This is a genomic window from Pauljensenia sp. UMB0895 (assembly GCF_030218905.1).
GTDB lineage: Bacteria > Actinomycetota > Actinomycetes > Actinomycetales > Actinomycetaceae > Pauljensenia > Pauljensenia turicensis_A.
This window is the reverse complement of the sequence record NZ_JASOQR010000012.1, coordinates 57,672-115,342: the sequence shown is the minus strand read 5'-3', so window position 1 is coordinate 115,342 and position 57,671 is coordinate 57,672. Positions and strand designations below refer to the sequence as shown.

Here is a 57,671-nt window from a genome sequence, read left to right as displayed (position 1 = left end):
GTTTCGTCCAATAATCATCATCGTTACGCCGGCGATGACGGCAAATAATGATGCGGGTAGGCCAGAGAGCATTACTTTGGTACTCCAAAGTAGCGAGGCCATGTGGATAACTATCATTCCGATGATCGCGAGTGAGCGCGCTACATCAAGCCCCACGATTCGTGAAGGTTTAGACACTCAGTTCTCTCCTTTACTCATACTTTAGAGAACTGTTCTTTGGCTAAACATGCTCCCTAAAAGCGACGTGTCACAAATGACTATCTATAAATAACTGCCAAATCTGGCAAAATATTTAGAGAATTCTGAGTGTCTTCTGAATTTTATTTTGACAGTTTGCGATAGCAAATCGAACGCGGGATTCCATGACACCAGTAGGCGGTTGCCATCCACAACTCAGTTTTGATCTGATGAGAATGTGTAGAAGATGCTTCTATTCAAGGCTGACCTTGGCATGGAAGAAAGCGTGATGCCGTGATGGATTTGCTTACGATTTCGCCTCAGGTTCTGCATACGAACCGTTGGTTTCATTCATGCAGGTTAGACATCCGGGGGATGAGGGAGTTAAAAGCTCCCGTCTAATGCGAAATATTTAATGCAGCTGGGGAGTGCCAAAAGGCACGCCCCAGCGCTATGTGATTGTTGAAGCTTGCCGGACGCGACTAAGCCGAAACAGCACAGCTATCTATATAAACGGACGTAGCCACAGAGGATGTTCCCCTGTGGCTACATCCGTTGTATTTCAGTGGGTTAGACCTTACCTAAAAGGCGACCTCACTGTGCAGCTGCGATCGATTCCTTAGCAGCCGCAACAACGTGGTCAGCATCGATTCCGTATTCCTTGAACAGGAAGTCACCGGGTGCCGAGGCACCGAAGTGTTCGATGGAGACTGCGCGACCTGCATCACCAAGGTAGCGGTACCACGGCAGAGCGATACCGGCTTCGACGCTAACGCGAGCCTTGACGGCCGACGGTAGAACCTCTTCGCGGTATTCGGCATCCTGCTGCTCGAACCAGTCGAGGCAGGGCACGGACACGACGCGAGCCTTCACACCTTCACCCGCGAGTGCTTCGCGGGCTTCGAGTGCCACGGAGACCTCGGAACCGGAAGCCATGATGATGACGTCCGGGGTGCCCTCGGTGTCAGCGAGCACGTATGCGCCACGGACGAGGCCGTCAGCGGTGGCAAGCTCGGTGCCTTCACCGCGTGCCGGGTTTGGCAGGTTCTGACGGGAGAGAACCAGGGCAGCCGGGTGACGTTGCTCGAGGACTGCTCGCCATGCAGCTGCGGTTTCGGTTGCGTCGCCGGGGCGAATCACTGCGAGGTTCGGGATTGCACGGTAGGAAGCGAGGTGCTCGATTGGCTGGTGGGTCGGGCCGTCTTCGCCAACGCCGATGGAGTCATGCGTCCACACGTAGGTGACGGGCAGATCCATGAGGGCTGCGAGGCGGACAGCACCACGCATGAAGTCGGAGAACACGAAGAACGTGCCACCGTAGGGGCGGGTGAGGCCGTCGGCTGCGATGCCGTTCATGATGGCGCCCATGGCGAATTCGCGGACACCGAAGTGCATGTTGCGACCGAATTCGTTGCCCTGGAATGCGTCGGAGGATGCGCCTTCAGGCAGGAAGGAGGGCTGGCCCTTCATGTAGGTGTTGTTCGAACCTGCAAGGTCAGCAGAACCACCCCAGAGTTCCGGAACAGCTTCGGCGATCGCGTTGAGGACTGTGCCCGATGCTGCACGGGTTGCGATTGCCTTGCCAGCTTCGAAGGTCGGCAGTGCTTCTTCCCAGCCTTCGGGGAGCTTGCCGGACTGCAGACGCTCAAGAAGCTCTGCGCGCTGGGGGTTCGCTACCTTCCATGCCTCGAAACGTGCGTCCCAATCCTTGCGGTATTCGGCGCAACGCTTGGCAACATTCGCACGTGCAGCTTCGACTGCCTCAACGTCGACGTCGAACATCTTCTCCGGGTCAGCTCCGAGGGCTTCCTTGAGACCGGAGAGTGCTTCACCACCGAGCTTGGAGCCATGGATGCCACCAGTGTTGGTCTTGCCGGGGGTCGGCCAGCCGATCAGGGTGCGAACTGCGATGATGGACGGCTTGTCGGTGACAGCCTTGGCAGCGTCGAGTGCCTCGGAGAGGGCTGCGACGTCTTCGGTGTAGGAGCCATCTTCCTGCAGCCAGTTGACGCGCTGAACGTGCCAGCCGTAGGCCTCGTAGCGTGCTAGGACGTCTTCGGAGAAGGCGATCTTGGTGTCGTCTTCAATGGAGATGTGGTTGTCGTCCCAGATGAGGGTCAGGTTGCCGAGCTTCTGGGTGCCTGCAAGCGAGGAGGCTTCAGCGGAGACGCCTTCTTCGAAGCAACCGTCGCCAGCGAGCGCGTAGACGTTGGTGTCGAAGACGGATTCGCCGAGGGCAGCTTCCGGATCCAGCAGGCCGTGCATACGTCGCGATGCCATTGCGAAGCCGACGGCGGAAGCAATGCCGGTGCCGAGCGGGCCGGTGGTGATTTCGACGCCCTTGGTGTGGCCGTACTCCGGGTGCCCCGGGGTCAGGGAGCCTGCGGTGCGCAGGGTCTTGAGGTCATTGAGCTCGAGGCCGATGCCTGCCAGGTAGAGCTGGACGTACTGGGTGAGTGAGGAGTGACCTGCCGACAGGACGAAGCGGTCTCGGCCGAGCCAGCGATCATCCTTCGGGTCAATGTGCATGTGGCGCTGGTAGAGCAGGTACGCGGCCGGTGCGATGGAAATCGCAGTGCCTGGGTGTCCGGATCCTGCCTGTTCAACGGCATCTGCCGCAAGAATTTTTGCCGTGGTCACTGCACGGTCATCAATTGTGTCCCACTTGAGTGTCACTTCGGCCTCCAGCCGGGTTAGGCCCCATCATTGGGGCATTCTTTTTACGATTGTTAGTTTAGCGAAAGAAAAATCGAAAAGTTGAGGGGAAAGTCTGCTCACTTGTGCACGTGTCGCTGGCAATTGTTCTCCCTCAGATACGCGCCTACTTGAGCAGATGGACTCAACGCCTCGATAGTGTCTCATTCGAGCCTCGCCCTCGTCTTCGATTCACGAGGCTGCCCACCGGTGTGGGAACACGCGGGCGTTCGTAGGGCGGGTATTTGCGGGTCTAGGGTCGGAGTGCCACTAGGCTGAGTGCGTGAGCGAAATCGGTGAGTACATTGACGAGTGGCTTGGCTATTTGCGGGTTGAACGAGGTTCGTCGATCAACACGGTTTCCAACTACAAACGCGATATTGAGCGCTATCGCTTAGACCTTGAAAGTCACGGGATGAGCGACCTGAAAACGATCACGTCTGCTGATATCGAACGTCACCTCGCCGACCTGAGCGCAGGCACGCTGAGTGGCAAGCCAGCGGCGGCCTCGTCAATTGCGCGGGCAAGTGCTGCGATTCGTAGCTTCCACACATTTGTTTCGGCGACCAGCCCCGACATCCATAATCCGGCCGCTCGCATTACTTCGCCGAAACAGGGGAGTCACCTTCCTCACGCACTGTCAGTTGAGCAGGTGAGCGCGTTGCTTGACGCTGCCCGAGTCGGAGATGACGTGATCAGCCTGCGCGACAGTGCGCTGTTGGAATTGCTCTATGCGACAGGAGCGCGCGTTTCAGAGGGTGTCGGTCTTGCACTTGATGATCTTGACCTTGACGAAGAGCTTCCCGTTATCCGCCTCTTTGGTAAAGGGCGTAAAGAACGCATTGTGCCCCTCGGCTCGTACGCGAAAGTGGCAATCGAGGCGTACATTGTGCGCTCCCGTCCTGTGCTCGCCCAGCGCGGGCAGGGGAGTCCCGCTCTGTTTTTGAATTCACGAGGCCGGGCGCTTTCACGTCAAAGCGCATGGGAAATAATCCAGCGCGCCGCAGGCAGGGCTGGGATTGATGAAGACGTTTCACCCCATACATTGCGCCATTCATTCGCAACGCATTTGTTGGAAGGTGGAGCATCGATTCGTGACGTCCAAGAACTACTTGGCCACGCATCAGTGCAAACAACCCAGATCTATACACGAGTCACACCAACAACATTGAAAGAGGTCTACCAGCTGGCACATCCGCGAGCAAAGGCCACCCACGCGAACTAGCGAATATGAACTAACATTGAGGTGTGACGAAAGACGTGCAGCCAACATTGAACGGTGACATCGCAGATGACACCGAAGGTTTTCCGATTCCAGCACCCCTGAACGGACATGGTCCAGCCAGGGTGATTGCCGTATGCAATCAAAAAGGTGGTGTCGGCAAAACCACCACCACAATTAACTTGGCTGCAGCTCTTGCCGAATACGGTCGAAAAGTACTGATCGTCGACCTCGATCCCCAAGGTGCCGCATCCGTTGGTCTTGGAATCAATACCTTGGACATGGATTGCACGATCTACAACCTGTTGCTTGACCCCAAAGCAGATGTCCGCTCCACTATCTGCCACACCTTGCTTGACGGCCTCGACATTATCCCCGCCAACATCGACCTGTCAGCGGCAGAAGTCCAACTGGTCAACGAAGTGGCCCGCGAATCCGCGCTGGCTCGCGTCATCCGTCATATTGAAGACGACTATGACGTGATTTTCATTGACTGCCAGCCGTCGCTGGGTCTGCTTGCAGTAAATGCCCTGACCGCCGCGCACGGCGTGATTATTCCCGTCGAAACCGAGTTCTTCGCTCTTAGAGGCGTTGCCCTTCTTGTGGACACCATTGAAACTGTCCGCGACCGCATTAATCCGCGTTTGAAGATCGATGGAATCATCCCGACGATGGTCAATCTGCGCACCTTGCACTCGCGTGAGGTTCTTGCTCGCCTCGACGAGAGATTCGGTGATCTTATCTACACCACGCATATTGCTCGTACCGTGAAGTTCCCTGACGCATCGGTCGCAACCGAGCCGATTATTACCTACGCGCCCAATCATCCCGGTGCTCGTGCATACCGTCGTCTTGCACGTGAGGTCATAGCCCGTGGTGACGCCGCCTGAGCCCAGCGCAGTCGAACAGGGGGCGATAGATGACTTCCGTGTCACCCTGGACGTTTTCGAGGGGCCATTTGACCTTCTCCTTCAGCTGATCACGCGCAAACGTCTTGACATTACTCAAATATCGCTGGCCGAGGTCACCGACGAGTTCATCGCTCATATGCGGATCTTTCCAGATCTGTCTCGTACTACCGAATTCTTGGTCGTCGCGGCGACACTTCTCGATATCAAAGCAGCGTCACTTTTACCACGAACTGAAGCTGACCCAGATATCGCATCTGAAGACCTAGAGGCACGCGACCTCTTGTTCTCACGCCTGTTGCAATACCGTGCTTTCAAAATGGTGGCAGCTGACATTGAATCAGTATTGGATGACAACGCCGGCTATATTCCTCGCCAGGTTCCGCTTGAACCCCAGTTCGCAGCCCTCCTCCCAGAATTAAAGTGGGAGGTTCGTCCGAACGACCTGCTCAACGCCGCGGTCCGCGCATTTACAACCGTCGAGCCTGAAGTGGTCACCACGCACCTTCATGACCCGGTCGTTCCGGTGCGCGAGCAAGCACGTGTTGTTGCAAGCAAATTGAAACACTACTCTCGCCTTACGTTTGCCGATCTGGTGGCGGACGCCGAGTCGCGCGCCGTCGTCATTTCCAGGTTCCTTGCCGTTCTCGAGCTGTTTAGGAGGCGTGCGCTCGAGGTCGCTCAAGACGAACCGCTTGCAGAACTCATCCTGACCTGGACGGGCGCTGACGATACAGACATTGACATTGACGAAGCAGAATATGGGGCTCACCTCGACAGGGAACAGGAGACGAGCAATGACTGATACCGGTGAAATGTCAGGCTACGAAGAACTCTTCGCTCCGCTCGAAGCTATCCTGATGGTCGCTCCAGAACCCGTGGATGTTGGCGACCTAGCTGAAGCTCTCCACGTCAATCCCCAAACAGTGCATGACGCCCTTTGTGCCTTATCGGCCTCGTACCGCGGAGAAAACGGGCAGAGAACGGCAGGTTTCGAACTACGCCAAACTGGGGGAGCATGGCGAATCTACTCCGCGAGGCGCTGGGCCAGCCTCGTTGGGCGCTTCATTGTGGGCAGTGCGCAGTCTCGTCTGTCACAGGCAGCACTGGAAACTTTAGCCGTCGTTGCCTATCGCCAGCCAATCTCAAGGTCGCGTATCTCGCACATTAGAGGCGTGAACGTTGACGCCGTAGTGCGTACGCTTGTAGCTAGAGGTCTGATCGAAGAAGTCGGTGAGACAGATTCGGGTGCGCACCTGTACGGAACGACGCGCGAATTCTTAGAAAAGATGGGTTTTAAATCCCTGGATGACCTGGTGCCCTTGGCACCGTATTTGCCGGACAGCGATGAGCTGGACGAACTGGAGGAACAGCTGTGAGAAACGATCCCTACATTGAGGGCGGTATTCGCCTGCAGAAGGCACTGTCTCAGGCGGGAATCGCTTCGCGGCGCGCTGGAGAAGACATGATCGCGGACGGACGTGTTCAGGTCGATGGTCAGGTTGTGCGTTCCCAGGGCATGCGCGTTGATCCAACGAAGCAGGTCATTCACGTTGATGGTGAGCGCGTGTTCTTCTCAGACACGAAGCCGATCGTCCTGGCAATCAACAAGCCCGTCGGCGTTGTCTCCACGATGTCTGACCCCGAAGGTCGCCCGACTCTCTTAGACATGATCGCAGACTACCCGGAGCGCCTGTACCACGTCGGTCGACTCGATATCGACACATCCGGCCTTCTGCTACTGACGAACGATGGGGAACTCGCGAACCGTCTGACCCACCCCTCGTACGAAGTCCCGAAGACCTACGTTGCCCGTCTGCACGGCGAAGTGAAGCCTTACATTCGTCGCACGTTGCTTGACGGAATCGAGCTGGAAGACGGTCCGATTGCCGTTGACTCTTTCCGCGTTGTCGACACCTACGGTGACATCACGACCGTTGAGATCGTTGTTCACGAAGGTCGAAACCGCCTGGTTCGTCGCATGATGGACGAGGTTGGCTTCCCGGTTCGTGAACTCGTGCGCACCGCATTCGGCCCGATCCACCTGGATCGCCTGCAACCGGGCACCACACGTCGCGTGAAGGGCAATGCTCTGGTTGCTCTGTACTCTTCCGTGGGTCTCTGATGCCCACTCGGCCTATCGCCACAACCGGCCCGATCCTGATTATTGGATCGGGCTTGCTGGGCGCTTCGCTCGGATTGAATCTCCGCGCGGCAGGTGTCGACGTATATCTCGAGGATTCTTCACCAACTTCATTGCGCCTCGCGCAAGATATCGGTGCTGGCTTCCCATTTTCCGAGGCCAGCGATGTCACACCCGCCTTGGTTGTTGTGGCTACGCCACCGGATGTTGCAGACGTCTGCGTAGTCGGGGCCTTGCAACGATTCCCGTCCGCGTTCGTTACGGATGTTGCTTCAGTAAAGAAGGCCGTTGCACAGGGGGTGCTTGAAGCTGGCACTGCAAAGGGCGATCCAACACTCGCTTCACGCTACGTTGGTTCGCACCCTATGGCAGGTCGTGAGCGATCAGGCGCCGGCGCCGCCGATGCTGACCTGTTCTACGGTCGCCCCTGGGTTGTCGTCGCACACGAAACCTCGGATCCAACAGCAGTCCTCGCCGTGCGCACTCTGGCAACTGACGTCGGATCTGTTCCCTACGAAATGGATGCGTCGACTCACGATGAGTCGGTGGCGCTTGTCTCGCATGTACCACAGTTGGTGTCGTCCCTGATCGCCGCACGTCTTGAAGAGGCACGTTCTGAATCAATGAACCTGGCGGGGCAGGGACTACGTGACACAACCCGTATCGCTGCCTCGGATCCTCGCCTGTGGACCGCGATTCTAGCCGGTAATGCCGGACCTGTTGCCTCGATTCTTACAGCTTTGCGCTGTGACCTCGATGATCTGATTGTTCACCTGGATGCTGCGAACCAGCATGGCCCCCTTCGCGGTGGCATCGTCGGAGCCGTTAACCGCGTTATGGAAGCAGGCAACAGGGGAGTGTCGCGTATTCCTGGCAAACACGGTGGAGCCCCCAGTCGCTACGGCGAACTCGAGGTGCTGATTCCCGACACGCCCGGTGCTCTCGGCCGACTTTTCAGCGAGCTTGGCGAGATTGACATCAACATTGAAGACCTTGTGCTCGAGCACTCTGCTGGTCAGCAGGTGGGCTTAGCTCGAATCATGATTGATCCGGCGCGCGTTGGTGAAGCTGAGGCTGACTTGGAACGTCGCGGATGGCGACTCATCAACTACTCAAACTGAAACATGGGTATGGAGGACACAATGACTTTCACTGATGACTCTCGACGCGACGCTATTAGCCACGTTGGCATCACTATCGCCATCGATGGTCCCGCAGGGTCTGGTAAATCAACGATCTCCAAAGCTCTTGCCTCACGTCTGGGCATTGGCTATCTCGATACTGGCGCGATGTACCGCGCACTCACGTGGTATGCGCTTGATCGTGAGATCGATCTTGATGATCAGGAGAGAGTCCGCGCTCTGGCTGACGAAATGCCACTGATCATGGACTCTGATCCGGTCAGCCCAGTTTTCCATGTCGGCGCCACGGACGTGACAGTGGCGATCCGTGAACCTCGTATTGCGTTGGCCATTCCGAAGGTGTCGACGAACCTGCCGGTTCGAAAGTGGATGGCGAGCGAACAGCGCCGACGCATGATGGAGGCCCGCGCTAACGGTTCCGGCATGATTGCTGAAGGGCGAGATATTACGACCGTTGTCTGCCCCGATGCTGACGTGCGAGTTCTTCTTCTTGCTGACGAGGAAGAACGCCTCCGTCGACGCACATTGGAACTTCACGGGAAGGTCACTGACGAACTTTTGGAGTCTGTCCGCGATCAAGTGGGCAAACGAGACGCTGCCGATTCCGAGGTTTCTGAGTTCATGACACCGGCCGAAGGCGTAGATGTCGTCGACTCTACTGGTCTGGGAATTGATGGTGTCGTGGAGGAAATCCTCAAGCTGATCGACGCTGATCTTGTGTCGAGGATGTGACAAAAGCCGTTTTATTGTCGTGGGACTGCTCCCAAGTGGAATTTAATTCCACAAGTGGGCTATGATCGTCAGGTCGATAAAATGACAGTAAAACCGAATACGGGCTATGGCGCAGTTTGGTAGCGCACTTGACTGGGGGTCAAGGGGTCGTGGGTTCAAATCCCGCTAGCCCGACAAAAAGCCCGGAATCTCAACGATTGAGGTTCCGGGCTTCGTCGTTTCCTCCCCGATCTCATGTTGAATCTCATGGTGAGATTCCTCAGAAATTGTTTAATAGCAATTCCGGGCTTTTTCTTCTCGCTTGATCTCAGCCATCGCGGTCGGCCTCGTTGCTTACGTTCACGAAGCCGAGCACATGACTGTGACGTTCTTTCTGATCTCGTTCGATTTCAAAGCACACAGATGTGGCCGGCTCGGCGGCCTCGTGCCACCCAATCGGCCACATCACGTGTAAGCCGAAACGTCAGCTGACGTACCCAACTTCCGCGGGAGTCTTACCGATACGCTGGGCGATCAGTTCTTTGTCCTCATCGGTTGCAAGATCACGTACCCATTCGACGTAGGTCGGAGTATCGGAGTAAATCTCCTGCTTGAACGGGTTACGACGCAGTTTCACGATGCGATAGGCATGGCGGCCGAACACAATGATGTTCGCAACCAATGCAGCAAACGAGATGATGAACATCGCGTATGGATTGTGCGCACTGCGGTGAGCGAACATCGAATCCTGCATGAAGTGCGGGAACGTCAACACCACCGCAGACCAGAACGTCAGCGTGTACGCACGATACTGGATCCACGCGCCCTTACCGAACTTCATAAACGCGGGAATCGTACACGAGGCAAGCAACGCGATTGCCGAGTACCACGCTCGGTCTGCAAGACAGTTGTACACGTAGGCAACATTCCAAATGTCGTACGCAATAATCCAACCGATCGTCAGATCGCCCCAGATTAGCCCCCGTTCCTTGCCTTTCGACACGAAGATACCGATCCAACCGGAAATCGCGAGAAGGTTCAAGATGCCAGCGATGCCGTTCATGATGTTCCACGGACCACCCCAGGTCACCATTCCCTGAGAGGGATCAATGCCGTGAATGAAGTAGCACTGGAAATCGCGAACAACAGCCTCGGCAATGTTGACGCTAAGCAACAGTGGGGGGATCAGTAGATACCACTTGTTGTGTCGTAGCTTCGGGAAAACCTGCAATGCAACCAAACAGAGGCTACCAAGCAGAGCCGAATACTGCTTCACAATCGGGAACCAGCCTGCGGAGTTCGTCCCAGCGGTCGAATGAGGCCACCAGAAGATACTCAGCGATACTGGCACCACGATGAACAGAGCAAGAACGACCCACATGTTCCGCTGGGCAAGCCAGGCGGCGAATGCGAGGGCAGCGATGACGATCAACAACATCACATAGTCCCACCATTCTCCCTTCTCAAAGAAGAAGAGGGTCGCATAGTCGGGAGGCGTGATGTTACCCATCACTTGGCCTCCTTACCCCAGTTGGGCAAGTAGGTCTTTTCCATCTTCTGACGGATCTGCTCGTTCCAATCGAATGCGGGTTCGCTCCATCCATCGAAGTATTCGGCGTCAACCTCGTGCTCCCATGGGGTTCCCGGTCCTACTGGTGGCCAGCTGGGATCTTCGGTAACGGGCATACGAATCTCAGCAACTGCAGGCGACTTACGGCCGTATCGGAACCACTGTGTGTACGTGTCGTCGAACAGGGGAGTCCCGTCGTAGCGACCAGCTGGAGTACCGGACTTGAAGAACTGGCCGCCAAGCACTCCACGCATGAACTTGCCGGTGTGATGCTGCTTCTTACGGAACTCCAAAACGCGCTTCACGTAGATGTTCTGCATGTGGGTCATGCATCCGCCAATAAACTCGATATTGACCCAGTTCAAGGCCTTCATGGCAACTGAGTCAGGTTCGTATCCGATACGCCAGTGATTGATCAGACGCGTGCGACCGCCCTCAAGCGGAACGACGTAGAAGCACCATGCTGCTGCGAAGTGGGTCATTCCAGGGAAACGGAATGCGTAGGAGCCAGGTGCCTTTGGCGGATTCTTGGTGTCGACCCACTGGACCATGTATTTGCCGGGGACAATATCGGCCCATTCCATTGACATTCCGTGGTAATCGAAGGCGGCGATATCGCCGGGCATCATGGAATCTGGCTGTTGGAATTCTTCTTGAATTTCGTAGGAATTAAAGAAGGGGAGTCGAGCAAATGTTCTTTCTAAGAATTCTGAAGAAAATGAACCACTCTTTTCCGCACCGATTTGTTTGAATAATCTCCACACTGCGTAAGCGGGGGCTTCAATTGTAATAGCGTAGGTTGAAGAATAACCATTATCGTAATTTGCGTCGATTAAATCGTCGCCCGGATAACGCCATGCTTGTTCTTCCGGAGTTGCTTTGCCGCTGAGCTGGCTGAAGCCATACATCCCGCTCAGGACACCTAAAGCCCCCAGACCGATAGCGGTGCGAAGGCCACGTTTCGACGAATTCTTTGACATTTTCTTCCTCTCGTCAAGGCCCAGTTGTGGGCAAGCAGAGGAGATAAATAAAACCCCGGCCAAAAGTCCTAAGCGTCTTTGCTAAAAAAACTTTCTGCGGAATTATAAATCCCTCTTTGGGTCAATCTCGCTCCGCGTTTTTTCTTGTTCACTAGACTAGCCGAATAACTACTATCCCGTCTGTGTTTCAAGGAGGAAACTGATGGAGTCACTTTGGCTGTGGGAAATTGGCTCCCCGAAGGTCTATGCACTGTGGCTAGCGGTATTCGTCGCTCAGATGCTTGTTGCTGAGATCAACCGGCGGTGGAACTGGACCATCTTCGTTATCTGGACGATCGGTGGCATTGCACTTATGCCCTATGCTTGGATTCACGGCACACCAATGGTCGGTTGGTTCCCATTCGGCAAATACGCCATCATGATCCTTACTGCAACAATGACCGGAACCGTCCTTGTCTATGCGAAGAAAAATCCGCAAAAGGCGCACAAATACGCTATTTGGCTGGGTGTTGCACTCTGGATCGGTCTCGCAGTCAACATCATGGAAGCCAATATCCGTGACCTCACCATCTATTTCAACGCGGACACCTACTATGCGTGCGGAGCAGATTGGCAGTGCCTGAAACATGTCAATGACACTCACACTCTCGATATGATCGCGGGCCTTCCGGAAGCTAGGGGCGTGACCGCCGAACTCCATTCACAAGCATGGTACGAAGCAGTCGCGTCGAATCTTTCCGCTCGCCATATCGGTATTGATCCAGAAACCGGTTTTAGAACTATTGGTGGCTACTGGAACCTGATCAGCGCGGCAGCTGGCTTGCTCAACATCATCACAATTACCGGTCTAGGCAAGATCATCGCCACATCGCCAGGCAAGCAGAAGGTTCGTGGCCTGATCTGGGTTGACATGGTGTGGCCGTGGGTTATTGCCTACGACCTGTGGAACCATGCTTTCCTCTACAACTCGCTCGCTGACTACACCTGGTACTGCACAGCAGCCCTTCTTCTGGCATGCACAATTCCCGCCTTCACATGGGCAAAGGGCCAGTGGATTTGGTTCAGGTGCTTCACGTTAGTGTTCTGGATTTCTATGAACACATTGCTACCGGAAATCCTCGTTCCACCAAACTCCACCTTTAACTTCTCCACGATGGATCCGAACGCGAACATCATCTGTGCAGTCCTAGCATTGATCGCAAACGTTGCCCTGTTCGTCTACTGGCTCTACAAGATCATTCGCTACCGCCGCAATCCGATCACCGGTGTTTTGTACCCCGAGCTCGCCGAATTCAAGACGATCGTCCGCACCCACTGCGATGACAGGGACAAGTACTTCCTTGTTGATCGCATTCCCGAAACTCCGACAGAACTCGGCTTCGAACCCGATTCTCCAAACCCGCCAGCTGACGGTTATGTGTCATACATGCCGTGGTGGGGAGATAAGGACCATCGCTACCCGAAGGCTCGAACCGAGCGCTGACTGTCATCAGCGTTCGTGTGCTACAGCAGAGTTTGGGGGTGTTATCGTCATTGATGACACCCCCAAACGAATTTCATGGTGGTGTATTTAGTCTGACGTTGGAGCAGGAATCCCGACATAGCGAGGCCTGAGTATGGGCTGAGGGACATAGGTTTTTGCGTCGATTTCCTTCTCAAACGTCAGAAGGTACTCTTTGGCTTCGCGCCCGCCAGCGTAGTCACCATATGATCCGTCTTTTCGCGTGATCCGATGGCATGGAGCAAGGATAGGCAACGGGTTATGGGAACAGGCTGACGCAGCCGCGCGATGAGCTTTCTTATTACCTGCAAGCAGTGCCAGGCCTGAATACGGCAATGTCGTACCGAAGGGAACCATCGTCATTTGTTGGGCAGCGCGCGCATAGAACCCCGAGATCAGGGACCAGTCCAGTGCAAGATCGAAAGTCTTACGCTGACCAGCGAAATACTCTTCAATCTGATCGACGGCCTCAAACAGTTCTTTACTGTCTTCGACCATCTCATCATTCAACGAGTGTGCGACATCACGTCGTACTGTGGCGAAGTCTTCGCATTCGAAGGCAACTCTGACGATGCCTTTGCCGGACTTGATGAGCATCAGGTCGCCAATGGGGGAAGAAAGTGTTGTCCAGTGAAGCATCATTACTCCTTGGGTGAGCTCAACAGCGAATGGTACGAAACAGACTTTATGCACAAAGTCAACCCCGTGGTAGTTATCCACAGGGTTGACGTGTAAAACGAGTTGGTTCAGTGCCCGTTACTTGCGGCGGCGTTCGCGAACGCGCATACCGATCTGAATCGGAGTTCCTTCAAAGCCGAATTCCTCACGCAAACGGCGTTCAATGAAACGGCGATATTGCGGGTCAAGGAAACCCGTTGTAAACAGGACAAAACGCGGGGGACGTGATGACACCTGCGTGCCAAAAAGAATACGAGGTTGCTTACCGCCACGTAGCGGGTGCGGGTGGGCGGCAACGAGTTGGCCGAGGAACGCGTTCAACTGACCTGTGGGGATACGCGTTTCCCAACCGGCAAGAGCCGTGTCGAGTGCACGCGTAATTCGGTTCGTATGCCACGCGGTCAGAGCGGACACGTTGATTCGCGGAGCCCACTGGACCTGGACAAGTTCGCGTTCGATTTCGTTCTTCAGTTCGTTCTGGCGGTCTTCGTCAACGAGATCCCACTTGTTCGTGACAATCACCAGTGCACGACCAGCATCAACGACCTGCTGAACGACGCGAATATCCTGTTCTGTCAGTGGCTGGGAGCCATCGAAGAGGACAAGAGCAACTTCCGCCTTCTCAATTGCTGCCTGGGTGCGAATCGACGCGTAGTAATCAGCACCGGTCGTACGGTGCATCTTGCGACGAATACCGGCGGTGTCAACAAACCACCAGAGGCGCCCATCAAGCTCAATGAGTTCGTCGACAGGATCGCGGGTCGTGCCAGCAAGTTCGTTGACGACAACACGTTCGGCTTGCGCGAGCGCGTTGAGCAGAGAAGATTTGCCGACATTCGGGCGTCCGACAAGTGCGATGCGACGAGGCCCCCCCTGAGGCAGTGCGCTTGCCACGGCGGATTCATCGGGCAGAACATCCATGATGGTGTCCAGCAAGTCGCCGATACCGCGGCCGTGGAGTGCAGAAATCGGGTGGGGCTCACCCATTCCGAGGCTCCACAGGTAAGCGGCGTCAGCTTCTTGTTGAGGAGAATCAACCTTATTTGCTGCCAGAATCACCGGCTTACCTTTTGATCGAAGCATCGTAACGATGCGTTCGTCTGAAGCGGTGACGCCAACGGTTGCGTCAAGAACCAGAACGACGGCGTCGGCAAGATCAACGGCAATTTCTGCCTGCTCAGCAACCGAACGGTCTAGACCTTTAACGTCGATTTCCCAACCACCGGTGTCGACGACTGTGAAGTCGCGACCTGCCCATTCGGCGGGGTAGGAGACCCTGTCACGAGTAACACCGGGAGTGTCCTGAACGACAGCTTCGCGACGACCAATAATGCGGTTGACCAGCGTTGATTTGCCGACGTTCGGGCGTCCAACGATGGCGAGAACCGGTAGACCGGCGAGTTCTTCTTTACGCTCATCGAAAGAAGCTTCACCGTCGATCAGTGCAAGATCGTCCTCGTCAAGCTCGAATTGAGCGAGAGAAGCTCGCATGTGCTGAGCGCGTAGCTCAGCTTCTTCTTCGGCGGCTAGGTCCTGATTCAGGTTCTCGTCATTCACCCGTTCATCTTACGTGGCATCACACCCATAAGCGGTGTCAGCCTTGCGCTCACGCGCAATCTCACACGTTCTTAGATGTGCGAACGAACGTCGTAGTAGAGCACTTCGCGCGATACGGGAACATCGTTGTACTCGTGTTTAATGCCTTCGAAATCTTGATACCACTCCGAGCCTTTGCCGGTGATAATCACCGTGTCACCTGGCTGGGCTGCCAAGATTGCTTTGCGCACTGCATCGCGACGGCACGTCTTAATTTCTGTTACATCGTGCATGTCCGGACGTACCGAAGTAATACCGCGCAACAGATAGTCGCGAATAGACTGCGGGTCTTCAGTACGTGGATTTTCGTCGGTCACCCACAAGACGTCAGCTTCTCGTGCCGCGATTTCGGCAAGGTATTCACGCTTTGATGCGTCACGGTCTCCATCGGTACCGAATACGATATGAAGCTTTCCATTCGTCAGCTCAGCTGTTGAGCGCAGAGTCCACTCAAGAGCCTCGGGAGTATGGGCGTAGTCGACGATGACGAGTGGTTGATTATGAGGCTTGGGATTAATCATTTCCATGCGCCCTGGAACCTGCTCCGCCTTTTCAATGGCGGCGATGACTGCATCCACGTCATAGCCAAGCTGAACGGCAGCAACAATGGCGACGGCAGTGTTCTGAACGTTCACTTCACCAAGAATCGGCATTGCAACATCATGCCCTGCGCCATTCGGATCCACCAACGTAAAGACCGTGCGACCGATCGAACGGTCGGGGTGAGTATTTTCAACGTGCCACTCGGCTTCGTTCGAGCTCAGCGCGGCAACGGTTGTCACCGGTACTTCAGCTTCGCGGGCAAGACGCTGGCCCCACTCGTCATCGACGCATACAACACCGCGTCGTGAGTGTTCTTGAGTAAACAGCGACTTCTTCGCGACGAAGTAGTTCTCCATGTCGCCGTAGTAGTCGAGGTGATCGTGTTGCAAATTCGTGAAGCCGACAACGTCAAACACAATGTCGTCAACGCGCTCGAAGCTCAGAGCGTGAGAGCTTGTTTCAATAACCGCTGCGCCAAGTCCTTCTTCCAGTGTTTGGGCAAGGAAGCGCTGGATGACAGGGGACTCAGCCGTAGTCTGATCGGAACGGAAACGTAGGTTACCGATGCGTGTTTCGACGGTTCCGCAGATGGAGGGATTCGGAAACTCAACGCCCAGAGCTGCACGCATGAGGAACGACGTAGTGGTCTTCCCGTTTGTGCCGGTCACGGCCATCGTCTTCAACTTTGTCGCAGGCTGGCCGTAGAGAGTTGCGGCTATAGTCGCTGCGCATCGACGAGGATCCTTAAGAATAACGATCGGCAGTCCGACTTTCTGATCGATTGCTCGCTTCGCTCCCTCACTATCCGTGACAAGGAGGGTTGCACCAGCCTCGGCTGCCGCGTGGGCAAAACGAACTCCGTGCTGGGTGAGCCCAGGAACAGCGACGAACGCCCAGCCTTCTTCGCAGTCGTTCGAGGAAACGGTAATGCCCGTGATGGTAAGCCCGTTTGGATCCCTGAGAGGATTTCCCAAGGCGTCGCACACCGAATAGGAACCAACGTTGGCCAGAGCAACCGGAACACTCAGTGGCACAACTGAGGGGCGAATATCTACGACTGAGCTCATGCCTCATACTGTAGCGCCGGATAGCGAAACGCTTACAATCGCTTCTCGAAGTGTTCAAGAACGCGCCGTAAACTACGGTTATGCACGTCCTATCCCGCGATGAAGCCCGTCAACGTTCACACGCAATCGACCTTTCGACGATGAAGGTCAATCTTGATGTGCGCGGTGGGGATAGCCAAGACAATACCGAGTTTGTGGTTACGTCCACCTTCACCCTGACTTCCCACGCGGATTCCACCTTCGTCGACATCGCAGGCCAGGTTACCCGGCTCAGTGTGAATGGCGAGGCGCGAGAGATCACGCAAAATGACGAGTGTCTGGCCCTCAGTGGCCTGCCCGTCGATACTGAGTGCACGGTTGAGGTTCAGGCGCGGTGCCCGTATTCACACTCCGGTGAAGGTCTGCATCGGTACATTGACCCAGAAGATGGACACGTTTACCTGTACACGCAGTTTGAACCCCAAGACGCTCACCGCGCATGGCCATGCTTCGACCAACCAGATTTGAAAGCCGAGTGGTCATTCATCGTCGATGCACCGGAACACTGGGTTGTTGCCTCCAACGGAGCAGAGCTACATACCGAACCCATTGAAAACGGCACACGACATGTCTTTGCTCGAACGCGCCTGTTGTCCAGCTACATCACCGCCGTCGTTGCCGGTGACTGGGCTGTCATTGACGGAGGTACGTGGAGTGGGGGAGCAAACGACGGTCAGAAGATTGATGTTCCACTGCGCTTGATGTGCCGTTCAAGCTTGGCTCAAGCGATTGATTCCAACGACATTCTTTCCGTTACGCGCGCTGGCTTGGACTTCTACCACCAGCACTATGGCATCACATACCCTTGGGGCAAGTACGATCAGATCTTCGTTCCCGAATACAACTTGGGAGCCATGGAGAATCCGGGATGCGTGACCTTTAACGACTCATACCTCTCACGTGACACCCCGACCTTCGCCCAGCGTCAGCGTCGAGCAAACACGATTCTTCACGAAATGTGCCACATGTGGTTTGGGGATCTTGTAACACCTCGATGGTGGGACGACCTCTGGTTGAAGGAGTCATTCGCCGAGAATCAGGGTGCCCTGGCAGCAAGCCGAGCAACCGTGTACACGGGGGAGAGGGCCACATTTGCTACAGGTCGCAAAATCTGGGCCTACGAGCAAGACCTCATGCCTACAACTCACCCGATCATTGCTGACATTCCCGACGTTGGCGCAGCCAAGACCAACTTTGACGGCATCACCTATGCCAAGGGCGCTTCGGTACTCAACCAGTTGGTAGCAACCGTCGGCGAAGAAGCCTTCTTTGAAGCCGCGCAAATTTACTTCCAACGCCATGCTTTCGGATCGACCTCATTCCAGGACCTCGTCGACTGCCTGCAGGAAGCAACGGGCAAAGACTTATCCCACTGGGTGTCCACATGGCTTACTACCTCCGGTCCTTCGAAACTCGTTCCTCACTTTGATATCTCCCGTATTGGTAGCGTCACCAATTTCCAGATCACGGATGAGTCTGAGTCAGATACGACTCGCCCGCATCGTTTCGATGTCACAACGTGGGCGATGAAACGCGATCAGCTCCAGATGACGCATCGTTTTGAGCTAACAATGGAAGGTCGATCCCAAGAGGTTGATCCCGCGGGGCTTCTTAGCCAACCAGCCGGTATTACGGATATGGATCTACTCGTCGTCAATGACGGCGATCTGACGTATGCGGTCACCTACCTCGACGATCGCTCAGCATCCAATGCGCTTGCCTTCATTTCGGCATGTCCCGACCTGATGACGCGATGCGTCGTGTGGGGTGCCCTGTTCAACGGTGTCCGTGACTGCCGCTTGAACCCCAGTGACTTCGCTCTTGCAGCATTCCGTCATGCAGAAAACGAAATCGACGAAACACTTGCGGATCGCTTGTTGGAGCTCGGTCGCATTACCCTGGGCACCTACGTGCCAAAGGAACAGCGTGCCGCGATTGCGACAACGGTAGGAAGGCTTGCGCTACGTCTGTCGCGTAAGCACGCCACGGATCGTGGTCGCGCATGGTTGAAGACCCTGTTCTTTACCTATCCAATGACCGATGATCCCGCGATTAGTCAGACCGTGGAATCGTATGCGAATACTTTGACCAGCGAGATCGTTTGGACAGCTCGTACTGTCATTGCTGCTTCTGGTTCGATCGGACGCGATCGTATTGAAGCATGGCTCGCCACTTCCCCAACAGGCGAAGCAAAGACCGCATCAGAACGCGCAATTGCAGCTCTGCCGTACGAAAAAGAACGTGAGGCCTCGTGGTCGAAACTCTTCGTTGACGGGATCGCAAACGACACGCTGAGCGCAATCCTCGACGGATTTGCTGCATCCTCGTGGCAAGGCTCAAGCTTCATTGACCGCGGTCTTGGCTCACTTGAATACTTCTGGAATACGCACTCAATTGCCCTGTCGATTCGCTACATCAAGGGCCTTCTTTCGCTCCCGGTTTATGCCGACAGCCCCGAAAGCGTCGAGGACCATATTGGTCGGGTGAATCGTTGGCTCGGCGAACACGAGAATGCAGCATGGCCGTTAAGACGTCTTCTCATTGAGCATGTTGATTACGCATCTCGCGCAATTAACGTACAACGCACCTGGATGTAGGCGTGCAAGAATACAACACGCACACAACGTCTTCTTCGCCGGCGCAAGGCAATGATCCTGCTACGTCGATGTCGTTGCTGACCTCGTTGCTGAATAATCCGCTCGATGTTGGGTACGAAAGCTATGACGATACTCAGCATCCCAAGCATTGGTGGCATCGCCCGATCGCTTTTGTTTTCACGCTGGCGCTCGGCTTCACGCTCACAATCGCAGTGATGTCATTGCGTACCGCTCAGGACACTGACATTACTCAAAGCCTTCGCGATCAGGCACAATCTAGTCAAAGCGTCGTGGCTTCCCTTCAGGACAACGTTCAATCGTTGTCCACCCGCGTCAACCAAGCTGCGTCGTCGACAGCTCCTCAGGTCCTCGTTGATCCTTCGGTTGCACTGACGAATGCAATGGAACCCGTGGTTGGTCCGGGAATTACGGTCACGGTCAAGGACTCGTCATCAGCAAAAACGCTGACACAAGGGTCCCGAGGTCAGGTCCGCGACATTGACTTGAATGTGATCGTGAATGCCCTCTGGGCTGGGGGAGCCGAGGCAATTTCAATCAATGACCTACGAATTGGCCCAGGCACGTTTATTCGTACTGCTGGTTCGGCAATTCTTGTGAACGTCACTCCCGTTGAATCTCCGTACGAGGTGAGAGCTATCGGAGATGCGAACACACTGTCCGTTGGTCTTGTGCGCGGGTCAACAGGTGATTTTCTTTCAACTGCGAAGTCAATGAACGGCATTGAAATCTCGGCTGCGGGCACCGCCGAAATTCAAATGCCAGCGCTTAATGTCCGTACTCCGCAGTATGCGGTAGCGTCGAATTCCCAAGGAGAATAGTCATGGTTGTTGTCATTGGCCTAGCGGCTGGCATTATCTTGGGACTTTTCCTTGATCCGACGATTCCGGTTTGGCTTCAGCCGTTCTTGCCGGTTGCGGTAATCGCGGGCTTGGACGCTCTCTTTGGCGCGACACGCGCTTGGCTTGAAGGGGTGTTCCATGATCGCGTGTTCATCACGTCGTTCTTCTGGAATGTCGTTGTTGCCTGTTTGCTTGTGTGGTTGGGAACTCAGCTTGGGGTGGGGTCCGCGATTACGACGGCCGTCATCGTCGTGTTGGGTATTCGTATCTTTTCGAATACAGCGTCGATTCGTCGTCTGATTTTTAAGGCGTAAAGTCCATGAGTTTAGATTCGAAGAATTCGCGTCATGGGCGACATGGAGCTTCTCGAAGGGACGAGGTTGCGTCCGCTGAAAAGGACATGAAGCCGGGTCGCGCGCAGTTTGTTCAAGCTCTTTTTGCCGTTCCGCGCACGATTCACCTTGTCCTTGTTCTGATCTGTTTCATTCTTGGTTTTGCGCTGGTGACAACCGTTCGTGCTCAACGGGAAGATCCCTTGGAAGCCTTGAGCGAACAAGACTTGGTTGCGTTGCTTTCTGAGCTGAATTCTCAGGAGAATAACCTTCGTCAGGAGCGTTCTGCTTTGCAACAGCAGGTTGCCGAGATTGAAGCCAACGAGTCGGAGCAAGAAGCGGCGGCTCAGACGGCTCGGAAGATTAATCAGCTCGCTCAGATCAATTCAGGCAGAGTTCCTGTCGAGGGACCCGGGGTGCTCATACACATCGGTGATGAAGCGAATCGTTTAACGGCTACCGAGTTCGTGATGACGCTAGGGGAGTTACGTAATGCCGGGGCTGAGGCAATCGAGTTGAACGGCGTGCGTCTTTCCACCCGGAGCGCGTTTACGTCTGACAATAATATGATTGCGGTCGATGGCGTTGTCTTGTCGCAACCGTATGATTGGCATGTGATCGGCGAGGGTCAGACGATCGCGACTGCTCTAGAGATTCAAGCTGGCTCGGCTGCCCAGATGCGCGCAAAGGACGCGAATGTGACGGTTTCAGTGGTTGGGCACATTTCGATTGATTCTGTGTCTTCTGTACCTCAGCCTCAATATGCCGTGGTTGATACGTCAGAAGAGTCCAAATCTTCTGACGAGTAAGTACGTTTGCCCTGTACCCGTTAGACTATTGAGGGTAATGAATGCGTCTATCACAGGGGGAGATCATGGAATCCACTAACGATTTCGATCCAACCGCAACTTCCATCTTTGGGCTTTCGCCGGTTGAAGAGCAAGTTGATGCTCCTCTTGTGTTGTCTGCACGCGACCAGGAAGCGGTGAATTCACTTCCTGCTGGTTCTGCTCTGCTGATCGTTCAGCGTGGCCCGAACTCGGGTGCTCGTTTTCTTCTCGACAGTGAGGTAACGAATGCTGGTCGTTCCCCGAAATCCGATATTTTCTTAGACGATGTGACCGTTTCCCGTAAGCATTGCCAGTTCAAGGCTGAAGACGGCGGTCATATTGTGCGTGATTCCGGTTCGTTGAACGGCACGTATGTGAATCGGGAGCGCGTTGACTCCATTCGTTTAAACGCTGGCGACGAGGTCCAGATTGGAAAGTATCGCCTGACATACCAGCCTTCGCCCTTGCAAGCATGAGTTCTCAGGCTGCACAGTTCAGCTCTGAGGCTGAACATACGAGTATTACGGGGCCGTGGCCACACGATGCGTCCAGGGATCCGGTTCTTTCGATCGGTAGAGTTGTCGAGGAACTAAAGAAAGAGTTTCCTGCTATCTCTGTGTCGAAGGTTCGCTACCTCGATGACCAGGGGTTGGTAACTCCTGCGCGTACGAAGTCGGGCTATCGCAAGTACTCGCAGACCGATGTGGAACGTATGCGTTATGTTCTGACACAACAGCGCGACTCTTTTACTCCTCTTCGAGTAATCGGTGAGCACCTGCGCGCCCTTGATGCGGGTCATCAGGTTGAAGCGGTCAGGCGGCCTCGTATCGTTTCGTCTGAGGGCGTTAGTGTCGTGCCGTCTTCTCCCTATCTGTCGGCTAGGGAACTGACCGATCTGGCCGGCGTCGATATTTCAACGCTGGAACGTTATTCTTCTGCGGGATTGATTGCCCCTGATATTGCGGGCTATTTCCCAGTGCGCTCGTTGCAGATTGTGCGACACGTTGCCACTCTTGAATCCCAAGGATTCGATATTCGTCTGTTGCGTGCAGTGAAACTCAGTGCGGATCGTTGTTCTGACGTGATTGATCAGACTGTTCAATCTACTCGTTCGCGTGGACGTTCATCTGACAATGAACGTTTGAACGCGAAGGTGACTGAATCTGCCGAAATCATTGCTGACCTGCACAGAGAGTTCTTGCGAATCTCTGTTGGTCAGATTCTCTAAGAGGGGATCTCAACCCTCAAGTTCAACTTGAACTTGAGGCTCGCCGGTCGTGTCATTGACCTTGCGTTCAATAACGCATAGCGTGGTATCACCATCAACTGATACGTCTTTCATTATTGCAGGAGTCCTAGTGAGCGCCGAACCATACGAGGCCGAATCGCGCCAAGCGATGCTCTTCGGTGATCCCCTTGAAGGCATTGACTGTGAAGGCCTCGGATACCGTGGTCCCGTCGCATGTGCAGCCGCTGGCATCACCTACCGCCAGCTCGACTACTGGGCTCGCACCGGTCTCCTTCAGCCTTCCGTTCGTGCCGCACGAGGTTCAGGTTCGCAGCGCCTGTACTCGTTCAAAGACATTCTTGTTTTAAAGATCGTCAAGAAGCTTCTGGATACCGGCGTTTCTCTTCAGCAGGTTCGTCAAGCAGTTTCGCAACTCCAGAACAGGGGAGTGGACGACCTCGCATCCATCACGTTGATGAGTGACGGCGCGTCAGTCTACGAATGCACGTCGACGGATGAGGTGATTGACCTTCTTCAGGGTGGTCAGGGCGTTTTCGGCATTGCCGTTGGTCGCGTGTGGCGCGAGGTTGAAGGCTCTCTTGCTGAGCTTCCTATTGAACGTTTGAGCGACCACGTTGATGAACTGGCAGAACTTCGCAAGCGTAAGCTCCGTTCGATTTCCTAAAGCTTTGCTTTCATAGGTCATCGCCTATGTCAGAGGGGCAGTGATTATTCATCACCGCCCCTCTTTTCGTTGATCGCTTGTCGCTCAGCCCAGGCGCGCAGACCGCGTGTAACCGGTTTCAGTGTCAACAATTTCAACGTCAACGATTCCGTTCTCATCTACTCGGTAGCGTTCCTCGATAAGGTGCCCGATGTCAGTGCGCTCAACCGAAACATGTTTCAGGTCAACGTCTTCACCCTGTAGCACAGGATCAAACGGCATGATGATTTCGCCGGCTGGGCTTACCTGACCACGCGGAACGCCCTGCTCGTCCACGCTGCGATACTCAACAAAGCGGTAGTAGCCAACGTTGTGGGCAGCCATGTAACGCCGAACAACAAGGGTGTCTTCGCCCGGTGTCCATCGATCATCGGGGGTAAGTAACGGGTCGAAGGAGAGGGATGCGCCCGAATCGTATTCACGGAAGACGCCAAGCCCGCGCGCAAGACGTTCTGACACGGTGTATCCGGCCTGTTCATCGGCCGCAATGGCAAGGCCGATAGCCGTCGAGCCGGCGTTGTGAGTCGAACGATGGACGCGACGACCAAATCGACGACGGAGCACCCTCGAGACTAGTGGGAATTCAGAAGCGCCACCAACAACATAAAGACCGGCAACGTCCTCTGGAATCACGCGTTCGCCACCGTTTTCTGTGGGGGAAAGGAGTGAATTTAAGACCTCCAGCGTGTGTTCAACAAGCGGAGTTGCAGCCTCGTAGTAGTCCTTGACGGAAAACGAGATCGGAGTGTCACCAACGGTGACGACAACGTTGCGACTGTTGGGGTTCAGCGATTCTTTAACAACGCGGCATTCTTCGATCAGCGCTTGCCACTCCATATCACTCAGAGAAGCGGGCATCACGTTGGCGTTGCGAAGTGCAACCTGTGCCAGCACCATGTCGAAGTCGTCTCCGCCCAGTAGATTATCGCCGGCGGAATCGAGGACAGCGTGGTCGCGCCCGACTGCTTCGACAAGAGAAGCATCGAAGGTGCCACCGCCCAAGTCGTAAACGAGGACCCGAGTGCGTTTTGCGTTCAAGCTGGAAGCATGGCGGTGGGTGTATTCAAAACCTGCAGCTGAGGGCTCGTTCATCATTTCGATGACGTGCCAACCGGCTGCTTTAAATGCTTCAAGGGTCATAAAACGCTGAGCAGACCACGCATGCGCGGGGATACCGATGACCGCTTCAAGCGGTTCATCGCCTTCGATAACGGCGGATGAATTCTCTCGTACCATACCTGCGACGTACTCCAGGAAGCGAGTAAGAACATCGATGATCAGGAAGTCGCGGTTTCCGAGGCGAAGAGTTGTCCGAGGTGTGACGTCAGGGTCGGATAGAAGGCGCTTGAAAGATCGGATGTGTTCGCCGCCTCCGAGAGCTGCTTCGTGAGCTTCAAAGCCAAAGAGCAAGCCTTTGTCATCCAGAGCAACAACCGAAGGGACGTGGTCAAAGGCGTCACCATCGGGGGAGATGAATGAGATCAGGGGATAGTTGCCTCGATCAACGAGGGCAACGGTTGTGCGGGTGGTGCCAAAATCTACTCCGAACTTCATAGGTTCAAGAGTATCGGCTAGGCCGAATGCCCCCGCTCAGACACCTCGGGCTTCAAGTGATTGACGCTGTGATACTCGAGTAATGATGAGGGTGGTCAGAAGGAAACCAAGTAAGCAGAACACAATACCACCCACTGCGTCCAGCACGTAGTGATTGGCGGTCGCAAGGATTACCCAGATTGTGTAGAGGGGATGCAGGGCAAGAATTGCTCGGGCTCGCCAGGTCTTAAAGACAAATGTACCTAGAACAATGGCACTCCATACAGCCCAGCCCGTGTGCATGGATGGCATCGCAGCATAAGAGTTCGCCAAATAAGAAAAGGCAGTCGAGTATCCAGAGCCAAGCGTTGATTGGGTAGCTACGGCATCGACGTACCCCAGTGAGGGAAAGAATCGCGGAGGAGCCAGGGGATACACCCAATAGGTGATCATTGCGCCACCAGTCATCACGAAGAGTGAGTTGCGAACGAAATCGTAGCGGTCTGGGCGTTTCACCCACACGATGGCCAAGGCTGTGAATGTCACGGCAAAGAATGAAACGGAATAGAAAACCGCTGAAACATTGGCGAGCCACGGGTGGTGGGAGAGCCATGTGTTGAGCGCGAGTTCGACGTTGATCCCGAGATAGTTTTCGAGGCGCAGAATCTGACGCGCATGCCGAACTGCAGCAACTCGCGTAACGGGCGCAATGGCGCACATCAGCGAATAGAGCAGAGCACAGGTTCCGACAAGAGCAATTTCAGGGAGGGGTTTTCGGACATTCGCTGAAGCACCAGAAACGGCGGTCCGCTGATCGGTTTTCAGTGCAACACTCATGTCATCCCTTCCTTTCGCATTCCATAGATGTCCTTACCTATCGTTGTCTACTTTTCTTCCGGTTGCACGGTGGATTCATCGTGGTGTTGGCAACCATTTGTGAGAGGAGTGCATGGAATTGAAGATGGATCAAAACCCCAACAATTCTGACATAATGTACATTATCGGCTTTAGCTTCGTGTGCGAGAGATCCGCTAGTAATGCAAATGCTGATATCTCCGCTAAAATAGAGTGCTAGCTTCAATGACCTTAAGGAGATCACCATGGCAGATCGCGCGCTCCGAGGAATGCAGATCGGCGCAAAGTCTATGGAGTCTGAAGACGGTGTCGTCTTTGCCGAACGCTACACTGTTTCGTACGTCTGCCCGAACGGTCACGAGTTCGAGGTTCCTCTTGCTAGCGAAGCAACTCCGCCAGCAACTTGGGAATGCCGGTGCGGTAGTTCTGCTGAACTGATTGGCGATGCGCCAGAAGATGAAGAAACAAAGCCCGCCAAGGCTGTTCGCACCCACTGGGATATGCTTCGCGAGCGCCGCAGTCTTGAAGAACTTGAAGTTGTCCTTAACGAACAGCTCACCGCATACCGCGAAGGGCGCCTTCAACCCGAAGGTCACTATCGTAAGGGCTGACACCCCTGGGCTTGGCTTGCTCAACTCAATAAAGCCTCCAGATACTCCTGACTTCCTGAGCGAAGCGAGGAGTATCTGACATAATAATACCCTCTATCGAACGTTTCACGCACAATTTAAAGCATATTTATGCAGGTCAGATCCTATTTTGACGCCTTAGAGAGTTCCAGTTCACCACAGCCTGAATCGACGCATAGAGCAAGGCAAAAACGCCGTACACACCCGTTGCTCCCATAACCATCTGAGCGGGCAACTCCCCCAACTCAGCAGTCTTCGTCATCGACGTCCTCAGAGGCACCGAGTCAGCAAGCCACGCAGCACTGTGAGGATCGGTTGTCGCCTTCATACGACCATCCGGCAAAATCACTGACGACATTCCGGTAGTCGACGCTTGGATCGCTGAACGCGAATACTCCATTGCTCTCAAACGCAGAAGCTGATTCTGCTGGGCAGACTCCGATGAAGATTGGAAATGATAGTTATTCGACGGAGTGACAATGAGCTGTCCACCTGCCATAACACCAGGACCAATCACCGCCGGGTAAGCGGATTCAAAACAAATCCCTACAGCGATCGGAATCGTCCGCGAATCATGGAGATGAACATTCATTAATGCAAGATTATCAGCGGCAGCCATGTCCATATTGATCTGAGCAGCCTGGGTAGCAAGCTTCGAAATCAGCGAACGGAAAGGAATGAATTCTCCAAAAGGAACAGGCTTTTGCTTAGCATAGAGGCTTTCTTCATCGAGTCCCTCGGACTCGTACCAGACGCCCAACCAATTCCAACGCTTGTCATCTTTAACGTTCGCGAAACCGAAGAGCAACGGCGCATGAGCCAACGTGGCCGAAGAATCAACAAGCTGGGCAACCAAACCGGATTCTCTCGGGTCACGATCGGCGCCGGTTTCTCCCCAGATCAGCAGATCGACAGGATCAGACTGAGCCACAAGCTCCTGAGTCATCGCAGAATTGTTCGTTGTGACCTTACCTTCGATACCAAAGGTGTGTGCTCCCGGTAGTTCAACGTCTCCCTGAACAACTCCCACACGAATCGTGCCTGCCTCTTGCGACAAAGGAAGCGGAATCATCCACGCGGCAAAAAATACGCCGAGACTTCCAACAAGCAGAGCCGGCCTCGTGAACCAATGCTCATCGCCCAAATCTGAGCGGAAATAGAACACTCTCCGAAGCGCAACTGCGAGGGCAACGCTCACAAATGACACCACCACTTCCCCACCCCACGGGGCAAGGTGACCAAGTGGTGAATCAACCTGTGGCATCGCGACATTTCCCCACGGAAAACCAGTCCAGGGATAGTGACTACGAAGCTGCTCGACACCCACCCACGTCAATGCATAGACAAAAGGCTGTCCCAACGGAGAATTCACCACTGGAATCGACTGTGACAGACGCGCGATCACTGCCCACAGGCACAACGCAATCACCTGAGTCGTAGCAAGAGCGGCCCACGGTAAATATCCTCCGGTCGCCAGCGTCACCCAGTGAATCAGAGGAAGCCACCAGGAAAAACCAAAAACAACGGTGTTCAGCAGTCCGCGTGAAAGAGTCGAATGATCCACACGTGAAAAATAGAGAGCAAGAGACGGAAAGATCAGCCACCATAACGACAGGGACGGGAAGGCTGCCCACATTCCCACGCCTGCAAGGGCGCTGAGAAAAACATCAACAATCAAAGAAGTATTTTTCATAACACCGACCACGCTACTACGCCGTGAACAAGTTGGTGTCGGGCACGCTTCGCCTGCGACGCCATCGCTTCGTCAGTGTCATGACGCAGCTGATCCAACAGATCCATGACCTGACGAATCCAACGAACGAAGTCGCCACCGAGCATCTCTTCGCCATCGAGCGAGGTTCCCAACGATGCCCCATGAGCCCACGCCAGACACGCTTCCATCATTCCCGAATCAGGCTCAGTTGTCGGTTCAAGTCCGGCTCGCTTCTCAACCTCTGCGACCTTCGCACTTGCTTGAAATGTTGCCTTGAGTGCGCGCGTCAAATTCTTTGAAAGACCAACCGGGAGTGCAGGACGCGCACCATCTTCACGACGCGACTCAAACACACACGTCGACACGATCGCAGCCAATTCCGCGTCATCCAATCCGCTCCACGCTCCGCTTCGCAAACACTCCATGACGATGATGTCGCGCTCGCCAAAGATATGACGTAGACGTTCACCCTGGTCGGTCACAGTATCGCCGTCAAGAAAGCCTAGTTCCTCCAAAACCTGGCATACTCGGTCGAACTTATGGGCAACGGAATGTGTTCGAGAGTCAATGCGTTCGTTCACCTTGCGCAACTCGCGATTAATTCGGGCCCACTGATGCCCTGCACGCGCATGGTGTTCACGTTCAGGACACTGATGAACAGGATGAGCCTTCAGTTGCTTCTCGATCTGGGCGCTCTTGGTCGCATCAAAGTCCGGCGTATCAAGCGGAATCTCAATAGATTTCACCCGAATACGGCGCTTGAGTTCATCAGCGATTTTCATTCGTTCTTTATTCCGACGCACCGCAGATCCGCCGGCAATCTTCATCGACCCCACAACAGCGAAAGAAGATGAGACATCTTTAGCTGACAGCGAATGGAACTTCCCATCCGTGCCAATCAACGTTGTAGAAACGTGCCCGATAGCCGTGTCGGAATGGAACGCAACCACCGCGTACAGGCTACGACGACCAGATCCATAACGAATGATTGTTCCTGGCTGACAGGTCGCCAACGCCACACGATTTGCACTGCGTTTTTCGGCAGCCCTCAGCTTAGATTCGGACTTCTGGGCAAGAACAAGATCGTCACGAAGCGCAAAATACTCGCGCGCATCTCCGCGATCACATTCCATATCCTGCTCGAACTTGGCACGCTGGCGTGCGAGCGCACGGGCATGCTGTGCAAGTTCAACGACCCCGCCATCGGCTTGGAACTGAGCGAACGATGTTTCAAGCACATCACGCGTGGCAGCCCGCGACGAATGGTGAAGCAGGTTCACAACCATGTTGTAGGTCGGAGTGAAAGCACTGATCAGTGGGTATGTTCGTTTAGAGGCAAGAGCATTGACCTCTTCAGGAGTAACTTGGCCACGGTGAAGAACAATTGCATGTCCCTCGGTATCGATGCCACGCCTACCAGCACGACCCGACAATTGGGTGTACTCCCCCGGTGTCAGCTGAACGTGGGCAGCTCCATTCCATTTGCGCAACGACTCGATGACGACACTGCGAGCCGGCATATTGATGCCTAGAGCAAGCGTCTCAGTCGCATACACCATTTTGATCAAACCGCGCGTGAAGAGCTTTTCTACTGTCTCTTTCTGAATGGGAAGAAGACCCGCGTGATGCGCTGCGATTCCACGTTCTAGTGCCTCACCCCACGCATTAATCCCTAAGACATGACAGTCTTGTGCACCAACCTGAGTTTTTACCTCATCAACCGCTGTCGCAATCTGCTTCTGCTCTTCTTTATTGGTCAGCCAAATTCCCGCGCGAACAACCTGGGTGACAGCGTCTTCACACCCTGCCCGAGAAAAAACAAACGTGATCGTCGGTAATAGGCCAGCTCGATCCAGCTCAATCAAAGTCGACGGACGCGACTCGCGTGGAGGTCTGACACGAGCAGTTTCATGCCAATTCCTTCCACCTCGTCCCATTCTCCCAGGATTCGACGGACCGATAGCCGAACGTAGCTCCGGGTTGATTCGCGTTGATTCGCCCTTCTTCGATGGCGAATACAAGTCATAGAGATGTCGCCCGACCAACATGTGCTGATACAGCGGGACAGGACGATGCTCGGAAACAACAACCCGGCATCCTCCACGAACATGACCGATCCACGTACCGAATTCCTCAGCGTTCGAAACGGTTGCCGATAGAGCGACAATCTTTTGCTCAGCGGGAAGATGGATAATCACTTCTTCCCACACGGGGCCACGGAAGCGATCCGCTAGGTAGTGCACCTCGTCGAGCACAACCGAATCAAGATCCGATAGATCCGCGCCCGCATAAATCATGTTCCGAAGAACCTCAGTCGTCATCACAACGATTGGCGCGTGAGAGTTGATCGACGTATCACCGGTCAAAAGACCAACAGTGTCTTCACCGAAGCGACGACGTAGATCCGAAAACTTCTGATTAGATAACGCCTTAATCGGAGTTGTATAAAAGCTTCTTTTTCCCTTCTGGAGAGCAAGGTACGTCGCGAATTCACCCACAACCGTCTTACCAGCACCAGTTGGAGCAGCAACTAAGACTGACTGTCCAGCTTCGAGAGCATCCATCGCTTCGATCTGGAAATCATCAGCCTGAAAATCGAGGGTCTCGCACCATGCGTAACGCATGGTGCGTTGGATGTGCTGATCCTTCTTAAACGCCTGCATTCGCTGGGCCGGACTCAGCTGCTCAACAGGCTGTGGTTCCCCGGAAGCTTTGCTTGCCTGACGCCTTCTTTTTGGGCTCACAATGTCTCCACGCTGTCTAGAACCTCGTCCCATGATGCCTTCATCTGACGCGCAACTTCACCCGCTTGCACGAGCGAGTCCTGCGGGGCGGATTCAAGGGACTCTGAAATATCAATAAGCAACGTCAAAAACCACGGTCGGCTCCAGATCGGAATCAACAGTTCGGTCAATTTATCGTTGACTTGACGACTGATTACCTGCGGGTATTCGTCTGCTACCCAACGCCCATTGGGGCCAACAACCAGTTGTTGTGTCTCAAGTGGTTGTTGGTTGTCACGCAGTCTATTGGGTGACTTCCGCCGGGCATTCTTACGCGACATATTGATTTCGAGGTCGCTCATCCGGTCAACAGCGAACGTTCTCCACTCATCGTGGATCATGCACCAGCCAAGAAGCATCCAGCCGGTTCCTTCCAAATGAAGTTCACGAGGTTCCACTTCGCGACGCTGAGTCGCCCCATTCGCTGAGGTATAGGTGAACACAACCGGTCTGCGAAGCCCGATGGCACGGTCAAGAAGAGCAAAGGCATTCTGACACTGGTGATCCCGGTGATGAAGCAGAATCTGCTCATCACCACGCTCCCCAACCAGCTGGCCAATCTTGTCCAGAACGGCGGGAATACGCTCGACAAGGTCTCGGGAAAGAACACTCGACAGAGACTCAAGACCGATACGAATCGCCAACGCTTCGCTTGGAGTAAGGCCCGGTAGCTGATTGGCGTCAATATGCGACATCAGCTGGACAAGACCTGAGTCGTGAAGAAGATCAATATCAACCCAGAAACGACCGTCGAAATCGAACGTGTCATCATCAGCTACTGACAGGGTATTCAAATCGCGAAGCATCTTGTCTCGCGTTCCACCAAACTGGCGGACCACATCGTCGAGTGGCACAGGTTCGAAATATGCATTCGTTGCAAGCCAATCACGAATCGCGAGCAGGCGAACAAGCGCGTCAGTAGATCGTGCTCCCATCACTGAACTCCCCACGACGAGGCCCTGTCAATTCGGGCATAGATCTCATCCCTCAAATCGTGGGGAGCAAGAACAACAACATCTTCACCTTCGGTGAGAACGCGCGTCATCCACGTATGACGGGAAGCTCGCAGCCCGACGGCTTCGCACCAACCATCTGTTATCAGGCGCCCTGTCAGTTGGACGTAGGCGCGAATCGCAAGCGATGCGTCATCGCGAATTGCAAGAAGAGGCTCTATTTCTAGAAGAGTGAAGGGATCTGCCGGGATCTCGGGAAGCTCCAGTGCGTCGAAAGAGTCGCCAATAATTTCAATCTCGGAAGCAATCCGCGACAGCTTGAACAAACGCGGTGCGTACCTATCCATATCAAAACCCCATAAGTACATGGAGTTCGAGCGCATCACAAGCTTTCGGGGAGCAACGCTACGTCGGAACGAATCCGATTCAGACGTGTAGTCAAAGCTGACAAAGCGCCCATGCGTGATTGCTTCGCTCAGCGCACAAATCACATCGCTGTGATCAAGGCCGATATTCACGTGAGAAAAAGACGTTTCAGGCGGATCCATCGAAAGCGCTAGCTTTTTTAGTGCCGTCGTATTCGCGTCATCGTCCCACACTTTGATTGCCATCGAAATGAGCCGTGACTCGCTGGCATCAAAACGAACGTTCTCTCCTTGGAACTGAGCCGAAGCTTTCGGATCAATTTCATAAGTGAAATCAGGATTCGTTCCCCGCATTGTCAGTGCGATACCGATGGAGTGAAGAGTTTCTTTATCGTCTTGGAATTGGCCCTCGAAGTTATCGTGAGTCAGTCCTTGATACTGAAGAACCTGTTCCTGAATCTCCCGCTTAGACAGTGGGCGTCCAGAATGCCTCAGACAATTCAATAAGGCAAGCAACCGAGCATCGCGCGAGCTGTCATTTCCCATAGGCATAAGCCTACTGATGCTCGCGAGCAAAAGCCCTGTTCTAGAGACGAGAGGCACGCAATTCGGTGACGATAATTCCTCGGGCTCCAGCCTCGTGAAGCTGATCCATAATCGGATTCACTTGGTGTGCTTCCACCATCACGCGAACCGCTCGCCACGCAGAATCCTGCAATGGAGAAACAGTCGGAGAGTCAAAGCCAGGCGCAATAGCGATCGCCGCATCAAGAGCAGACTCGCGAACGTTGTAGTCAACAATCACATACTTGCGAGCAACCTGAACACCTTCGAGGCGCTTGACCAGCGTTGCCAGCGCCGGATCGTCAACGACATCGGGACGTGTGATCAGAACAGCTTCTGACTTCGCCAAAGGCTCACCAAACACCTCAAGGCCGGCAGCCTTCAGGGTTGAGCCGGTTTCGACGACGTCAGCAATCAGGTCAGCAACACCCAGGCGCACCGAGGACTCCACTGCCCCATCAAGGTGAACGACCTCAGCATCCACACCACGCTCATCAAGATATGACTTCACCAGATGGTCATATGACGCAGCAACGCGCTTACCGTTGATCTGTTCAATCGAGGTAATCGTGCCGGTAGGAGCTGCAAAACGGAACGTTGAACGAGCAAAACCCAACGGGAAATGCTCGATTGCTTGAGTCTGAGAGTCAAGCAGCAGATCGCGACCGGTGATACCCGCTTGAATGGAGCCTCGTCCCACATAGACCGCGATGTCTCGCGGACGCAGGAAGAAGAGTTCGACATCATTCAGGGTGTCGGTAAGAACAAGCTCACGACCGTGGCGACGAGTGTTGTAGCCAGCCTCAGAAAGCAGACGAACAGCAGGGTCAGACAGTGAGCCCTTATTGGGCACAGCAATGCGAAGCATGGAGATCCTTCAACGAAAATGCTTAGAGTTTCTTGTAAATGTCGTCGAGGGTCAGGCCCTTGGCAATCATCATGACCTGCGCATGGTAGAAGAGCTGCGAGATCTCAAGAGCGAGATCGTCAAGAGTCTCGTATTCGGCAGCCATCCACACTTCGCCGGCTTCTTCGATGATCTTCTTTCCGATCGCATGGATGCCCTTGTCCAGTTCAGCAACAGTCCCAGAACCCTCGGGGCGGGTCTGAGCCTTTTCGGACAGTTCGGCAAAGAGATCTTCAAAAGTAGCCATGGCCTGACTTTACGACGCCTCGGACAACAAATGAAACCCTATCCGCCTAGCGGACAGCCTTATTCATTCACATACTCGTTAGTAGCAGCCAAAGAAGCATCGGGCTTCTGAGAGACGACACCCGGCACAGAGCCCAAGAACTCTGCCATCATCTCCCAGCGATCAAGATCCTGCCTCGCCACAGCCGGGCCGCCAGCGTTCATCATCAGAGGAATTGTCGCCTGAAGCACTGCCATCGCATTAGACTTCGAGGTCTCGTCGCTGAGAGTCTCATCCCACGCCATCGTGACGTCAAGGGCATGGTCGGGATCATCAATCACCGAGTTAATACCAGCAGTTGTTGCGCTGACAACCGCTGACGCAAGTTCAGGGTTTGCCTCAGCCCACTGACGGGTCGTGATGATCGACGCCGCGACAAGAGGCGTCTGCGATTCCAAACTAATGGCCCTGACATCCATGCCCGACTGGAGCATCTGAACCAGGTCATTATTCGCAAAACCGAGGACAGCATCCACTTCACCTTGAGCAAGAGCAGCTCGTTGCGTGTAGCCAATCGACGCAATCTCGACATCCTTCTCGCTCAAGCCACCCTGTAAGATAGCCGAGAGGGTCGCATACCAGTTCGACCCATACTCACCGGGAATACCGATGCTGTGTCCTTTAAGGTCCGACAGAGTGTGGATCTCAGAATCCGCTGGAACAATCACAACGCCGGGGTACTGACGGTAATAGGTACCAATCGACACCAGATCCATCCCGGAATCACGCGCCACCATTGCCTCGTCACCCGAAGCAATCACAACGTCTTCTTCACCGGAAATGAGGGCCGTAAACAGTCCCTCATCGGAACCGTGGTGACGAATCGTCACATCCACCCCAGCATTCGAATACAAGCTGTCATCATGGGCGACATACACGGGAGAGAACTGCACGTTCGGAATATAAGTGAGACCAACGGTCACTGCGTGTGACGCCGACGCACCAGACTCAGCGGTCGAAGGATCGGGAGCACATGCTCCCACACATGTAACGCCGAATAGGGCGAAAGCCACGATAGATGCGCGAAGACGAACAGACATGAGGAACCACTTTCATTGCGAGATCATGTAACGATGCGAGCGCTCAATGCGATACACGAGGATGTATATCGCTGTTGCCATCACACACAAGAGTCCAATCGTGACGAACATTCCTGCCGTATCAACGTTTGAACGTGCCTGTGTAAGAACCTGCCCCAAGCCATTGCCACCCATCACCATTTCGCCAACAACTGCGCCAGTCACCGAAAGAGTAAAACCGTTTCGGACACCGCCAAGGACCGCGGGGGCCGCAAGAGGAAGCTCCATCGAAATCACCATCGTTAAGCCCGACGCTCCATCCACCTGGGCGGCCTCGAGAATCTCAGAATCGAGATGTCGTAGACCCACCACCGTAGAGACGAGAATCGGGAAGAAAACGAGAAGCGCACAGAGTGCAGTGATCGACCAAAAACCGTAGCCGATCCACAAGACAAGAAGTGGTGCGAGAGCAATAGCAGGAAGCGCCTGCGTAGCTCCAAGGAAGGGTTCGACCGCAGCACTGACAAGTGGCGAACGATAGATGAGATACGCCAGCGGCAGTGCGACAAGGGCGCCAAGAACGGACCCCGCAATCGCCTCCCCCGACGTCACAAGCGTTTTATTCCAGAACGACGACCCTGTTGCAAGCGTCAATGCACGCTGCCACGTTTGTGCAGGTGACGGTAGACGCCACGACTCGATGCCCGAAAAGGATACGGTCACCCACCACATTCCAAGTAGGAAGAGCAGGAAGACGACAGGTGCAATGAGCGTCACCGTACGCGAAGCGCGTTTGCGATGTGCCACGACCCTAGCCTTTCTGGCATCCGGGTGCGTCGCGAGGCAAGCAACACGGCACAGAACGTCCGTCTGCTTGACGCGCTCCTCCCATCCGGACTTTCACCGTCGGTATCGGAATTACACCGATTCAGCCACCTGATAGCAGGCGGGTCGCGGACTTTCACCGCCGGCTCGGACTTTCACCGACCCCGGAGCTTCCTCAATCATGCCACGAACGCGTCCAAAGCGCGAAAATAAAAACCGGTGTGTGGTCTTACAAATTACGACCACACACCGGTTGGAAGCTCAACAAATCAGTGGCAGTGATGCAATGCGAGCTCGCGGAGTGCTGCGACCTCTGCATACGCGTCTTCTGCACGGAACACGGCAGAACCGGCAACAAAGTTGTCTGCGCCCGCTTCAGCTGCCAGTTCGATGGTCTGACGAGAAACACCACCGTCAACCTGAATCGAAACCTCAAGACCAGAAGCATTGATCGCTTCGCGGGTACGGCGGATCTTCGGGATCATCGAGTCAATAAACGACTGACCACCAAAACCAGGTTCCACAGTCATCACGAGGATCATGTCGAAATCCGACAGAATGTCCACGAACGGAGCGATATCGGTTGCGGGACGAAGCGCCAGACCGACCTTTGAACCGATGCGGTGGAGCTCGCGTGCAAGGCGGAGCGGAGCTGCCGCAGCTTCAGCGTGGAACGTGACTGAATGACAACCAGCTTCCGCATATGCGGGCGCCCAACGATCAGGGTCTTCGATCATCAGGTGTGCATCAACAGGAAGGATCTTCGATGCGATGACGGACTCGACAACGGGCAGGCCCCACGACAAGTTCGGAACAAAATGGTTGTCCATCACGTCAACGTGAGCAACGTCCGCGCTGGAAATCTTCGTGAGTTCGCCGCGCAGATCGCCGATATCGCAGTTAAGAATCGAAGGAGAAATAGTTGGTTTCATGATCCCTATGATACGTGGTGATTAGCGCGCTGATGTGGGCTTTTCGACCTTTTTCATCGCTGCAATAAACATCAAATCCGTACCGTTACGGTGTTCCCACAGTTGGAGGGTGCGACCGGGGTATTTCTTGATACGACCAGCAGCGTCAGGGACGTTGAGAGACTCCGGTGCAAGTGCTTCGCCAAGTGCAACTGTATCGAGAAGCTCTACTTTCCCAGTTTTCAGTAGCTTCTCCACCTGAGCAAGCGTTTCGTCGACGTGCGGAGAGCAGGTGATATACGTCAGGATTCCGCCTTCGCGAACAAGTTCGAGACCGCGTGCCAACAGTTCCGCCTGCAAATCGACGAGGCCGCCAACATCTGCTTGCGTGCGCCTCCATCGTGATTCGGGGCGGCGCCTCATTGACCCCATGCCTGAGCAGGGAGCATCGATCACAACTCGGTCGAAGCTTCCAAGAGGCCACTGGCTCTTGCCCCCGCCGAAGGTACGACCATCGGACGAGACGACCTCAACGCTGTCAAGCTGGCGACACGCGCGTTCTACGAGGCGAGCACGGTGAGGATGGACCTCGTTTGCAATCAGTGTGGCTCCTTGAAGAGCGCCGATCGATGCGAGCATCGATGCTTTGCCACCCGGTCCTGCGCACAGGTCGAGCCAGCACTCGTCTTTGCCTTCAATCGGGGCAGTAGCAGCGATCATTGCGCCAAGCTGGGATCCTTCGTCTTGGACACCGGCGCGCCCTGAGCGGATCGAATCGAGACTACCCGGATCACCGTGTTCGAGAAGAACCGCGCAATCACTGACATCGCCTGGGGCGACGCGAGTTCCCAACACTGATTCAGCTTCATCAGCCAGATCGATTGCTTCGATCAGACCTGGGCGCGCAACGAGGGTCACCAGCGGAGGCTGGTTGTCGCCGGCTAGCAGGTCATCTAATTCGCTAGCCTCGAAGCCATGGCTAATGAGGGCGTCTTCGAAGGCATCGACCATCCAGAGCGGATGCGAAAACTCAATGGAACGACGTTCGTTCGGGTCGCTGATCTGGGCGATTGCATCTTCGATTGCTCCAGGAGCTTCACGAGTGATTGAACGCAAAACCGCATTCACCATTCGCGTTGGCCCCTCGGTCAGGTAGTGGCGAGCGAGATCAACGGTGGAAGCAACTGCCGCATGGTCGGCAACGCGCATATTCAGAAGCTGATGGGCTCCCAGGCGCAGGAGGACTCGAACGGGGGTATCGACCTTATCGATGGGCCTGGTCAGATAGCGTCCCAAAACCCAGTCGAGACGTCCCTGGGCTCGCAGGCTTCCATTGACAAGTTCGGAGGTAAAAGCAGCGTCGCGCGAGTCCAGGCGCTCATGTGAACGCGCGTCACGCAACGCCTTCGTTAGCGCGATGTTGGCAAAGGCATCTTCAGTTTCAACTGCCATGAGCACGTCAAAAGCAATGCGCCTAGGCGTATCGACATCCTGAAGTTTGCGATATCCATCGGAGTAACGACGGGTTGCCATCAGTTTTCCTCCATCGTGCCAAGCACTGCGTCTTCTGAAAGCCGGGCTCCCCTAGCCCATGCGGCAGCGTCCATCCAGCCTTTACCTGCCGGAGCTACCTGTCCAAGGCGAACGATTCCGTCCTGGCAGCCGACTTCAACGCTCTTCTTCGTTACTCGAATATGACCGGGTTCAAGATCATCGCCCTCTACGACTGTTACCGCGGCTAGTTTCAATCGCTTTGAGTCTGGAAGAAGCGTCCACGCGCCCGGGTTGGGGCTAAGACCAAGAATCTGCCGGTCAGTTGCCTGAGCAGACGAACGAAAATCAACGAACCCGTCGCTGGAGCTCAGTTGACGTGCGTGGCTTGCCCGCGGATCATCTTCGTTTTGAGGCACAGCTTGTGCGGTTCCATTCGCAATCGAGTCAACCACATCCACAACTTGTGGAGCGCCGAGAATTGCCATGCGTTCAAGTAATTCGCCCGCTGTTTCATGCGTGATGTCGACCGGAATCGAGGAATAAACAGGCCCGGTATCAAGACCTTTTTCAAGTTGGAAAACACTGGAAGCCGTAGTGGTATCCCCGCTGATCAGTGCCCATTGAACGGGAGCAGCCCCGCGCCACCGCGGAAGAGACGAGAAGTGGAGATTGATCCACCCATGAGTAGGCATGTCCAGAACGGAGCAAGGAATGAGTGCGCCGTATGCGACAACGACACCAAGATCGGGGCGTAGTGACTCGACTTGGTTGCATACCTTAGGGTCTTTAAACGAAGACGCTTCAATCACAGGTAGGCCGTGTTCACGTGCGAACTGCGCAACTGGACTGGGGTGTAGCGTGCGCCCACGACCCACTCTGGCAGGTGGACGGGTAATGACACCGACGACCTCATGAGTAGACTCGACAAGACGCTCAAGCGTCGGGATAGCGGGAGCTGGAGTTCCAGCGAAAACAATACGCACGAGGATCAGTCTAACGAACGAAAGGAATCGCTTTAGAAAAGCTCTGGCGGATTGACCGTGATCTTCACGGTAGGAAGCTTGTGGGCACTGCGATATTGCAGGAGCTTCTTCAGTGTGACTAACACTTCGGGAAGCTGGTCACGTTCAACGCTGACCAAGGAGCGCACAATAGGTAACGTCCCTTCCTTCACCGCCTGATACGTGTACTCACCCAGGAGTTCGCCACCGGAGGACTCGGCAACTCCGAGAGAGTCTTTGCGTTGTCCGTCGATCGCGATCACGGTTTTTGCAGGGAAGAATCCGTTGGCTTTGCGGTCTTCAAGCAGATCGTGAGCAAATGAAACAGGGTTATAGCGAATAAGAGCCTGTGCCATGGAAGGCGTGATACCACCACAAATGAGGGCACTTGCTTCGGGGCGAGCGAGTGCCAACGCGTTGAACCACCGGCGCATTGCTTCTTGAGGGGCCCATAGTTCTGGTCGACCAGCAATCGCTTGGGCATCCAAGATCACCACAGCGTGATACCCACCTTCAGCCAGCGGTTCACTACCGGGGGTTGCGACGACAACCTGTGGTTTATGACTGATCGTGCGGGTCAACGCATTGCTTGATGATGAAACCAAGACTGACGCCGTCGGCATTGCGCGGGCGAGTTCTTCTCCCGTTCGTTCAGAGCCGATGCGTGCGTGTCGTAACCGCGTTCCTGCGCACGTTGGGCACTGCCATCCCGACGTGGGTCGGTGACACCATGAACACGAAATGGTGTCCTGGTCTGATTTCTCTAGTGGCCCGTGACAATGATGGCAACGCGCAACACTCCTGCATTGGGAGCATGAAACAACAGGAACATATCCAGCATGAGCGACCTGAACTAACACTGGGCCGGTGGCAAGACCCGTGCGGATAGTGGCAAGAGCAGCTGAGGGAATGCGCATTGCTCCACTGGGGCCTTCCCTCTCGATGTAGGCATCATCAACAACGCGGACGGTTGGGACAAGTGCGCGTTTCTTTGAACCATCTTCCATTAAGGAAACGGCCCAACCGGATTCAACAAGTGCTTGTGCTTTAACAGAACGCGAGAAAGAGGCGATAAGAAGCGAACAGTGTTCTTCGGCGCATCGTGCCATTGCAATGTCGAGTGCATCCGCACGCGGTGCTCGCTGTTCGACAAGACGGTCATCGCTGTCATCCCAAATGACAATGAGACCGAGATTCTTCAACGGCGTCCAGATACTTGAACGAGTACCGACGACGATGCCAAGTTCACCTGCCATCGCTTGGAGGTGCGTCAGATATCGGTCTTCCGCGGATGTCTGCGTTGTCATCAGTGCAGCTGGAACCCCAAGGCGGGTCTGGATCAGCCTATACAGCTGCGATGCCTGCCAGTGTGTGGGCGCGACGATGATGGCTCCACGGTGTGCGGCGGCGTTGGCCTGAATACAGTCCACGAGGCGCTCATCACGCGTTGGCCCCAAAGCTGTCCAGACGCTGCGGACTGGATCACCATGAGACAGGTGAGCAAGAAGCGTACATCCCACGGGATTGTCGTGCCAGGCTCCCCCATCTGCATCAGTGTCTACATTCCACTCAAGCTGTTGGCTTTCGTCCTGTGCTAAGAATGATTTTTCGGCACCCACATGACGCTGTGGAAGTGCAAGCGAGAGTGCTTGTGAGAGCGTTGCTACCTGGCGGTCTGCGATCTTCCGAGCCACTTTCGCAATCGAAGGCGAAAGGACGGGCAGGCGCGAGATAACTTTATCGATCGGACTTAAACGATGTTCGGGGACCTCGGTTCTGACGCTGAGGACCCAACCGGTGACGCTTCTTCCGGCAAGATGAACCTTTACGGCAACGCCTGGAACAACCGAATCGGCGAGCTCTGGAACGATTGCATAGTCCAGCGGGCGATCAAGGTGTGGGACATCAACATCCACGCACACGCTAGCAATAGCCTGCGCGGTGGCGACCTGCTCTAAGCCAAAAAGAACGTCGCTGTTACCTTGAATAACCATGGCTCTATTGCACCATGAGCCATGGAGGAATTGAACTGCACATCGGTTAGCCGAGCAGAGCTACCCCGTACCTGGCTACGACCATCGCGATCAGGATGAACAGCAACAATCCCCAGAACGACCAGTCATACCCCAAGGTCACACTGCGTTTCAACCACGCAGGCGCCGGAAGAACACCTTCGCGGATATTAATCCGTGTCAAGCCCGCAAAGACAAGGGTTGTTGTCACGGTGATCGCCAAACACCACGGGCAAAGCACGTGGATCACGAAAAAAGACTGGCTGAAAAGCCAGTACGCGAAGAACAATGCGATTGTGTACAGCACATTGGCACACGCCATGTACCAGCGGGAAAACTTCACTCCGCTAAACAAAGCGACCGAAATGGCAAGAACTACCGCTTCGAAAAAGATTCCTAGGAATGCGTTCGGGAACCCCAGGATACGAGCTTGAGGCGTCTGCGCCACCGTGGAACATGACAGGACCGATGAAACATCACAAGCGAATGTCTTCGCTGAATCGGCAGCTAACTGCCATGCTTCAATCGAAAGGACGAAAGAAGCGTAAAGCCCAATCAGCCCAGAAATGATCATCTCTACTGTTGTTCGTCGTCGCCATTTCAAGTCAAATGACGAATCGGTGGAGGCGGCCTCGTCAATCAGAACAGAGGGAGCGGTCATCAGCTCACACTCAACAATTCGTCGACGCGGTTCGTTTCTTCCCACGGGAAGCCCGGACGACCAAAATGGCCGTAGGAAGATGTGGCAGCGTAAATCGGGCGTAGCAGATCCAGGTCAGCGATAATGCCGGCCGGACGCAAGTCAAAAACAGTCTCAATGGCGCGTGCAATCTGCTGGTCACTCACATTTCCGGTACCAAATGTTTCAACATAGAGACCGACAGGATGAGCGCGGCCAATCGCGTAGGCAAGCTGAATCTCGCATTTGGAAGCAAGACCGGCTGCAACTACATTCTTCGCCGCCCAGCGCGCAGCGTACGTGGCGCTACGGTCAACCTTCGATGGGTCCTTACCGGAGAACGCTCCACCACCGTGACGTGCCATACCACCGTAGGTGTCAACTATAATCTTTCGCCCGGTTACGCCTGCATCGCCGGCGGGGCCACCGATGACGAAGCGTCCGGAGGGATTGACGAGGATCTTCATATCGGCCGTGTCGAGATCGAGGCCGTCGTCGCGAAGAACCGGGTCAATCACGTGTGCCACAATCAGGTCGCGCAAATCGGATTGGTTCAGAGCCTCATCATGCTGAGTGGAAACGAGAACCGAATCAATACCAACAGGCTTGCCGTCCTCGTACGCCAATGTGACCTGAGTCTTTCCATCGGGACGCAGACCGGTGGCGATTTCGTTATGACGGACGTCAGCCAGGCGCTTCGACAGCTTGTGCGCCAGCCAAATCGGGGCAGGCATCAGATCGGGTGTATCAGCGCAGGCATAACCAAACATGATTCCCTGGTCGCCAGCGCCCTGACTATCACGGACATCACTTGCACTACCTTCACGCTCTTCAAGCGCGTGGTCCACTCCCCCGGCAATATCAGGGCTCTGCTGTCCAATCGAAATCGATACGCCACACGAGGCACCGTCAAAGCCCACTTGTGAAGAGTTGTAGCCAATTTTCAGAATCTCATCACGAACAATCTGAGGAATCTCAACGTAGGCCTCGGTTGTTACCTCACCGGCAACGTGCACGAGGCCCGTGGTCACCATAGTCTCGACCGCGACACGAGAATGCGGGTCTTTTTCTACAAGAGCATCAAGGATTGAATCCGAAATTCGGTCACAGACCTTATCCGGATGACCTTCGGTCACGGATTCTGACGTAAAGAGCTGTCGATTAGAAGTCACCCATCAATAGTAGCGAGTCTTTGAGCGATTGTTGTGATGAGAAAGTCCGCAACGCGAGCTTTTGAGCCAGAGACTTCACCGACAAGCTCGCCTTTCGAGTCGACGATCGTGACGTGGTTGTCGACGTCACCAAAACCGAACCCATCACCCACGCGGTTAATCGCGAGGAAGTCGGCGCCCTTACGGCGTGCCTTCTCTTTGCCATAGGCAAGTACGGTGTCTGCCTGACCTGTTTCAGCGGCGAATCCGACGAGCACCGTGGGCCTTGAATCGCTGTGGGCGACGGTGGCAAGAATATCCGTCGTACGTTCCAATTCAATGGTGGGAACGTCTGAAGAATCATCCGTCTTCTTGATCTTCGCATCAGCAACGCTGGTGGGACTAAAATCGGCGATTGCCGCGCACATCACCAGCGCGTCTGCGCCATCACACTGAGCCTGAACCGCGAGTTCAACATCGTGGGCCGTGGGTGCGAAGGAAACGCTAATCGAAGGTTCAAGATCGTCCAGCAGCGACTTTTCAACGTTCGATGCGATCAGGTGTACTGTCGCGCCCATTCGAGCTGATGAGCGAGCAATCTCGATGCCTTGGCGTCCCGACGAACGGTTGCCAATGAAGCGCACCGGATCCAGTGGTTCTTGAGTTCCGCCTGCGGTCACGACAATATGACGTCCAAAAAGCATCTGTTCGTTGGAAGAGAACGAAGTCTGCGTTGATGCGAGAGTATCGAGGCACACACGAGCAATTTCTTCAGGTTCGGGGAGCCTACCAACTCCATGATCCCCGGAGCCAAGCGCACCGGACGCGGGGTCGATGATAGTTATTCCACGCTGGCGCAGAACGGCAACGTTATCTTGAGTGGCAGCGTTATCCCACATTGCCGTGTGCATTGCCGGGCTCAGAACAAGTGGGCAACGAGATGCCAAGACGGTGGTCGTCAAAAGATCATTCGCAAAGCCAGCGCGAATGCGTGCCATCACATCCGCGGTAGCAGGGGCGATAACAATCAAATCAGCGATACGAGCAAGCTCCACATGATCAGAGCCTGGGTGATCGGTGAGCCCGGTGTGAACCGGGTGACCAGTCAGGCCCTCCCACGTTGCTTTTCCAACGAACTCTAAAGAGGCAGGTGTTGGAACAACACGAACATCGCATCCGGCGCGAATCAGCTCACGTACAAGAATCGCCGCCTTGTAGGCGGCGATTCCAGCGCTGACCCCGACGATCACCGTGGGGCGCATACGCGTCAGGCTTTCTGCTCGGCTTCGACCGAGATCATGCCATCGTTGATCTCGCGAAGTGCGATACCCAGGGGCTTTTCATCGGGTTCAACATCGACAACGGGTCCAACGAACTGAATCATGTTCTGTTCAAGCTGAAGGTTGTACGAGTTGATCTGACGTGCGCGACGAGCGGCAACGATAACGAGAGCGTACTTTGAATCGACGTGCTCAAGCAGATCATCAATCGGTGGCGACGTGATGCCTTGGGGCTGTGCGACGATTCCGGCCATGCGGTCCTCCTGGATTCAAACGTGGCCATCTGGCCACACTGGGGGCCAGTCTACTCCAGCCCCATAAGGTGAGCCAGTTCAGTAACGGTGTCGTCGAGGTCGTCATTCGTCACAGTTACGTTGAATTCCGTCTCTGCAGCCATCTCTACCTTGGCAGTTTGAAGACGACGCACGCGTTCCTCCTCGTCTTCGGTTCCGCGACCGACGAGGCGCCTCACAAGCTCATCCCACGACGGAGGTGCAAGAAAAACGAAGAGCGCATCAGGACGCGTTTTCATCACCTGACGAGCACCATCAAGGTCAATCTCGAGCAGGACAGATTTACCTGCTTTCAAGGCCTCGTCGACAGGTGGCGCAGGTGTGCCGTAGCGGTGAACACCGTGGACTGTCGCCCATTCGAGCATCAATCCCGATTCGACAAGCGCGTCAAATTCTTCATCTGTCTTGAACAGATAATGAACGCCATCAACTTCACCCGGCCTGGGCGAACGAGTCGTCGCAGAGACGGAAACAACCAGTTCCGGGTGACGTTCACGAAGAGCTTGAACGACGGTCCCCTTACCTACAGCAGTGGGACCGGCAAGCACGGTCAGTCGTGGTTTATCCATGCTGACAATCGTGCCACCTTTACCTGCTATTAGCCGAATCGTTCGATTAAAGCCTGAGCTTGAACATGCCCAAGGCCCCTGACACGACGTGATTGAGCAATACCGTACTCTTCCATCAATGCCGCAGCCGTTGTGACTCCAACGCGTGGCATTGACTCAAGCAGTGAGACAACACGCATCTTGGCGATTGACTCATCCTTTTCGGCAAGGTTGAGAACCTCTGAAAGCGTAATTTCGCGATTCTTCAAACGTGCTTTGATATCCGCGCGCGCGCGACGCGCTGCAGTTGCTTTTTCTAGAGCTTGCGCACGTTGTTCGGGTGTCAGATGAGGTAGCGCCATTGCTTCCCACTCCTTCACAGATTGTGACTGTTGCAGGCGATTTTATCGTGTTAACAGGGCTTTTGTGTGAAGAAAGTGGGAAGCAATATTCACTCAGCTAATTCGGCGACCGCTTGAGCATATGCCTGTTGAAGGCCCAGAGCATCGGGGCCTTTGGCCAAAATCGCTCGAGATGACGACGCGAGCACGTTCAAAGCTGCTTGGCCGAACACCTCGCCCAGTTCCTTCGGACCGGCACCTTGAGCTCCCACCCCGGGGGCAAGAATTGCGCCATTGAAGGCATCGAAAGAGATGCCCAGGCGACGGCGAGCATCCCCAACGGTCGCGCCCACAACAATTCCAGCAGGACCCATGTGCTCAAAGTCGAACGTCGCATTGAAATCGGACACTGCTTGAATGACTCCCCCAGCAACCGATTGCCCCTCGGAGTTCACACAGTGTTGAACCGAAGCACCCTGAGGGTTCGATGTCAGAGCGAGAACGAACACTCCCCTGCCCGTCTCTTTTGCCATTTCAAGCGCCGGGGTGAGCGCGCCAACACCCAAATACGGTGAAAGAGTCACAGCATCGCCGGCCAGCGGAGAACCATTAGCCAGATACGCATCGGCGTAACCGTTCATAGTTGAACCAATGTCACCGCGTTTAGCGTCCACGATGCACAAGGAACCCGCATTTCGACAGGCGTCAATGACTTCTTCCAATACGCCGACGCCGTGTGATCCAAAACGTTCGAAGAAGGCTGACTGCGGTTTGAATGCAGCAACTTTGCCTCCCAACGCTTCAACAACGCCCAGAGAAAACCTACGCAATCCGTCGATCGAATGGTCTAAGCCCCACTGGTCAAGCAGACCGGGGTGCGGGTCAATCCCAACGCACATAGGCCCATGCTCAGCCATTGCGTCGGCAAGACGATCACCGAAACCTCGCATGGTCATCGTTCATTCTCCTTTCGAAGCGCATCCCATTCCTGCAACGATCGCACGTGATACGCACCGTGAGTACGCACCTCAATCGCTTGAACAAGCGCGTTAAACGCCTGGAGCGTCGTCACAATCGTCTTGTCGTGGGTCATTGCAGCGGTACGAATCTGATAGCCGTCGTGGCGGTTATCGCTCTTCTGCGGAGTATTCACAACGATGTCGATCATCCCATCGTTGATCAAATCAACGATGGTGGGCTCACCTTCATTGCCTCGTCCCTCAGAGCGCTTGCGAACAGCTTGGGCCTCAATCCCGTTTCGGCGCAACACCGAAGCTGTACCCGTTGTCGCCAAAATCGTAAAACCAAGGTCCCGCATACGAGCCGCAGGGAACACGATCGCACGCTTGTCCGTATCCGCAATCGAAATGAAGACCGTACCTTCGGTCGGCAGTTTTCCGATCGCACCGGATTGCGACTTCGCGAATGCCGTCGGGAAGTTGTGATCGATACCCATAACCTCGCCCGTCGAGCGCATCTCAGGCCCGAGGATCGTATCCACGACCAATCCCTGAGCTGTACGGAAGCGCTTGAATGGAAGAACAACCTGCTTCACTGCAATCGAGGCACCATCACGGATCTCGCGTGCATCCGTGACAGGGAGAATGCCACGCTCACGCAACGATGCGATCGAATCGCCCACCTGGATCAAAGATGCTGCCTTCGCCAGAGGCACGCCCGTCGCCTTCGAAGCAAAAGGCACCGTACGAGAAGCACGAGGATTCGCCTCAATCACGTACAGGACATCGGACAAGAGGGCGAACTGGATATTGATCAGGCCACGCACCCCCACCTCACGTGCAATCGCTTCGGTCGATGCAGCAATCCGGTGAAGCTGGCTGGACGACAGAGTCATCGGTGGCAATACGCATGCCGAGTCACCGGAGTGAATACCGGCCTCTTCAATGTGCTCCATAATGGCGCCCATAAACAATTCATTACCGTCATACAGCGCGTCCACGTCAATTTCGATCGCCGCATCCAAGAAACGGTCAATCAACAGTGGACCGCGTGAGAACAGCGCGCCAATATCCGGCCTATCGAGATAGCGATCGAGCGCGGCCTCGTCATTCACGATTTCCATACCACGACCGCCCAAGACGAAGCTGGGGCGCAGAAGCACCGGATATCCAACGCGCTCAGCAACCTCACGAACCTGCGAGACCACATGAGCCGTATCGTGCGCCGGAGCCGGGCAACCGGCAATCGCCAGCACCTTAGCGAACTCTTCACGGTCTTCAGCCACATCGATCGACGACGGCGACGTGCCAAGAATCGGCACCCCCGCAGCCTCAAGATCACGCGCAAGCGACAGCGGAGTCTGACCACCCAACTGAACAATAACGCCCTTGACCGGACCGGCCTCGCTTTCTGCCCGGTAGATCTCGAGCACATCCTCAAGTGTCAGGGGCTCAAAGTAGAGGCGATCCGAAATATCGTAGTCAGTCGACACGGTTTCTGGGTTGCAGTTCACCATGATCGTGTCGTAGCGCTCGCGCAGGCTCATCGCTGCGTGCACGCACGAATAATCGAACTCAATGCCCTGACCGATACGGTTCGGTCCAGCACCCAGAATGATGACTGCTTCGCGCTCGCGGGGCGCAACCTCGTTCTCGAAGTCGTAGGTCGAGTAGTGATACGGAGTCTTCGCTGCAAACTCTGCCGAACACGTATCCACCGTCTTGAAGACGGGGTGAATTTCGAAAGCGCCTCGTACTTCTCGCACGCTCGTCTCCGACAGGCCTCGAATATCACCAATCTGACGGTCAGAGAAGCCGTGACGTTTCGCAAGACTCAGTACCTCGCGGTTGAGCGCGGGAGCTTCTGCGATTTCACAAGCAATCTCGTCAAGCAAGTAGAACTGGTCAAGGAACCAGGGGTCGATCTTCGTCGAATCGAAGAGCTCGTCGAGCGTCGCACCTCCACGGATTGCGTCCATGACCTGCACAAAGCGCTGTTCGGTACCTCGTGCAGCCTGAGCGACAAGTGCTTTTGTCTCTTCTGTGGTGGGACGAGGCCGCGCCCACGAGAATTGGACTCCCGACTTGTCGATGGAGCGCAACGCTTTTTGAAACGCCTCCGTGAAATTGCGCCCGATTGCCATGGCCTCGCCGACTGCTTTCATTGAGGTCGACAGCGTGGGGTCAGCTTCCGGGAACTTTTCGAAGGTGAATCGCGGAACCTTCACCACGACGTAGTCCAGCGTGGGCTCGAAAGACGCAGGCGTGGAGCCCGTGATGTCGTTCGGGATTTCGTCGAGCGTGTAACCGGTGGCGAGGCGCGCTGCGATCTTCGCAATCGGGAAGCCCGTCGCCTTGGATGCCAGCGCGGATGAACGCGATACACGCGGGTTCATTTCGATGACGATGATGCGACCAGTCTTCGGATCCAGAGCAAACTGGATATTACAGCCACCAGTATCAACACCGACCTTACGGATCACCGCAATGCCGATATCGCGCAGACGCTGCAACTCGCGGTCGGTGAGTGTCAATGCGGGTGCAACGGTCACCGAGTCGCCCGTGTGAACACCCACCGGGTCAATGTTTTCGATCGAACAGACGACAACGACGTTATCCGCCTTGTCTCGCATGAGCTCGAGCTCGTATTCCTTCCAGCCGAGGATGGATTCTTCGAGCAAAACCTCCGTGGTGATCGACGCCGCAAGTCCCTGACCGGCGATGCGTTCGAGATCTTCGGGGGTGTAGGCGAAGCCTGAACCCAAACCGCCCATCGTGAACGAGGGACGTACAACCAGCGGGTAGCCGAGTTGAGCTGCCGCTTCGTGGCATTCTTCCATCGTGTGAGCAATATAGGAACGTGCGACTTCGGCGCCACACGTCTCAACGATCTCCTTGAAGATTTCCCGGTCTTCACCTGCGTTAATCGCCTCGATGGACGCGCCGATCAGCTCAACGTTGTACTTTTCGAGAACGCCAGCTTCGTTCAGCGCAACCGCTGTATTCAGTGCAGTTTGACCACCCAGTGTTGCAAGCAGAGCGTCTGGTCGTTCCTTTTCGATAATCGACGTAACGACTTCGGGGGTAATCGGTTCAACGTACGTGGCATCGGCAATCTCCGGGTCGGTCATAATCGTGGCCGGGTTGGAGTTCACGAGGATAACGCGCAGGCCTTCTTCTTTGAGAACACGGCATGCCTGGGTACCCGAATAGTCGAATTCGCACGCTTGACCAATAACGATCGGACCGGACCCGATAACAAGGACGGACCGCAAATCGTGGCGCTTAGGCATCAGTTCGCCTCCTTCGAGGCCAGAATCATGGATACAAAACGATCGAAGAGATGCTCACCATCGTGAGGACCAGCCGCCGCTTCGGGGTGATATTGAACCGAGAAAGCGGGAATATCAAGTGCCCGCAGGCCTTCCACAACCCCATCGTTGAGATCAATGTGGCTGACTTCAACCTTTCCATAGCGACCAGCGTCGAACGGTGCGACCGAGGGGGCCCCAACGGGGGCGTCCACTGCGAAACCATGGTTGTGGGCGGTGATTTCAACGCGACCGGTCACCAGATCCTTCACCGGCTGGTTGACACCGCGGTGACCGAATTCGAGCTTGTAGGTTCCATACCCCAGAGCGCGACCGAACAGCTGGTGTCCGAAGCAAATGCCGAAGTACGGGAGCCCAGCATCCAGGACCGCACGTAGTAGCTCAATCTCCAGGTCAGCAGACGCGGGGTCACCCGGCCCATTCGAGAAGAAAACTCCATCGGGGTTCAGAGCCTGAATATCCGCGAAACTCACGGTGTTGGGCACAACATGAACCTCGACCCCTCTTTGCGCAAGCTGCTCCGGTGTGCGCGATTTGATGCCCAAATCCACGGCCACTACGCGACATACCGGTTCACCTTCGCCTTTAACAACGTAGGTGTCTTTTGTCGAAACCTCGGATGCTAAGGCTGCGCCGGCCATCATCGGTTGATCAACGACAATACGTACCAGAGCATCGCGCACCTGGTTAGTCAGGTGCTCAGCGCCTGCGGGAAGTGCACCACCGGAGAAGATTCCAGCGCGCATCGCGCCGTGTGAGCGGATGTGGCGCGTGATAGCGCGAGTATCAACACCACTGATTCCCACGATCCCCTGCTCAATGAGTTCTTCATCAAGGGTGCGCTTCGATCGCCAGTTTGATGCTCGACGTGCAGGCTCACGCACAACGAAACCGGCAACCCAGATCTGTTTGGATTCAGGATCTTCATCGTTGACACCGGTATTACCGATGTGAGGTGCCGTCATGACGACGATCTGGCGGTGATATGAAGGATCCGTGAGCGTCTCTTGGTATCCGGTCATGCCTGTGGAAAAGACAATCTCACCCAGTGTGCGCCCGCGTTTGCCCCAGGCGTATCCGGGGAATACCGTGCCATCTTCAAGGACGAGCAGTGCGAGTTCTGATTGGGTCATCGCCGGTCCGCCTTTTCAATCGGCATTCCGCCCATGACGGTTGCATCACCGGCGTACAGCGTGTACAGAACCTGGCCGGGCAACTCCATCCCTCGGTACGGCGAATTGGTTGAGCGCGTGAACTGCTGGGTGGGATCCACTTTCCGGCGCACGCTCGGATCAACCAGCGTGATATTGGCCGGAGCGCCCACCACAAGACCCTGCCCCTGAGTGGCAACCATGCCGATCTGCGCAGGCTTTGTCGACATCACGCGAGCAATATCGGCCCACGTCATGCGACCGGTGTTCACCATTGTTTCGATCAGGATCGGCAATGCAGTTTCCAGGCCGGTCATGCCGAACGCGCCCGCCTGCCACTCGCAGTCCTTGTCTTCGAGCGGATGCGGAGCATGGTCGGTTCCCACAACGTCAATCGTGCCATCGGCGAGGCCCTCGCGGACTGCCTCCACGTCTTCGCGAGTGCGAAGTGGCGGGTTGACCTTGTAGAGCGGATCGTAAGTCGTGGCCATTTCCTCAGTGAGGAGCAGGTGGTGTGGAGTTACTTCTGCCGTCACGTCAACACCCATGCGCTTGCCCCAACGAATCAGGTCTACCGATCCGGCAGTCGAAAGATGGCACACGTGGAGGCGCGAACCGACGTGCTTTGCCAGCAAAATGTCGCGGGCAATGATCGCCTCTTCAGCGACGGGAGGCCAACCGGCCAAACCGAGTTCACCAGACAGTGGCGATTCATTCATCTGCGCACCGTCAGTCAAGTCCGGATCCTGCGAGTGCTGCGCAACGACGCCACCGAAGGTCTTCACATATTCGAGGGCACGACGCATGAGAACCGGATCCGACACGCACTTGCCATCATCAGAAAAGACGCGCACCTGAGAGCGGGAATGTGCCATCGCACCCATCGACGACAGGTGCTTGCCAGCGAGGCCTTGAGTCACGGCACCAACCGGGCGGACATCAACCCATCCCAGGTCGTGACCGATCTGCCACACCTGATCGACAACCGATGCGCTATCGGCAACCGGGGTCGTGTTCGCCATCGCGTGAACGGCTGTGTAGCCACCCACCGCCGCAGCGCGCGTGCCGGTTTCGATCGTTTCGGCGTCTTCACGCCCGGGTTCCCGCAGGTGCGTGTGCATATCGACGAGGCCGGGAAGCGCGATCAGACCGTCGGCATCAATATGCCGGGCATTGGTGGCGCCGTCCTTTGCTTCGGCACCGATAGCAACAATGACGCCGTCACGGACCAGGATGTCGCTGGATTGCTCTCCCAGAATCGATGCGCCGGAAATGAACCAAGTTTTCGAGGTGTTTTCAGTCATTGGTGTTTCCTTCCGTGGCAAGAAGCAGGTAGAGGGCAGCCATACGAACGCTGACGCCATTGGAGACTTGTTCGACGACAACGGAACGCTTTGAGTCAGCTGCCTCCGCGCTAATTTCAAGGCCTCGGTTCATCGGGCCGGGGTGCATCACGATGCATTCGGGGTTGAGAACGTTGAAACGCTGATTATCGAGGCCGTATGCGGTGTGATATTCGCCCGGTGACGGGAAGAATCCGCCGCCGGCAGCGCTCATGCGCTCACGCTGGACGCGTAGCATCATCACGGCGTCGGGGTCGGTGGCGAGAGCCTTATCGAAGTCGTATTCGATATCACAGGTCCAGTTTTCAACGCCCACGGGAAGCAACGTAGGAGGCGCGACCAACGTGACGTGGGCGCCCAGCAGAGTCAGAAGATCAACGTTGGACCTCGCAACTCGCGAGTGGAGAACATCGCCGACGATCACGACGCGCGCGCCTTTGAGATCGGTGCCCGGTGCCAGCGGTTCAACGTCGGGGTCTGAGGGGTTGCGTTTGTAGTGGCGACGCAGGGTCATGGCATCAAGAAGCGCCTGAGTCGGATGCTGGTGAGTGCCATCGCCCGCGTTCAGCACCGGCAGGTCCATCCAACCAGCGTGTGCAAGGCGGTGAGCCGCTCCGGAAGAAGAGTGGCGGACAACCACCGCGTCGGCGCCCATGGCTTGGAGGGTGAGAGCCGTGTCTTTGAGCGATTCGCCTTTGGAGACCGACGATCCTTTAGCGGAGAAATTAATAACGTCTGCCGAGAGGCGTTTTGCAGCAGCCTCAAACGACAGACGTGTACGGGTTGAATCCTCGAAGAACAGATTGACAACAGTGCGACCGTGAAGTGTTGGTAGTTTCTTCACTCGACGTGACTGCGTTGCCGCCATCTGTTCAGCCGTATCTAGAAGCAAGAGGGCTTCGCGATATTCGAGGTCACGGATGGAAATGAGGTGATTCAAGGACATCAGTTGTTCCTCTCAATCAGAACGCAGTCTTCACCGTCAGTTTCATTCAGCCAAATCGACACTGACTCATCACGAGCGGTGGGAAGGTTCTTGCCCACGTAGTCGGGGCGAATAGGCAGTTCACGGTGACCACGGTCAACGAGAACTGCGAGCTGGACTGCCTTCGGGCGACCGATCGATGTCAGCGCATCGAGGGCAGCCTTGATGGTGCGTCCCGTGTAGAGCACATCATCGACAAGAACGACGGTGCGTCCGTCGATGCCATGGGCCGGTACAAATGATTCCTTTGGCTCGCGAAGGGGCTGAGAGGAAAGGTCATCCCGAAACATTGTCGTGTCGATGATGGCAAGTTGCGTGCGCCTACCACCGACCTCGTTGATCTTTTCGACGAGGCGCTTGGCAAGCGTCGCGCCACGAGTCGGGATTCCCGCGATGACCAGCATCTGGTCTTCGCCATTTCTTTCGATAATCTCAAACGCGATTCGCGTGAGTGAACGGGCAATATCATCGGCATCTAAAACCTGCCGTGCAGAGCTGCCCCGCTCTGCGTGTGGGTGCACTGATCCCATCAGTGAATCTCCTTCCCCGCCTCACAGGACGGAATTTAAAGGAACGCTTCGTCAACTAGTGTAGTGCTCTACCCCGCGGATCTGTCTAGTTGACGGCGTGCTGATCATCACCGATGAAAGAATGCGATTGAACTAGTCTTCGTCGACTCGAGACGCTTGTTTTTCCCTGTTCACTGCCCAAACCTCACCCGCATAGCGCATGTGCTCATTCAGAGTCTCGCGTGCCTTTTCGGGATCTCCGGCGCGAAGGGCGTCAACAATCGGTTGATGATAAACGCCGCTCATCAGCTCAGCGCGTTGTGCAGATGCGTCGGACATGATTGCAACGCGCATCCGATCCTGCAAGTCGTTCCACATCTCCAACAGCACTTCATTGCCGGATTCGTGACACAAAATCTGATGGAAACCAAGGTCTTCATCCAGAACTTCCACGGCACTCTTGCCATCCGCCCCTGCAGGGAGATTCTTTTCAAGGAGATCGGCGACTTCGCTGCCTCTCCCCTGGGTCACGATCGCCGATGCCGCCAGTCCCTCTAGAGCTGCGCGTACAGCAAAGAGCTCACGAAGTTGCTTGGGAGTAAATTGAGCGACGCGCAAACCAATGCGGTCTTCACCTTCGACAAGACCAGACTGCTGGAGCTTACGCAGTGCCTCGCGAACGGTGCCCCGACTCACGTTCAGTTGTTCGGCAAGATCGACCTCACCCAGACGCGAACCAGCTGGCAAGTTGCCCTCAAGGATCTCTGCGCGCAACGTCGTCCACACCTGCTCACGCAGTGTCAGTCGGTTAATCCCCTTCATGGGCATAGCGACGACTCCTCATCTTTGACAGTCGTTAACACTCAACAAATATCACTGTCACATTAACACTTTTCATCAAGGTTAATAAGCACAGAAAGCAAGTGGCGGACCATAGCTTTCGCTACAATCCGCCACTACAAGCCAACCTGCTCAGTATTCGTCGAGCAACTCGTCAAGCTCTTCAAGCTCATCGACACTCAAATCATGCGTCTTAGGGGAGGTATCCTCATCTGAGCCTGCCAGGCTGGGCGCATCATCACCGGGAGCCGACACGTCAGCGTCATTGTCGCAACTGCGACGCGACCACGGGGATGCCTCGAGTTCACGTCGAATAGCGTCAAGGACAGCATTGACGAACTGCGGAGCCCCGTCACCAGAAATCGACTTCACAATTGCAATTGCTTCATCGATCGCGATGATGTTCGCAACATCGTCGTTGTCCAGCATTTCCCAAACGCCAACGCGCATAACCGCCAGGTCAACACCGGCGATTCGATCAAGGCCCGCTACGTTCGCGTGTTTTTCGATCAAATCATCGATGCGACGCAGGTTATCAGCGACACCTTCGATTGCTTGAATCGAGTATTCCGGAAGCGGGGTTTCTGCTGCCGTGATCACTTTGCGCTGACGCAAAAGATCGCGCAAGACATCGGGGTTACGCCCCATGCCTCGCTGATCTGCTTCAAAAACGACGTCAGCAGCGCGCTTGCGAGCTTTCGTTCGTGAAGTGAAACGAAATGCCTTGGACATCAGTCGTTGACACGTCCCGAGAAGGAACCATCGCGGGTGTCAACCTTGATGCGAGTGCCTTCTTCCATGTAGAGCGGGACCTGGATCTCGTAGCCGGTTTCAAGCGTTGCGGGCTTGGTACCTGCCGAGGAACGGTCGCCCTGCAGACCGGGTTCAGTGTGCGTGATGGTCAGGACAACAGTAGCCGGGAGCTCAACGAACAGGACAGTGCCATCGTGCTGGGAAACGATGACGGACTGGTTGTCGATCATGAAGTTACGGGCATCGCCGACGATCTCTTCGGGAACGTTGATCTGCTCGTAGGTCTTTTCGTCCATGAAAACATAGTCGGTGCCGTCCTGGTACAGGTACGTCATATCGCGACGGTCAACAGTTGCGGTTTCGATCTTGAGACCAGCGTTGAAGGTCTTGTCGACGATCTTGCCACTCATCACGTTCTTGATCTTGGTGCGCACGAATGCGGGGCCCTTACCCGGCTTGACGTGCTGGAATTCAACGACCTGCCACAGCTGGCCGTCGATGACCATGACTGTGCCGTTCTTCAGATCATTCGTCGTTGCCACAGATATACCTCACTTTGGTTTTTCAAAGAATCAACGCGATTTTACACTGTTCGATAACGGTTCTACTAACCTCATCGACGGTTTTATCGCGTGTATCAACTAACACATTAGCGATCTCTGAGTATTTTTCATGCAGGTTTGCAATCATCAGCCTGAGCATTGCACGTGGTGCACCCAGGCCAACCGAACGCGGTTTATTCAGTCCTTCGCGTCGAGCCACTTCACTCACGTCGGCATAGAGCTCAACGATTGCGGCTCCCTGATCGTTTAAGCGTTGAAGCCGCCTAGCCACGGCCTCGTTCTCAATTTGCGAGGCACCAACCGTGACGATTGCACCTGCACTACCGAGCGCCCGAAGCGCACATTCTTGTCGTACCTGCTCCACATCGCCTGTGCCTGCAATGATCAGTTGCGCAACACTTTTGCCACTCTGGCGTTCAACAAGGTCGTCAGTTTCAACCAGGCGCATTCCAGTCAGCGAAGCAATGGCGCGGCCAACCGCTGTCTTTCCCGCGCCGGAAACTCCCACAAGGACGAGGCCGGGAACCCCAGATGATTCTCTATCACGGACAGTGCCCGCCACAGAAGTATCAACACACTCGATTGTCATGCGATCCCCAATCGCGTAGCTACCTGCCTCGTTTCATCAGGCAATATCCGATAGGTCGCCGCATTTCCAATGCCATCAAGCAAAACGAAACGGAGCTGACCCGCACGCACCTTTTTATCTGAGAGCATGACGTCCAGCAATTCATCGAAGGACGTACCGGAATAGGTAACCGGCAAGCCAACTCGTGAGAATGCATTGATATGACGTTCAACGTCGGCATCTGTCAGAAGCCCCCGAACAACGCCGAGGTGTGCGGCAAACACGCATCCGACGCTGACCGCTTCACCATGACGCCACGAAAAGTTCTCGCACTTTTCAATCGCATGAGCCAGCGTGTGCCCATAGTTGAGGATTTCGCGCAATCCCGATTCTTTCAGGTCAGCTGAAACAACATCCGCTTTCACTACGATAGCGCGTTCGATCAGCTCTCGAATCTGGTTGGAGCGCGAATCGCTCAGGAGGTTCGTGTCGGTTCCTTCGATAATGCGAAGAATTTCCGTATCGCGAATGAATCCACATTTCACAACTTCGCCGAGACCAGCTACGAAGTCTTTTTCCGGCAACGAGGACAGATAATCGAGGTCCACGATCACGCGCAACGGCGGGTGGAAGCAGCCAATCAGATTCTTGCCCGCTGATGAGTTGATACCCGTCTTCCCACCGACTGCAGCATCCACCATGGCCAGTAAGGTCGTCGGAATGTTGATCAAACCGATCCCACGTAGCCACGTTGCTGCAACAAAACCCGCCATATCAGTTGTTGCACCACCACCAATGGCAATCACTGCATCTGCTCGGCCGAGCTTCATGCGCCCAGCTTCATCCCAGAGACGTGCAACGACGTCGAGGCTCTTGCCCGCCTCACCATCGGGGTGCGTAGCGATACCCACCTCAAAGCCCATCGTTTCAAGACCGTTTGCAATCTCGCGTGCTTTCGTCTCAAGAGGCTGGGCGTGGACAAT

At 55.1% G+C, this 57,671-nt stretch carries 54 protein-coding genes, 1 tRNA gene and 1 riboswitch (2 of these 56 cut by a window edge); of the genes, 17 read left to right on the top strand and 38 right to left on the bottom strand.

Annotation, left to right across the window (positions count from 1 at the left end):
- Together QP503_RS05070 and tkt are read right to left on the bottom strand one after the other, a co-directional pair.
- Window positions 1–177 carry the 5' end (the start) of a DUF418 domain-containing protein gene (locus QP503_RS05070; protein WP_285084352.1) on the bottom strand. The gene continues 780 nt to the left of window position 1, outside the view, so 177 of the gene's 957 nt are visible here — the first part of the coding sequence; the start codon lies at window positions 175–177; its stop codon lies off the left edge, out of view.
- A 594-nt stretch (window positions 178–771) separates the two neighbouring features.
- On the bottom strand, window positions 772–2,853 hold the full coding sequence (tkt, locus tag QP503_RS05065; protein WP_285084351.1) for a transketolase: 2,082 nt from the start codon (window positions 2,851–2,853) through the stop codon (window positions 772–774).
- Window positions 2,854–3,154: 301 nt separating this feature from the next.
- Here tkt and QP503_RS05060 point away from each other — a divergent pair, with 301 nt between their 5' ends.
- The 8 genes from QP503_RS05060 (at window position 3,155) to QP503_RS05025 (ending at window position 9,192) form a co-directional block, all read left to right on the top strand.
- Window positions 3,155–4,096 (top strand): site-specific tyrosine recombinase XerD, encoded by a 942-nt coding sequence (locus tag QP503_RS05060; RefSeq protein ID WP_285084350.1) that lies wholly within the window; start codon window positions 3,155–3,157, stop codon window positions 4,094–4,096.
- A 23-nt stretch (window positions 4,097–4,119) separates the two neighbouring features.
- Window positions 4,120–4,983, top strand: a complete 864-nt coding sequence (locus QP503_RS05055; RefSeq protein WP_285084349.1) for a ParA family protein — start codon at window positions 4,120–4,122, stop codon at window positions 4,981–4,983.
- Window positions 4,967–5,806: a segregation and condensation protein A gene (locus QP503_RS05050; RefSeq protein WP_006681037.1), complete on the top strand. Its 840-nt coding sequence runs from the start codon at window positions 4,967–4,969 to the stop codon at window positions 5,804–5,806. Before QP503_RS05055 ends, QP503_RS05050 begins: the two co-directional genes overlap by 17 nt.
- On the top strand, window positions 5,799–6,380 hold the full coding sequence (gene scpB / locus QP503_RS05045; RefSeq protein WP_285084348.1) for an SMC-Scp complex subunit ScpB: 582 nt from the start codon (window positions 5,799–5,801) through the stop codon (window positions 6,378–6,380). Before QP503_RS05050 ends, scpB begins: the two co-directional genes overlap by 8 nt.
- On the top strand, window positions 6,377–7,126 hold the full coding sequence (locus QP503_RS05040; protein ID WP_285084347.1) for a pseudouridine synthase: 750 nt from the start codon (window positions 6,377–6,379) through the stop codon (window positions 7,124–7,126). The genes scpB and QP503_RS05040 overlap by 4 nt, the downstream gene beginning before the upstream one ends.
- Window positions 7,126–8,265, top strand: coding sequence for a prephenate dehydrogenase (locus QP503_RS05035; RefSeq protein WP_285084346.1), 1,140 nt, complete (start codon window positions 7,126–7,128; stop codon window positions 8,263–8,265). Before QP503_RS05040 ends, QP503_RS05035 begins: the two co-directional genes overlap by 1 nt.
- Before the next feature lie 21 nt (window positions 8,266–8,286).
- Entirely contained in the window at window positions 8,287–9,018 is a 732-nt protein-coding gene (gene cmk / locus QP503_RS05030) for a (d)CMP kinase (RefSeq protein ID WP_285084345.1), read from the top strand.
- A 100-nt stretch (window positions 9,019–9,118) separates the two neighbouring features.
- Window positions 9,119–9,192 (top strand) — tRNA-Pro (locus tag QP503_RS05025).
- A 289-nt stretch (window positions 9,193–9,481) separates the two neighbouring features.
- Here QP503_RS05025 and QP503_RS05020 read toward each other — a convergent pair.
- Window positions 9,482–10,507 carry a DUF5692 family protein gene (locus QP503_RS05020; RefSeq protein ID WP_006681032.1) on the bottom strand — a complete coding sequence of 342 codons (1,026 nt, stop codon included), beginning with the start codon at window positions 10,505–10,507 and terminating at the stop codon, window positions 9,482–9,484.
- Window positions 10,507–11,475 (bottom strand): hypothetical protein, encoded by a 969-nt coding sequence (locus QP503_RS05015; protein ID WP_465245950.1) that lies wholly within the window; start codon window positions 11,473–11,475, stop codon window positions 10,507–10,509. Before QP503_RS05015 ends, QP503_RS05020 begins: the two co-directional genes overlap by 1 nt.
- A gap of 274 nt (window positions 11,476–11,749) precedes the next feature.
- Here QP503_RS05015 and QP503_RS05010 point away from each other — a divergent pair, with 274 nt between their 5' ends.
- Window positions 11,750–13,030, top strand: a complete 1,281-nt coding sequence (locus QP503_RS05010; RefSeq protein WP_285084343.1) for a DUF5692 family protein — start codon at window positions 11,750–11,752, stop codon at window positions 13,028–13,030.
- An 87-nt stretch (window positions 13,031–13,117) separates the two neighbouring features.
- Here the strand turns inward: QP503_RS05010 and QP503_RS05005 are convergent, their stop codons facing one another.
- The 3 genes from QP503_RS05005 to QP503_RS04995 form a co-directional block, all read right to left on the bottom strand.
- Window positions 13,118–13,690 carry a methylated-DNA--[protein]-cysteine S-methyltransferase gene (locus QP503_RS05005; RefSeq protein ID WP_285084342.1) on the bottom strand — a complete coding sequence of 191 codons (573 nt, stop codon included), beginning with the start codon at window positions 13,688–13,690 and terminating at the stop codon, window positions 13,118–13,120.
- A gap of 114 nt (window positions 13,691–13,804) precedes the next feature.
- Entirely contained in the window at window positions 13,805–15,283 is a 1,479-nt protein-coding gene (gene der / locus QP503_RS05000) for a ribosome biogenesis GTPase Der (protein ID WP_285084341.1), read from the bottom strand.
- A gap of 71 nt (window positions 15,284–15,354) precedes the next feature.
- Complete coding sequence (locus QP503_RS04995; RefSeq protein WP_285084340.1) at window positions 15,355–16,932, bottom strand: UDP-N-acetylmuramoyl-L-alanyl-D-glutamate--2,6-diaminopimelate ligase; 1,578 nt, start codon at window positions 16,930–16,932, stop codon at window positions 15,355–15,357.
- An 80-nt stretch (window positions 16,933–17,012) separates the two neighbouring features.
- Here QP503_RS04995 and pepN point away from each other — a divergent pair, with 80 nt between their 5' ends.
- From pepN to QP503_RS04960, 7 genes are all read left to right on the top strand, one after another.
- Window positions 17,013–19,568 carry an aminopeptidase N gene (gene pepN / locus QP503_RS04990; RefSeq protein ID WP_285084339.1) on the top strand — a complete coding sequence of 852 codons (2,556 nt, stop codon included), beginning with the start codon at window positions 17,013–17,015 and terminating at the stop codon, window positions 19,566–19,568.
- A 2-nt stretch (window positions 19,569–19,570) separates the two neighbouring features.
- Window positions 19,571–20,407 (top strand): DUF881 domain-containing protein, encoded by an 837-nt coding sequence (locus QP503_RS04985; RefSeq protein ID WP_179370355.1) that lies wholly within the window; start codon window positions 19,571–19,573, stop codon window positions 20,405–20,407.
- Window positions 20,408–20,409: 2 nt separating this feature from the next.
- Complete coding sequence (locus QP503_RS04980) at window positions 20,410–20,742, top strand: small basic family protein (protein WP_006681024.1); 333 nt, start codon at window positions 20,410–20,412, stop codon at window positions 20,740–20,742.
- 5 nt (window positions 20,743–20,747) lie between these two features.
- Entirely contained in the window at window positions 20,748–21,569 is an 822-nt protein-coding gene (locus tag QP503_RS04975) for a DUF881 domain-containing protein (protein ID WP_285101380.1), read from the top strand.
- A gap of 65 nt (window positions 21,570–21,634) precedes the next feature.
- Window positions 21,635–22,066, top strand: a complete 432-nt coding sequence (locus tag QP503_RS04970) for an FHA domain-containing protein (RefSeq protein WP_040318538.1) — start codon at window positions 21,635–21,637, stop codon at window positions 22,064–22,066.
- Window positions 22,063–22,818 (top strand): transcriptional regulator FtsR, encoded by a 756-nt coding sequence (gene ftsR, locus QP503_RS04965; RefSeq protein ID WP_285101378.1) that lies wholly within the window; start codon window positions 22,063–22,065, stop codon window positions 22,816–22,818. Before QP503_RS04970 ends, ftsR begins: the two co-directional genes overlap by 4 nt.
- A gap of 130 nt (window positions 22,819–22,948) precedes the next feature.
- The gene (locus tag QP503_RS04960; protein ID WP_285101376.1) at window positions 22,949–23,503 is read left to right on the top strand and encodes a MerR family transcriptional regulator; all 555 of its coding nucleotides are present in this window, start codon (window positions 22,949–22,951) and stop codon (window positions 23,501–23,503) included.
- 84 nt (window positions 23,504–23,587) lie between these two features.
- Here the strand turns inward: QP503_RS04960 and QP503_RS04955 are convergent, their stop codons facing one another.
- Together QP503_RS04955 and QP503_RS04950 are read right to left on the bottom strand one after the other, a co-directional pair.
- Window positions 23,588–25,096, bottom strand: coding sequence for an Hsp70 family protein (locus tag QP503_RS04955; protein ID WP_285101374.1), 1,509 nt, complete (start codon window positions 25,094–25,096; stop codon window positions 23,588–23,590).
- A 36-nt stretch (window positions 25,097–25,132) separates the two neighbouring features.
- Complete coding sequence (locus tag QP503_RS04950) at window positions 25,133–25,912, bottom strand: phosphatase PAP2 family protein (RefSeq protein ID WP_285101372.1); 780 nt, start codon at window positions 25,910–25,912, stop codon at window positions 25,133–25,135.
- A gap of 263 nt (window positions 25,913–26,175) precedes the next feature.
- Here QP503_RS04950 and QP503_RS04945 point away from each other — a divergent pair, with 263 nt between their 5' ends.
- Window positions 26,176–26,541, top strand: coding sequence for an RNA polymerase-binding protein RbpA (locus QP503_RS04945; protein ID WP_006681016.1), 366 nt, complete (start codon window positions 26,176–26,178; stop codon window positions 26,539–26,541).
- A 136-nt stretch (window positions 26,542–26,677) separates the two neighbouring features.
- On the opposite strand, the gene lnt is transcribed toward QP503_RS04945, so the two are convergent.
- The 29 genes from lnt to aroB form a co-directional block, all read right to left on the bottom strand.
- Window positions 26,678–28,252, bottom strand: a complete 1,575-nt coding sequence (lnt, locus tag QP503_RS04940) for an apolipoprotein N-acyltransferase (protein ID WP_103633764.1) — start codon at window positions 28,250–28,252, stop codon at window positions 26,678–26,680.
- A complete protein-coding gene (locus QP503_RS04935; RefSeq protein WP_103633745.1) occupies window positions 28,249–31,017 on the bottom strand; it encodes a DEAD/DEAH box helicase in 2,769 nt (922 codons plus the stop codon). The genes lnt and QP503_RS04935 overlap by 4 nt, the downstream gene beginning before the upstream one ends.
- Window positions 31,014–31,991 (bottom strand): helix-turn-helix transcriptional regulator, encoded by a 978-nt coding sequence (locus QP503_RS04930; protein WP_285101370.1) that lies wholly within the window; start codon window positions 31,989–31,991, stop codon window positions 31,014–31,016. Before QP503_RS04930 ends, QP503_RS04935 begins: the two co-directional genes overlap by 4 nt.
- Window positions 31,991–32,920, bottom strand: a complete 930-nt coding sequence (locus QP503_RS04925) for a helix-turn-helix transcriptional regulator (RefSeq protein ID WP_181002195.1) — start codon at window positions 32,918–32,920, stop codon at window positions 31,991–31,993. Before QP503_RS04925 ends, QP503_RS04930 begins: the two co-directional genes overlap by 1 nt.
- A gap of 40 nt (window positions 32,921–32,960) precedes the next feature.
- A complete protein-coding gene (gene hisG, locus QP503_RS04920; protein ID WP_006681011.1) occupies window positions 32,961–33,806 on the bottom strand; it encodes an ATP phosphoribosyltransferase in 846 nt (281 codons plus the stop codon).
- A gap of 22 nt (window positions 33,807–33,828) precedes the next feature.
- Window positions 33,829–34,092 (bottom strand): phosphoribosyl-ATP diphosphatase, encoded by a 264-nt coding sequence (locus QP503_RS04915; RefSeq protein WP_006681010.1) that lies wholly within the window; start codon window positions 34,090–34,092, stop codon window positions 33,829–33,831.
- Window positions 34,093–34,151: 59 nt separating this feature from the next.
- Window positions 34,152–35,171, bottom strand: coding sequence for an ABC transporter substrate-binding protein (locus QP503_RS04910; protein WP_103633742.1), 1,020 nt, complete (start codon window positions 35,169–35,171; stop codon window positions 34,152–34,154).
- Window positions 35,172–35,183: 12 nt separating this feature from the next.
- The gene (locus QP503_RS04905) at window positions 35,184–35,957 is read right to left on the bottom strand and encodes an ABC transporter permease (protein ID WP_103633763.1); all 774 of its coding nucleotides are present in this window, start codon (window positions 35,955–35,957) and stop codon (window positions 35,184–35,186) included.
- Between the two features lie 69 nt (window positions 35,958–36,026).
- Window positions 36,027–36,151: riboswitch (FMN riboswitch) on the bottom strand.
- A gap of 93 nt (window positions 36,152–36,244) precedes the next feature.
- Window positions 36,245–36,907, bottom strand: a complete 663-nt coding sequence (rpe, locus tag QP503_RS04900; protein WP_103633741.1) for a ribulose-phosphate 3-epimerase — start codon at window positions 36,905–36,907, stop codon at window positions 36,245–36,247.
- A 21-nt stretch (window positions 36,908–36,928) separates the two neighbouring features.
- Window positions 36,929–38,419 carry a transcription antitermination factor NusB gene (locus QP503_RS04895; protein WP_103633740.1) on the bottom strand — a complete coding sequence of 497 codons (1,491 nt, stop codon included), beginning with the start codon at window positions 38,417–38,419 and terminating at the stop codon, window positions 36,929–36,931.
- Window positions 38,419–39,363 (bottom strand): methionyl-tRNA formyltransferase, encoded by a 945-nt coding sequence (gene fmt / locus QP503_RS04890; RefSeq protein ID WP_103633739.1) that lies wholly within the window; start codon window positions 39,361–39,363, stop codon window positions 38,419–38,421. The genes QP503_RS04895 and fmt overlap by 1 nt, the downstream gene beginning before the upstream one ends.
- Before the next feature lie 32 nt (window positions 39,364–39,395).
- The gene (locus tag QP503_RS04885; RefSeq protein WP_103633738.1) at window positions 39,396–41,375 is read right to left on the bottom strand and encodes a primosomal protein N' family DNA-binding protein; all 1,980 of its coding nucleotides are present in this window, start codon (window positions 41,373–41,375) and stop codon (window positions 39,396–39,398) included.
- A 46-nt stretch (window positions 41,376–41,421) separates the two neighbouring features.
- A complete protein-coding gene (locus QP503_RS04880) occupies window positions 41,422–41,967 on the bottom strand; it encodes a vitamin K epoxide reductase family protein (RefSeq protein WP_243440785.1) in 546 nt (181 codons plus the stop codon).
- An 86-nt stretch (window positions 41,968–42,053) separates the two neighbouring features.
- Entirely contained in the window at window positions 42,054–43,244 is a 1,191-nt protein-coding gene (metK, locus tag QP503_RS04875; protein ID WP_006681002.1) for a methionine adenosyltransferase, read from the bottom strand.
- Window positions 43,241–44,485, bottom strand: a complete 1,245-nt coding sequence (gene coaBC / locus QP503_RS04870) for a bifunctional phosphopantothenoylcysteine decarboxylase/phosphopantothenate--cysteine ligase CoaBC (protein ID WP_006681001.1) — start codon at window positions 44,483–44,485, stop codon at window positions 43,241–43,243. The genes metK and coaBC overlap by 4 nt, the downstream gene beginning before the upstream one ends.
- 5 nt (window positions 44,486–44,490) lie before the next feature.
- The gene (gene rpoZ, locus QP503_RS04865) at window positions 44,491–44,757 is read right to left on the bottom strand and encodes a DNA-directed RNA polymerase subunit omega (RefSeq protein WP_006681000.1); all 267 of its coding nucleotides are present in this window, start codon (window positions 44,755–44,757) and stop codon (window positions 44,491–44,493) included.
- A 50-nt stretch (window positions 44,758–44,807) separates the two neighbouring features.
- Window positions 44,808–45,365, bottom strand: coding sequence for a guanylate kinase (gmk, locus tag QP503_RS04860; RefSeq protein WP_006680999.1), 558 nt, complete (start codon window positions 45,363–45,365; stop codon window positions 44,808–44,810).
- 29 nt (window positions 45,366–45,394) lie between these two features.
- A complete protein-coding gene (gene mihF / locus QP503_RS04855; RefSeq protein ID WP_006680998.1) occupies window positions 45,395–45,706 on the bottom strand; it encodes an integration host factor, actinobacterial type in 312 nt (103 codons plus the stop codon).
- An 89-nt stretch (window positions 45,707–45,795) separates the two neighbouring features.
- Window positions 45,796–46,641 (bottom strand): orotidine-5'-phosphate decarboxylase, encoded by an 846-nt coding sequence (gene pyrF, locus QP503_RS04850; RefSeq protein WP_103633737.1) that lies wholly within the window; start codon window positions 46,639–46,641, stop codon window positions 45,796–45,798.
- On the bottom strand, window positions 46,638–49,937 hold the full coding sequence (gene carB / locus QP503_RS04845) for a carbamoyl-phosphate synthase large subunit (RefSeq protein ID WP_103633736.1): 3,300 nt from the start codon (window positions 49,935–49,937) through the stop codon (window positions 46,638–46,640). The genes pyrF and carB overlap by 4 nt, the downstream gene beginning before the upstream one ends.
- Window positions 49,937–51,109 (bottom strand): glutamine-hydrolyzing carbamoyl-phosphate synthase small subunit, encoded by a 1,173-nt coding sequence (carA, locus tag QP503_RS04840; RefSeq protein WP_006680995.1) that lies wholly within the window; start codon window positions 51,107–51,109, stop codon window positions 49,937–49,939. Before carA ends, carB begins: the two co-directional genes overlap by 1 nt.
- Complete coding sequence (locus QP503_RS04835) at window positions 51,106–52,431, bottom strand: dihydroorotase (protein WP_006680994.1); 1,326 nt, start codon at window positions 52,429–52,431, stop codon at window positions 51,106–51,108. Before QP503_RS04835 ends, carA begins: the two co-directional genes overlap by 4 nt.
- Window positions 52,424–53,416 carry an aspartate carbamoyltransferase catalytic subunit gene (locus QP503_RS04830; RefSeq protein WP_006680993.1) on the bottom strand — a complete coding sequence of 331 codons (993 nt, stop codon included), beginning with the start codon at window positions 53,414–53,416 and terminating at the stop codon, window positions 52,424–52,426. The genes QP503_RS04835 and QP503_RS04830 overlap by 8 nt, the downstream gene beginning before the upstream one ends.
- Entirely contained in the window at window positions 53,416–53,985 is a 570-nt protein-coding gene (gene pyrR, locus QP503_RS04825) for a bifunctional pyr operon transcriptional regulator/uracil phosphoribosyltransferase PyrR (RefSeq protein ID WP_006680992.1), read from the bottom strand. The genes QP503_RS04830 and pyrR overlap by 1 nt, the downstream gene beginning before the upstream one ends.
- A 132-nt stretch (window positions 53,986–54,117) precedes the next feature.
- Window positions 54,118–54,792, bottom strand: coding sequence for a GntR family transcriptional regulator (locus QP503_RS04820; protein WP_103633735.1), 675 nt, complete (start codon window positions 54,790–54,792; stop codon window positions 54,118–54,120).
- A gap of 144 nt (window positions 54,793–54,936) precedes the next feature.
- The gene (gene nusB / locus QP503_RS04815) at window positions 54,937–55,536 is read right to left on the bottom strand and encodes a transcription antitermination factor NusB (protein WP_006680990.1); all 600 of its coding nucleotides are present in this window, start codon (window positions 55,534–55,536) and stop codon (window positions 54,937–54,939) included.
- Window positions 55,536–56,099, bottom strand: coding sequence for an elongation factor P (gene efp, locus QP503_RS04810; protein ID WP_006680989.1), 564 nt, complete (start codon window positions 56,097–56,099; stop codon window positions 55,536–55,538). Before efp ends, nusB begins: the two co-directional genes overlap by 1 nt.
- Before the next feature lie 22 nt (window positions 56,100–56,121).
- Window positions 56,122–56,709, bottom strand: a complete 588-nt coding sequence (locus QP503_RS04805) for a shikimate kinase (RefSeq protein ID WP_006680988.1) — start codon at window positions 56,707–56,709, stop codon at window positions 56,122–56,124.
- Window positions 56,706–57,671, bottom strand: partial view of a 3-dehydroquinate synthase gene (gene aroB, locus QP503_RS04800; protein WP_006680987.1) — the 3' portion only. It continues 642 nt past the right edge of the window; the window shows 966 of its 1,608 coding nt (coding positions 643–1,608); the start codon falls outside the window, past its right edge; the stop codon is at window positions 56,706–56,708. The genes QP503_RS04805 and aroB overlap by 4 nt, the downstream gene beginning before the upstream one ends.

Bases quoted from the DNA above. Each gene is read 5' to 3' on its own strand.
- QP503_RS04945 (WP_006681016.1), top strand. From the start codon at position 26,176: ATGGCAGATCGCGCGCTCCGAGGAATGCAGATCGGCGCAAAGTCTATG.
- QP503_RS04885 (WP_103633738.1), bottom strand. From the start codon at position 41,375: ATGGTTATTCAAGGTAACAGCGACGTTCTTTTTGGCTTAGAGCAGGTC.
- carA (WP_006680995.1), bottom strand. From the start codon at position 51,109: ATGACCCAATCAGAACTCGCACTGCTCGTCCTTGAAGATGGCACGGTA.
- QP503_RS04820 (WP_103633735.1), bottom strand. From the start codon at position 54,792: ATGCCCATGAAGGGGATTAACCGACTGACACTGCGTGAGCAGGTGTGG.
- QP503_RS04805 (WP_006680988.1), bottom strand. From the start codon at position 56,709: ATGACAATCGAGTGTGTTGATACTTCTGTGGCGGGCACTGTCCGTGAT.
- carB (WP_103633736.1), bottom strand. From the start codon at position 49,937: ATGCCTAAGCGCCACGATTTGCGGTCCGTCCTTGTTATCGGGTCCGGT.
- QP503_RS05005 (WP_285084342.1), bottom strand. From the start codon at position 13,690: ATGATGCTTCACTGGACAACACTTTCTTCCCCCATTGGCGACCTGATG.
- QP503_RS04880 (WP_243440785.1), bottom strand. From the start codon at position 41,967: ATGATCATTTCTGGGCTGATTGGGCTTTACGCTTCTTTCGTCCTTTCG.
- mihF (WP_006680998.1), bottom strand. From the start codon at position 45,706: ATGGCGCTACCTCATCTGACACCCGAACAACGTGCGCAAGCTCTAGAA.
- QP503_RS04995 (WP_285084340.1), bottom strand. From the start codon at position 16,932: ATGAGCTCAGTCGTAGATATTCGCCCCTCAGTTGTGCCACTGAGTGTT.
- pyrR (WP_006680992.1), bottom strand. From the start codon at position 53,985: ATGGGATCAGTGCACCCACACGCAGAGCGGGGCAGCTCTGCACGGCAG.
- cmk (WP_285084345.1), top strand. From the start codon at position 8,287: ATGACTTTCACTGATGACTCTCGACGCGACGCTATTAGCCACGTTGGC.
- rpe (WP_103633741.1), bottom strand. From the start codon at position 36,907: ATGAAACCAACTATTTCTCCTTCGATTCTTAACTGCGATATCGGCGAT.
- QP503_RS04970 (WP_040318538.1), top strand. From the start codon at position 21,635: ATGGAATCCACTAACGATTTCGATCCAACCGCAACTTCCATCTTTGGG.
- nusB (WP_006680990.1), bottom strand. From the start codon at position 55,536: ATGTCCAAGGCATTTCGTTTCACTTCACGAACGAAAGCTCGCAAGCGC.
- QP503_RS04980 (WP_006681024.1), top strand. From the start codon at position 20,410: ATGGTTGTTGTCATTGGCCTAGCGGCTGGCATTATCTTGGGACTTTTC.
- QP503_RS04915 (WP_006681010.1), bottom strand. From the start codon at position 34,092: ATGGCTACTTTTGAAGATCTCTTTGCCGAACTGTCCGAAAAGGCTCAG.
- gmk (WP_006680999.1), bottom strand. From the start codon at position 45,365: ATGGATAAACCACGACTGACCGTGCTTGCCGGTCCCACTGCTGTAGGT.
- QP503_RS05015 (WP_465245950.1), bottom strand. From the start codon at position 11,475: ATGTATGGCTTCAGCCAGCTCAGCGGCAAAGCAACTCCGGAAGAACAA.
- coaBC (WP_006681001.1), bottom strand. From the start codon at position 44,485: ATGCGCCCCACGGTGATCGTCGGGGTCAGCGCTGGAATCGCCGCCTAC.
- pepN (WP_285084339.1), top strand. From the start codon at position 17,013: ATGCACGTCCTATCCCGCGATGAAGCCCGTCAACGTTCACACGCAATC.
- QP503_RS05010 (WP_285084343.1), top strand. From the start codon at position 11,750: ATGGAGTCACTTTGGCTGTGGGAAATTGGCTCCCCGAAGGTCTATGCA.
- QP503_RS04925 (WP_181002195.1), bottom strand. From the start codon at position 32,920: ATGGGAAATGACAGCTCGCGCGATGCTCGGTTGCTTGCCTTATTGAAT.
- QP503_RS04830 (WP_006680993.1), bottom strand. From the start codon at position 53,416: ATGTCCTTGAATCACCTCATTTCCATCCGTGACCTCGAATATCGCGAA.
- QP503_RS04930 (WP_285101370.1), bottom strand. From the start codon at position 31,991: ATGGGAGCACGATCTACTGACGCGCTTGTTCGCCTGCTCGCGATTCGT.
- pyrF (WP_103633737.1), bottom strand. From the start codon at position 46,641: ATGACCATGCGAGGTTTCGGTGATCGTCTTGCCGACGCAATGGCTGAG.
- QP503_RS04895 (WP_103633740.1), bottom strand. From the start codon at position 38,419: ATGGCAACCCGTCGTTACTCCGATGGATATCGCAAACTTCAGGATGTC.
- QP503_RS05020 (WP_006681032.1), bottom strand. From the start codon at position 10,507: ATGGGTAACATCACGCCTCCCGACTATGCGACCCTCTTCTTCTTTGAG.
- rpoZ (WP_006681000.1), bottom strand. From the start codon at position 44,757: ATGGCCGGAATCGTCGCACAGCCCCAAGGCATCACGTCGCCACCGATT.
- QP503_RS04950 (WP_285101372.1), bottom strand. From the start codon at position 25,912: ATGAGTGTTGCACTGAAAACCGATCAGCGGACCGCCGTTTCTGGTGCT.
- scpB (WP_285084348.1), top strand. From the start codon at position 5,799: ATGACTGATACCGGTGAAATGTCAGGCTACGAAGAACTCTTCGCTCCG.
- QP503_RS04955 (WP_285101374.1), bottom strand. From the start codon at position 25,096: ATGAAGTTCGGAGTAGATTTTGGCACCACCCGCACAACCGTTGCCCTC.
- QP503_RS05035 (WP_285084346.1), top strand. From the start codon at position 7,126: ATGCCCACTCGGCCTATCGCCACAACCGGCCCGATCCTGATTATTGGA.
- ftsR (WP_285101378.1), top strand. From the start codon at position 22,063: ATGAGTTCTCAGGCTGCACAGTTCAGCTCTGAGGCTGAACATACGAGT.
- lnt (WP_103633764.1), bottom strand. From the start codon at position 28,252: ATGAAAAATACTTCTTTGATTGTTGATGTTTTTCTCAGCGCCCTTGCA.
- hisG (WP_006681011.1), bottom strand. From the start codon at position 33,806: ATGCTTCGCATTGCTGTGCCCAATAAGGGCTCACTGTCTGACCCTGCT.
- QP503_RS04910 (WP_103633742.1), bottom strand. From the start codon at position 35,171: ATGTCTGTTCGTCTTCGCGCATCTATCGTGGCTTTCGCCCTATTCGGC.
- QP503_RS04975 (WP_285101380.1), top strand. From the start codon at position 20,748: ATGAGTTTAGATTCGAAGAATTCGCGTCATGGGCGACATGGAGCTTCT.
- QP503_RS04835 (WP_006680994.1), bottom strand. From the start codon at position 52,431: ATGACTGAAAACACCTCGAAAACTTGGTTCATTTCCGGCGCATCGATT.